Source organism: Nocardia uniformis NBRC 13702 (assembly GCF_001613345.1).
In the GTDB taxonomy this organism is placed as follows: domain Bacteria; phylum Actinomycetota; class Actinomycetes; order Mycobacteriales; family Mycobacteriaceae; genus Nocardia; species Nocardia uniformis.
The window spans coordinates 56,262-101,976 of record NZ_BDCE01000061.1 but is presented as its reverse complement, the minus strand read 5'-3'; the positions used below and the strand labels follow the sequence as shown (position 1 = coordinate 101,976).

Genomic DNA, 45,715 nt, shown 5'->3' with positions numbered 1-45,715 from the left:
TTCGTGGTCAAGTGGAAAGAACACGACATGGCCGACCACGACATCGCCGCACGAACGATGTCGATCGAGTACTGGTTCGGAAACAACGCACCCAACATCAGCGAATCGAACTCCGACACCATCACGATGAACCAAATGCGTTGCGACACGACAATCAAGAACAACCAAGGCAACTGGCAGCAGGGATGTGTCGTCGCCAGTCATACACCCACCTTCGCTATCGGCGCTGACGTCGCCGAACAGACCGGTCACATCCAGGCCGCGATCGGTTCAGGGCTGCCCGGTGTCGCCGGTCGGCCGCTTCACCGGCAGGCCGACCGCAACAGCATCGACATCAACCGGCAAACCGCCTGTCCCAAGCGCGGTCCGGTGTCGGATGCCCGCAAGGTCGACGGCCGCAGCTGCGATGAGTATCCATTCGCGTCCAGCACCGAAGGAGCCGCGACCTCCGGCGGCCCGGGACGAACCTTCAACCCCGAGTGCCATGTGCCCGACCTGGGTTCCAGCAGCGATCAGCGCGGCTACAGCGTGTGCATGATCAACCACGACCAGAACATCACCAGCGGACGTAAACTCGGCACCTTTTACGCACTGATGCGAGTCATCAACCAGGATCCCTACGCCATCGATGCCCGAGGAGGCACTCTGCCGCCTCCCCCGTGATCGAGGGACGGCGTACCGTGAACACCAGCGTGCCTGAAGTTAGCCAGGCGGGAGGGCGGATGACCACAATGAAGAAATACCTGGTCGCGGGGACCGCCGCCGCAGCGTTCGTACTCGTCGGTCTCGGCGTGTTCGTCGCGTCGAGCCAATCCTCGTCGACACCGTCGACCGCCGACCGACACGGCGCACAGACCAACAGGAGCGAAATGGTGCAGCACCCACAGGATGACCCCGACCACGACTGGGAAGCCGACCCGATCGTGCCGGACGGCAAACCCACCACACCACACGAGTTCGCAGAAGACGCCCAGGCAGGCCAAGCCCCGGGCGAAGTCCCCACCCAGGGTCCGGTCGGCGTCACATCCCAACGCGACGATTTCGCCATTCTGCCGCCACACGGCACCGGAGAACGCTGACCAGGCGCTGCGACACCGCGTAGCCACATGAATTCGTGATAGCTGGCCGCCACCGGAATCTCGGTGGCGGCCAGTTCCGTTCTCGGCTCTTACCGTGGCCCGCGCCATGCCTCACGGCGGGTCCGGCCTGAATCCGGTCTCCTAGGCCCGGCACACCTCACCGACCGGGCCGCGGCGCTGGTGCGGATCGGTGAACACCGCAAGGCCCTGGGTCTGCTGACCGCGGAGAACATCGGCGGACCCGAATGGGTGAAGTACCAGACCCTGCTGCGGCAAGTCGTTGCCGAACTACTCGACCACGACCGTCGCACCCCCTTGCGCGAACTCGCCCACCGCGCCGGAGTTCGGGCCTGAATCGGCGACTGTGGTGCTTCACGCGGCGGGAGCCCCGGCCACAGTTCCGGAGCCCCCGCCCCATCGACCAGGTCCGAAGGGGACCAGACACCGGCCTCACCCGATGATGCTGCCACCGCCCACCGACACCGTTACTCGTCGTCGTGGGCATCAGGATCGCGTAGCGGCCGGTACTTTCCGCCGAGATCGGCAAGGTGGAAGGCGTAGTGGCCGTCGATGCCGATGTGAGTGCGGATGAACGCCGACAGCCGCGCCGCGTCGGCGTCGAGCACCGGATAGCCTTGGGCGCGTAGCTGTTCCAGGGCACGGTTGGTGTAGAACGTATTCCACAACACCGTGCAGTTGAGCACCAATCCGAGCGCGTTGAGCTGATCTTCCATGCCCTCGTAATAGGTGCGGGTCATCTCCCCCTTCTTGCCGTGGTAGATCCGCCGCGCCAGATCGTGGCGGCCCTCTCCCAGATTGGCTTGGGCCTTGCCTTCGCGCCGATACGGTTCGTCATCGGCCAGGCGCAGGATGTGCAGGGTTTTGAAGATCCGCCCGTAGTGCGCGATCCCCTGGCCCAACGGGGTGGGGTTCCCGTCGCGGGAGATCATGCGTGTGACGTCGTGCGCGGAGACCTCACACGCGTTGATCGACACCGCGACCCGGCACATGTCCTCCCAGTGCGCGGTGATCTTGTCGGTGTCGATGCGTCCCCGCGCGGCCTGATCCAGCGGGCCGTAGTCCGCGCGGGTATCGAACCGCCACAACCGCTGATCGGGCAGATTCGCCAACTGCGGCCGATACTGCTTGCCGATCAAATGCACCAGACCGAACACGATGTCGGAATAGGAGCCGGTGTCGGTGATGATCGCTTCGGGGACCTTCCCGCCCTGCTGGAGCTGCACGACGTCGATGAAGTTCAGCGAGTCGCGCGGCGTCCCGAACACCACCTTGGCCGACAGGCCGGCGGACTGGTCGTTGAGCATGTTCAACCAGGTGATGCCCCGCTTACGGCCGAAATATTTCGAGTTCGGTCGCGCGTGGATCGTGCGGACCGGCACCACGAACCGCATGCCGTCGACCGACGCGAGGAGTCCACCACCCCACAGCTGCGCCAACTCGATCCAGGCTTGGGCCTTGATCAGCTCGACATTGGCCCCGGTCAACGTTTCCGAACGCACGTAGTTCTGGTCGACATGGTGCAGCCGGTCACGGGTCAGCGCGTCCACACCGGGGCTGGTCACCGGTTTGAAACCCACGTTCATCGCGTTGGCGCACAGCACCGCGGCGACCGACAATCCCAGATCGGCGACACGGGCACCGTTGCCGGACACGTGGGTGAACGACTCGGTGAATCCGGGCACCCAGGACATGACTTCCAAAACCAGTTCGGGCAGGTCGATCTCGGGCACCATCGCCTCGACTCGGCGCCGCAGATCCACCAGTGACGGCGGGTCCGGCTCGGCCTTCAACGCGGCCAGGTGCAGGCGGCCGTCCTCATCGACGCTCGCCGGACCGTCACTGTCCAACCGCGCGGCGACCTCCCGGTAGGCGGTATCGACCGCGGCGGCATGCTCGGCGAGCAATGCTCCCGGATCCTCGGGCAGGTTCAACGCGTTCATCCCGGCCTCGCGTGATTGTTCCCACGCGGGCCCGGCCAACAGCTGGGCGCGCGGATCGCGCCACCGCGTCGACTGCGGGGCAAAGATGTTGCGGTGCTTGAGATGCCGGTGGAACTGCTCGAGCAGGCACAGCGTGTACGCGGCGCGGTCCACCGTCTCGGGCGGGCGGCCTTCCCGGTAGACCAGACGCTTCCACCCACCGCCGATGAGGTCGTGATCGACCTGGCGGGCATCGAGCCAGCTCGCGGGCAGTTTCGACTTCGTCGACATCAGCTCGCCCAGGGTCTTCATCGCCACCAACACCGGCGCACCGTCCGCCGTGGCCCCGAACACCACGGTCCGCATCAGCCGGGGCAGGAACACCCGCACCGTGGCCAGGCGACCGGCCAGCTCTTCGAGGCGCTGCTCGTTGAGTTCGGCGTCATCGACCGGAACGAGCTCGTCGATCACCGCGACCGCGGCACGCAACTCACTCTTGGTCGCGGTGTTCTCGATCAGATCCCACATCATCTCCAAACTCAGGTCCGGTTCGATCTCGGTCATCTCCAACAGCACCCTCACCGCCGCCGCGAGCTTGCCCGCATAACGCGAGACCCGTGGATATCGGCGCAGCTTCTCCTCGCGCGACTCGCGTTCGGCCTTGGACATCAGATCGGTGACCATCAACAGGTCGAACAACTCGAGCACATCATCGGTCGCTCTGCCCGAGAGCACTTTCACCGTGGCGACCATGACCGCCAGCCGATTGCGGCGGGGCTCGAGACGGCGCAACGCGGGAGCCTTGCTCGACAACCCGTAGGTGGCCAAACCGATCACCCGACGCTGCGGAACCATCGACACATCCAAGGAATGACCGCCCAGCGCGATGAGGTCGCCCAGGCGGTCCAGCGCGGCCACCATCCCCTTGGAACTGGCCCGGAACACGCCCCGGCGAAGCCGTTCCAGCTCGCTGACGCGGCGTTTGCCCTCGGGCACATCCAGCAACGCCAGCAGCGCTGACGCGGACTGCGCAGTCACTGGATCGGTCAGCGCACTCCACAACCGCTGATCAGCGGCCTGTCGTCCATCGGTGACCAAACGCTCCAACGTCCGAGGACCCGGCAGCAGCGCTTGGCGCTTGCGCAGCCAATCGACCGCGCCGGCGAACATCGCCTTCGGTCCGTCACCGCTCACCCACGCCTGGTCCGCGACCCAGGCCGCCAACTCCGCCTCGACCTCGCTGTAGGAGGTCAATCCGTACTCGCGCTGGATCTCCCAGGCATGTTCGAGTTTGGTCTTGTCCCGGTCGGTGTACTGCTTCACGCACGAGGAGTCCTCGATAGCCAACTGTTCGGCGAGATATTCGATCAGTTCGGGCGGCACGTCGAGCGGATCGGCCAGGAACATTCCGAGCTGACGGACAGTCACGACCTGAAGCGCGAATCCCAACCGGTTGTAGTCCCGCCGCCGACCCGCGATCAGCTTCCGGTCTTCGTCATCGAGGTAGAAGAACCTCTCCAGCTCAACACGGGACAACGCCCCAAACCGGCCGTAGCCGCCCTCATCGGTCACCACGACATGAAATCACTTGTAGGTCAACGCCGCTCGATGATTCGCGCGCTTAGCGCCGGATCGGGCGGATCTGCTCCCCGACCCCCGTCCTGATCGGAGATGTTCGGTCACAGGAGGGGTCGGAGCGGCTCTACATCGGCGCGGAATCCGGCACCCAGGATTTCTGAGCACTGGCTGGCGCGCAAGGATCCCTACCGATGTGGCACCGGTCTTGGCTTCAGCACACGCGGTGAAACGTCGGCCCTGATGAGACCTCTTCAGAAATCCCGAAGCCGTTTCAACCTGCCATAACGCGCCGCGCAATCAGGCAAACCCCTGGTCTGTACCTCGTGGATGGTCGGAGCGAGACCAAACCCAAGTGATGTCGTACTAACCTGCTCGGGTTCATCAGAACTGAAGCATCGTTCGTAGGAACCCGAGTGATGTCAGGTCGGAACGGCGTGTGACAACTCAGGTTCGGTCGGAACCTGAAGCCGTAAGGCCGGAGGGATCGTGTTGAGGCCGGGAGCTGCCCGTTCCAGCAGCGTCACCGAGTTCTGTTGCTAACGGTCGTTCCGGCCCATGACGTTCACGTCGTTCCCTCAGTGGATTGCGGGCTTTCTGTGTCTTCAGTGCTGTGCGCCGCGGAGCGTGTTCGCTTGTCGTACCGGTTCACTCGTGGTGCGGGACGGCCGGGCCAGCGCGGTGGCCAGTGTATGTCGTTGTGGCCGACTTTGCGTGTTCCGTCGGGGCGGCGGCGGGATAGGAATGGTGTCGAGCGCAGGGCGAGGACGATGGCGCCTATGGCGACACCGCCCGCTGCCGCGATTGCCCGTGTCAGTGAGGGCATCAGCGGTGCGATCAACAACGCCGCGTACGCCGCCGAACACCAGTACATGCGCGGGTTGTAGGGCCTGGAATCGGCGGCCAGGACCGCGTAGCCGATGACGCCGACCATCAGCACGGCCCCAGTGATGAGGATTGCAGCCATCCGGCTAGCTCCGGGAGACTCGGTAGGGCGAGCTTGTGGGAGCGAGCTGCGTCGCCAGTATGACAAGCGTGCCGACTACGATGCCCGCTCGGATGTCGGCGGGAGCGAGGACGCATAACGCGGCCGCGCCCACCGTTAGCGCGGCGGTCAGCGTGGCGGTGGCTCGGCGTGGGTGTCCTCGTTCGGCGTCGAGGGCGGAGAAGACGCCGACGCCCAGGGCGATCACTGCGGTGAGTGCCGCGAAGATTTCCATATTGATCACTCGCCTTTCTAGTCGAACAAGCTTCCGAGCCATTTGCCGGCCTTGGCTCCGTATGTGGAGCCTGCGAAGGCACCGATGCCACCGCCGATCACCGCGCCGACCGGTCCGCCCACGGCGCCGCCGATGGCCGCGCCAGTGGCGGCTCCGGCCCAGCCGCCGCCGATCGCGCCGCCGCTCTTACCTATGGTCTCACCTGGCGGTTTGCCGTTCGCCAGATCGGTCACTGCCGAGCCGACCTCCATACCGATCGATACGACCGTCAGCCCCTTCGCCAGTTTCGCGGCACGGGCTGCCTCCTCGGGTGTGAGCGTGGGACCGCTTCCCGGGGCCCAGTGGCTGCCTTGAGGGGTTTTGTCGGCGCCACCTTGCGCGGCGCCACCGACGTTCCCGATTGCCGTACTGCCGTTGCTCAGATCCTGGCTCAGTGTGTTGCCGTTGTCCTGGTCCGGGTTGGCGAAGGTAGTGACGGTGTCCGCGGTTGCGGGGACGTCGACGTGGACGGGATTGCCGTCGCCGTCCACACCGGTCAATCCGATCGAACTCGGGCGATGTCCTACTGAACTGCTCGGGCTCAACGGGATCTGCGCCGTTGCCAACCCGATAAATCGTACCGAGGCTAGAGGCAAAGCGGTCGGTCTGGCTATCGAGCCTCGCTTTGGTAGCCGGATCGACTGGATCGGCGGCAGGAGGAATCGGGACAAATCCAGGGTCCCGGCTGTGGGCGCTTATCGTACGGCGATCACGCGGGTGTGCCGATCCCCGGCGATGATCACGTGCTGGCCCGCCGGGAGGTGGCCGGAGTTGGGAACGACGATCACCTCGACGTCGGGCTGGGCCGCTGCACGCGTCAGGGCCGCGACGGCCTGGGCGTCGTCGGAAGCGGCCAGGTACGTCCCTCCCCAGAGGTAACCCTGCTCTTCGGCCCAAGCTCGGCTAGTGCACCCCACGGACTCGGGAGCGACGCCGACCGGAATCCGGTCACGGTTCAGATATCCCAGAGCCTTGGGCCGAGGCGACGAGGGTGGCTTGCGTTGCGGCAGCATGGCGAATGTCCTTCTCACAGGCAGCGGGGTGGATGTAGGTGCATTCAGTTGCGGGTCAAGGCAGATTGAGTTCCGCCGTCGTGAGGATTCGGCAGTGGAGGGAGTGGCCGTCGTGGAGGTCGCGCAACTGGAGGGCGCGCTGGGTGGTCATGCCCAATGGTTCGGCGCAGCACAGGTATTCGGCCAGCGTGCCCTCGGCGTTGACGAACAGATTGGAATGTGGCAGCGGGGCATCGTGTGCGGTCTCGGACATGGTCAACTCCTGAGCGGCGATGAGCCGAGTCGGGTGGCCGCTGTGTGGAGCGCGGCCACCACCGTGGTTACGGGGGGACGAACGGGGCCGTCCGGAACGTGCAGCCAACTGCGCAGACGAAAGCCGGGGGTGGGCAGCGCCAGCGGTGTGGGCGCAAGAATCGGCACGATCGGGTACCTGAACACCGACAACGACAACTGTCTCGCCGTGGGTGCATCAGGTACCCCCTGCGTGATGAACACCCACCGGTCATGACCGACCGCGAACACCGGAACCGCCCCGACGCCCAACAACCGGTATGCCGCCGCCGCGAGTGGACGCGGCGCGACCACGCCAGCCGTGTGAGAACCGGTCGCCGCCAGGATGTGATCGTGATCCGGACACCGGAAAGCCTGCAACGCGAATCGCTCCCAGTAGGTACGGCACCTCTGGTCGATCATTCGATCGGAGTCGATACGGTTCGCAGCAACGGCTGCGATCAGAACGGACATCGGATCCATCGCCTCAACCGACCGAAGCAATAGTGGGCCAGCCCGTAACCGGCCGAGCGCCAGCGGTCGGGTCGGCTACCCGCGCGTGATGGCGGGGGCGCGGTGCGGTGCGTTCTTCTTCTGCGATACGGGCCGCGATGCGTTGCACCGACCAGCGCTCCGGGTCGCGCCCTTGGTGGGGGCGGGATGGTTCGTCGGTTGTGGTGCGCCATGTCTGGAACAGCCACAGCGTCGCGCTACCCACACCAACCCCGACCAAGAACAACGCGAATGCAGACATTGGAATCGAACCTCCTCATCGGATGGAACTCGTGACCGGACAACCAGAATCTGAGCGAGATACTCACGCTTGAATCATCTGCACCCCCGTGTGAATGACCGGAAGCTCTTGCGGTCCAATAAATTTCGACGCGCGTGTTTCGGATACTGTTGAATTGCGGTCTGTTTCGCTGCGCGGTTCGGAATCCGCGGCTGCGTGGACCGGTTCGTCCCAGAGTCGGGAACAGGGGAGTTTCGGCATCTCCGCGGTGACTCGGTCGTCAACGGTTACCGTCACCGCCGAGCCGATGGTGGACAGCGTGGCGGCAACCTGTGCGACTTGCTCCTGGTACCCCTGAAAATCCAGAATCAGCGGGCCGGACTCCAGGTGTAGATGCAGGATCGAGTGCGGTGTCATCGGCTGCCGCCCAAGCCGGGGAGAAACGCGGCCGTGACTCCCGGTGCGGAGTGACGTGGCCATCGCCCCGGCGGGTCCAGGGTCCAGACGTCGACGTGGTGTCGAACGACGCCCATCCAGCCCGTCATGTGCAGCACCGACGGCACCAGCAGAGCGGTTATCCCCGACAGTTCGAAGCTGGCGAATAGCGGAGCGAAGTCGGCATCGGAGTCGGCGGTCAGGATTCCGCGCAACTCGAATCCGAGGCGCTCGGCAAGGTCGCCGATCCGCTCGGTTTCGACGAACTCGAGTTGGTCGGTCTTGTCCGTACGAAGCAGCGCGTACGCCCACGGGCGTCGCTCGGCCGCAGCGCCGGTCATCGTATGCCCCTGACCTGTGCTTGGGATTCGGGTACCGGCACCGTTCGGCCATTGACCGAACGGAAGTCGAGCATTGCTTTGCCGATCGCTTCGCACGGCGGGAGTCCCAGGCACCTGGCCAGGGCTGTCAATGTGTCTACGGCTTCGGTCAGCTGTATTGCCGCCACAGCCTGTTCCGTGGTGAGGGTGCGGCAGGGAAGCCAGGACGCCACCCATCTGCCCTGCCCAACCGAGCGGGCACGATGCTCCGTCTGATCGCTCGTGATCAGCGACTCGATCACCTGAATGGTCATTGCTCGTCGCTCCCTTCAGAAGCTCGATTGGCACTCCCCGTGATGCACGAGGGTGAGATGGGAGTCCTGAACGTCACCGCGACACGCGGCGAGAACGCGCTTGGGCGGAACGGATTCATTGGCTATCGCCCCCAAACCCCATGCAGGCAAGCGCATTCCGCCGGGCGCGTTGATGTTGTTCAGAGTGCGGGTGGGGTTCGTTACCGCGTGCGTGAACGCCACGGGCTGTTCGGGCGCACTGCGATACACCTGGTCGCCCGTTGTCGGGGCGCTGACATGGAGGCCTACACACCTGCCTGATCGATACCGCCCGTGCAGATGCCGGAGAGGCATTTTCATGATCGTCATCCCCGCCCACCGTCGTTGCGTGTGACTAAAAACACGTCTGACGCTACGTCGGGTGCATATCTTGGGTCAAGGTGTCCTAGCAGTATTCGTGAAACACGCAATGACACGTGTCATATTACGATTGGGGTACTGTAGCGCTGCCTGGACCGACGGAGGGAAGGACGAGCGATGGCTCCAAAATCGCCTGCGGTGGCTCGATGGGAACTCTCGTACCGGCTGCGTCGTCGCCGGGAAGTCCTGGGAATAACGGGTCCGCAACTGGCAAAAGATCTCGGGTTTTCGCGTACTTACTGGCCGAAGGTCGAACGTGACCAGCGCATTCTGACCGAGGGCAAGCTGACGGACCTTCTGGCGCTCCTCGATTTCCCGGAGGACGAGCGGGTCGAACTGCTCGATTTGAGAAACCTTGCACGACAACGTGCTTGGTGGAACACCTACGAGGGGCTCTTCAATGAGGAGCAGCTGAGGCTCTGGGGTCTGGAGGCAGGTGCCCAGGAGATCAGCACGACCGAAAGCTTGTTGATACCGGGTCTGTTGCAGACCGAAGATTACGCCCGCGCGCTGATTACGGCCGACACCGCGTTCATTCGCCAGATCGAGGTCGACCAGCGGATCGAAGCCCGCATGCACCGACAGGAACGGCTGACGGACGCCGATCCGCTACGGCTGAATGTTGTTGTCAGTGAGGCTGTAGTTCGACAGCTGACCGGTGGCGTGGATGTCCTCCGCGGGCAGCTTCAACACCTCATCACGATGATCAACAAACACCCCGACACACTCGATTTCCGTGTCCTGCCGTTCAGCAGCACCACAGGCGCGATCTTCGGATGCAGTACCTTCCACATCCTTGACTTCGCTCGCCCTCACCAGCCCACGCTTGGTTGGTCGGAGGCGCTGGATTGGGGTGAACTCATCGAGGATGAGAACCGCATTCGAATCCTGACCGTAGGTTTCGGGCATCTCCAAAACTGCGCACTGAACCCTGAAGAGTCTCTGGCCCTTATCGAACAACTGGCCGATAGGATAGAAGCATCAGTTGAATAGGAACTCCGACATGAACACGAGCACTACCGCGCCCCGCTCGGGCTGGTTCAAGGCATCGTTCTCCAGCCAATCGTCCAACTGTGTCGAGGTGCGGTTCGGCGAAGCGTCGGTGCTCATCCGCGACAGCAAGTACCACGGCGATCCCTTCCGTCAACCGGTGGTCTCCATCCCAACGGCGATATGGGAAAGCTTCCTGAAGATCGTTACCGGAACTCCCGTCGATGCCACCGTCATCCAGCGCCTTCCCGTGATCGACCGCGACGAAGGTACTGGCCGCACCGCGATTCGCGACTTGCACGGCGTCTGTCTGGTCTACACGGCTGACGAGTGGATGGCATTTACTGCCGGAATTTATGCCGGGGAGTTCACTCCAGCCGCCGCATGAGGCAATGAAGGTGGTGAGATCTCCTGCGGTCACCCGACATACGGCGGCCAAGCGCTCCTTCAGTGGTCGTCGCTGTCATATGCTGACAGCGAAGGCAACCTGCCTAGTAATGGGTGATGTGGTTTTCGGGGAGCCCACGCGGGCCGCCGACGGCGGGTCCCTTCGGCCAGAGACGTTCGAGATCGGTCGGGGTGAGCGGGGCACGGTAGGCGCTGCGCAAAACGCTCTGGATGACAGCGGGGTCGGAGTCGGCCAGGTTGGCGAACCAGTCGATGCCTGCGGCGTATGCCCACATATAGGTTCTGAGCTGTGGGCTCGTACTGCGATCGGCCAAGAGGCTAGCAATTTGGCTGTCGGTCCACCAGGGAACGTGGGTTCGTGCATATTGCGCGCATTCTTCGATGGGGGTCCCATTGTTGACGGCGCGGTGCAGTTCGGCGCGGACGAGTTGGGAGTAGTGGTCGATGCGTACCCGCGCGATTAGTGCGCGATCGTCTGGCGTGATGAACAGCGGTGCGGCTTGTGCCCAGCCTTCCAGCAGTACTTGCTGCGGGCCGTGCACCGACAGCAGACGTACCCAGGGGACATCTTCGTCAGCACATCGGGCGGCGATGCTGGCGCTTTGTAACCCGTGGCCCAGCACTTCGTGTAGTGCGAATTGCCGGGCTTGGACCTTGGTGTAGCTCGCATTGCGCATGTTGAGTCGAAGCCGGACCTGTTGGCCGGCCCCGTCGAGCCAGTACGCCCAGTAGGCGTCGACATCAGCGGCCTCGATGGTGAGTTCGTAGACCGCGTCCGAACCTGTCGCGCGACGGACATCTGCTTCGTACTCGATTGCCGCGGAGCGAATCGCATCAGGAGCATCGGCGGCGTCGATGGGTCCTTCCGCCGCGTCGAGGTCGATCGCTGTGCTCTCACCCCAGCCAACATGGAGTGCAGCGAGGCATTGGCGGGCGATTTCGCCCTTCTCGGTGATGTATTCAGCGGGCCAGCCTGTGGCGGGGCATCCTTGAGTTGCTCGGATGTACTCGTCGAGCGGGGCACGCTCACCCATCAGTGCTCGTAGGTAGGCGAGATCGGCGTTGATCCGCTGCGAGACGGCGGGATCGTTGGCGTCCTCGAGCAGCTCGCTCAGCTGTCGGAAGGTGGTTAGCCGATCGGTCGGCACCGGTGGTTCGGAAGTATCTGGGGGAGGGCGGAAGTCGAAGTCGATCACTGCGGATGCGCCTCGGTCGATCTCATGCTGATTCCATGCTCGCAGGGTTCGTTCCACGAGGTCACGGGTTTTCACGGGCAACCTCCCAGCGCAGCGTGACCGATTGGCTTGGGCGCAGGTACTCCCGGACCAAAGTTACGATGACGTCTTCTCCTTCATAGTCCCAGGTCAAATGCTCGGTTGCAGAGTTCTCCGCGCCGTCTGGATGTTCTTCGACGGCAGAGCAGCTGAGCACATCTCCGGCGTTGGCGTGCCGCAGGTTGATGGTGAGCCTTCGGGTGTAGCGGTAGACTGCTTGCCGCCAGTAGAGCGCATCTTCAAAGCGTCCTCCGTCGCATGAGTATCCGATTTGGGCGGATTCACCGGGCTTGATAGCGGGTGAAAGCTGACAGGCGAACTTCGCCAGATTCGGGGTGTCGTGAACCCGTTGAATCGCGAGCCGGTGGGTGCTGTCGCGTAGCGGGCGGATATCCAGCCTGCCGTCGGTGTGCTCGAACCACAGTTCCCTGGGGAGTCGAGTCAGCGGCTTGTCGGTCATGTTGAGTGTTTCGTACCGGTATGTCAGGTGAGCTGACCCGTCGTCGCCGATATGAAGGTCGATACGAGTGTCGAGGTCGATGATATGTCCTGCAAGGTAAGCGAATTGGGTGATCTCGCGACTGTCGAGACGTGCGACTCCCTCGAACTGCATGAGTCGTCGCATGATGTCTTGAGCAGACGCGCCAGGGCCGTGGGCGCGCGCTGTTGCTAAGTCGGGCTCGGCGAGCCGGGGGGCGTTGAGCTGGTCCGGCCCCCAGCTGACCACACCAGCCGCCGGTTTCGTGAGGCGGTCTTCGATGACGTCGAGCAACCCGCGTTCGGTATCGACCTCAGCGTGGGTAGGCGACGATGCCGGGCTGGTCTCGGCCCCGCATGGTTCGAAGAGTTGTGCTGCGGTGAAACCGGGGAACATCTTCTCCAGGATTCGGCAATGGTGAGGGTAGGGAAGCCCTTTCAACTCACCGGACATCCAACGAAAGAATTGAGCACGCCCCGGAGCCGTACCGACAAGGGCGGGGTCGATCGTCCGCGCGACCCTGTCGTACTCGCGGCAGAAATGGCGGTGGGTCTGCCAATGCCTTTGGTGCAGCTCGACTTTGAGGCGAATGGGCTCAGTATCCACCCTTCGACCCCCATTCTCCAGACGGCAAGCCGAAACTAGCACAGACGAGCCGCAGGGGAGACCACACGAGACCCAGAAGTTCAAGACGGTACAGACACTGTGTCGAGAGTGAACAGCACCGACCTGCATGGTCATATCGCCGACATTGGCACATGCAGGATCCAACTCGGGCAATGCGGTCGAAGCTGAACGAATTGCCCAGGCCGCAGCCATCTTCGAGACGATGGTTGCGCTCTCGAGCGACTGGTTTCTGCTGACAATCGCGAAGGAGGCGGGACGGCCGTGAGATTTCCGCATACCGTGGGCGAGCTGGATTCAGTGATGCTTCAGCGGTGGAGACGCTTCTATTCGACCAGGAACCATCGGGCATGGAACGTGGAAGAGGGATTGTGGCGGCGGACCCAGGATCGCGCCAACGCCTCGGAGTCCGGCTGGACGGGCCCAGCCGACGCGCGTAGGCGAGTTCTGCACTACCGCTACCGTTTCGACCTCGACGAGACGACTCGGCTGGCGCGGCTACAGCTCGTGGACCTCTACATGCTGGTGTCGGTGGCGTATCCGGCCGACGAGCTTGCTGTGCACCTTGCCGCGGTGTCCGAGTCGCTGAGGACTGGTGGATGGCAGGCAGCCGGAGGGGAATGGATCCGAGACGACTTGTGCTGCACCGTCACCGAGCATCACGAACATCCGGAGGATCGACGTGCAGGCCGCAGGCTGCCGCTGGGGTATCGGTGTGCGGAGGTTGTCATCCGTTCGCGTAATTACCGACCCTCACCCCAGGTCGCTCGGCTGCCGTGGACGGTCCTCGACGGCGGTATGCGCGTCAAAGATCGGCGAGGCAATCCACAACTTGTCCCGGACCTATCCGAACTGGGGCAGTTGCTGCCGTTCCAGGTCGAGGTCGGCTGTGGGATGTCGGTGGAGGCGGGAATTCCGCCGCTGCATCGACTCCACGAGATCTATCGGGTGACCGACCGTCGCACCGGTGCTTTCGTCCTGGACGTCGGCAGCGACGACTTCCTAACGGACCTGCTCACCGATCCGGAGGCGAGGATGCCCGTACTTACCGAGATGTTCCGTGCGTGCCTGCGCGCCGAACCCACGAGGGCTCATGCGGCATTGGCCTCGCTCGCTGGCGCCGGGCACCTGGTGGGGCCGGTGATCACCAACAACTTCGATGGGCTGCACGTGCGTGCCGGATTGGACGAATGCTACGTGCGTCGCTACGACGAGGCGGTACCCCTGGTGCCGCTGTTGCCCCAGGCCCGTGCACTGCTGGTGGTGGGCAGCCACGCCGACAGGCGCAAAGTACAGGCTCGAGCCCGTGACCATGGGATGAGGGTGATCTTCCTGGACCCCGAGGGGTTCCATGGCTCGGACGGGCGGTGGACGCCGTACCCGCTGGAAGGAGTTCGTGACAGGGATTTGCTGTGTCGTCGCGAAGCGGGCACCGCGTTACCTGAATTGGCTCGGCGGCTTGGATGCCGCATTCCCGAGCCGGCGACATGAGCACCCCCGACGTCCGGAGAGCCCAGTCGTTGCTACTGCGCAGGGTCGCCGCGCCCAGCTACACCACCGCCGAACTCGGTGAGATAGCCCGCTGCTGGAGTGAACGCCAGCAAGGGAATCCGCACTTGTTCAACGGCCCGATCGTGGTTGCCCGAGACGTGTCATGGACCGCCGAGCACCAGTGCCGCATCGACTGGTCGACAGGCACCTACGCGCAGTACCTGTGGCGACATGCCGCCGATGTCTCACGCCGACGCCGACCGTACGCACGGGTGGTGTTCGCATCGATGTTGGCCCGCACCGGCGAGGGCGACCTGGTGCTGGGTCGAATGGCGGGACACACCGCCACCCCTGGGCGAATCCAACTGCCCGGCGGCAATGTCGAGCCGCCGGGGCACGAGCGCGACTTGACCGCGGCGACGGTACGCGGCCACGCCCTACGCGAACTGCACGAAGAGACCGGGCTGACACCGCAGTACCACCCACCCCGGCTGTGGGGTGTCACCGTCGGATCCGCTGGCGACGTCGGTGTTCTGTTCGAAGTCCGGGTCGCCGGGCGTGCCACGGTCGGGGATACGTTCACACGGCATTGCATGGCCGCCGAAACAACGAGGGAGACACCGGAATTCGATTCGTTGATCACCGTAGCGGCGGCCGGTGATGGGCGTGTAGACGACCGTGAGGGTCTGTCGGAAGCCTATGGCGTCGACTACCTACCGGAGGTGCTGAGGACAGAACACGGTGCGGGTTCGATCGTGACCAGCGAATGGTGTTGGAAGGACAGCGTCGATGTATGAGGTTGAGCCGGAATGGATCTGGTGGAACGGCGCGGTCGTGCCCTGGCGGCAGGCTCGGGTACATGTCGGATCGGAGACCGCGCTGCGGGGATTGAACGTGTTCGAAGGTGTGCGCGGCTACTGGAATGATGATCACCGCCGATGGGCGGTGGTCCGGCTCGACGACCATTTGCGCAGGCTGGTGACCTCGGCGCAGCTGATGCGTATTCCAGTGCGGGCAGGGCTGTATGAGCGGATGCGGGGCGCGGTGGTCGCTTTGCTCGATCGTGCCCAGCCTAGCGCGGACGTGTATCTGCGGCCGACGATTTACGTCGACGCGGGCCGCTATCGGGCCGCCGATGATGAGCTCACCGTCGGTGAGTTCATTGCCTGCCATCGCGCCGATCCGACCGATCCGTCACCGATTCGGTGCATGATCAGCCAGTGGCGGCGCGTCCCGGATGCGGCTCTACCGACCGCCGCCAAGACCGGTGCCGCATACTCCGCCTTCCGACTCGCCCGCCTGCAAGCGCTCGATGCCGGTGCGGACGAAGCGATCCTGCTTGGCACCCACGGCGGGGTGACAGAGACACCGGGTGCGTCGGTCTTCGCGGTTCTACACGGGAGCCTGGTGACTGCCCCGCTCACAGACGGGCTGCTCGATTCGATCACGCGGGCCACCGTGATCGAGCTCGCGCACAAATTCGGGATCCCCTTCTACGAACAGTCGTTGACGGCTGTCGACTTGCTCGCCGCACAGGAGGTGTTCTTAGCCGGCACCCTTGACGAAGTCCGCGCTGTCCGCGAGATCGATGGCTGCACGATCCCTGTCGGCCCGATTACAACTCGCCTGCGGGATGCGTATTTGGCGATGTGCCGAGGTGCCGAGGATTCGTTGTTCACCCGCTTTGTGCAGGTGCTGCCATGACGAAAGAACGGACCGTCGTGATGCTCGACGTCGGCATGACGCTGATCCATCCCAGCGGGCAGGTGATGGCCCAAGAACTGGCTGCCTGCGGAGCAGGGCATATCCCCACCGCCGTGGCCGCCGCCGCGCTGGCCGCCGCCGCAGAGGCACATCACATGCGCTTTCCATCCGAGCTGACCAGACCGGAGCGGGTAGGCGTGGTTTGGGCTGCACTGTTGGGACTCCCCGCCTCAATCGGACGGCGCGCCTGGCCTGCCGCCGCGCGGCGTCCGGACCTGTACGCCGATCTCGACCCAGACGCAGTGGATGTACTGACAACTCTGCGAGCGCGAGGAGTGCCTATAGCGGCGGTATCCAACTCCGACGGCACGCTACTGGAAGAGCTGACCGCATTCGGAATCGCCGAATTCTTCGATGTCGCAGTCGATTCGACGGTAGTCCGCAGCGAAAAACCTGACCACGGAATCTTCCACGCCGCTCTGCGGAAACTCGAATGCCGCCCAGAGCAGGTGTGGTTCGTCGGCGACGGGCTGATCAATGACATGTTCGGTGCCGCTGCGGCGGGCATCGAGAACCTCGTGCTCTACGACCGCCATCACATCCACCATGCGGCGTTGCCGGTGACTCGGATCCATCGACTGACCGAACTGCCCGGACTGCTGGAGACGATCCAATGCGAATCTGCCTGATCACCACCACGTACCGGCCCCGCACCGGCGGCTTGGAAACCTACATCATCACCATGGCCGAGGCATTCGCACACCGTGGACATAACGTGACAGTGCTGACCAACCGCGACAGCGTCGACCAACCGATCGACTCGATCGACAATGGCGTGCGAGTCCTGCGTACCAGTGCGTTGTTGTCCCCGCCCAAGGCGGGCAGCGTTCCGTGGGAGTCAGCACTGTTCGGCGTCGTCGGTGACGTTGTAGAACTGTTGGGCGGCAACCAGTTCGATGTGATCCACACCCATACCCAGGCCGCGCTGCTGCTGGCAGCGATGGCGGGACTTGGCAGCCGAGCCCCATTGATCGCCTCACTGCACGAAACCCAACCCGAGTGCGAACCCGCCGGTGAGAATCGTGCGCGATTCATCTTGAGCGGTGCGGACCCGGACCTGATGATCGCCGGAAGTAACGCGTTCGCCGAACAAGCGGTGCACTTCGGCTACCCGCCTGATCGTCTACGGGTCATCTATCACGGACTGTCCGCGTCCTCGTCGACCGCAGCAGACCGACGGCGGCTGCGGCGGGTAGCGCGAATACCTGACGATGGTCTCCTGGTGAGCCTGGTCGGGCGATTCAAACCCCGCAAAGGCCAACATCGGCTGTTGGACGCCTACGAGCACATGGCGCAGCGCGAGAAGGTATGGCTCCTACTAGCCGGATCGTGCAACAGCGCCGACAGCGACTACCTCAAGCGAATACGCCAAGATATCGACGACCGTGGACTGAGCGACCGGGTGACCGTCCTGGTTGATTGCCCCGACACCGTGCGGGATTCGGTGTGGGCGGCAACCGATATCGCGACCCAGCCCAGCACCGTCGAGGGCCTCGGTCTCGCGTGCATCGAGGCGATGCACGCTGGTGTCCCGGTCGTCGCCACCAACACACGCGGGCTACGGGAAGTCGTCACGCAGGCCACCGGAATTCTGACCGACACCGCCGATCCCGCCAACTACGCGGAGGCATTGGACGCGTTGGCCGCTGACGCGGTACACCGCCGAAGCCTGGGCAGCGCGGGCCGAACGCGGGCACAAACGGTGTTCTCGCTCGACCGCGCCGTGTCCAAAACGCTGTCCGTCTACACCGAAGCCATCGACAAAGAGGGCTACGGCATCAAGCTCGTCACAGCGCCTCAGGCCGGAGCGCACCCGTGATCACGAACCCTCATTCTCAAACCCTGGGCATCTTCGGGCCGACATCACCGCAACCCAGCGGCATAGCCGGTTACATCGCCGAATCAGCGCAACACCTGGGCGGGAACCTGAACCCGGTTTGTGTCGTCGAGGACACCCGCTCACCACACGAATTCGGCCTCGTGCTCTACCACCTGGGCAACAATGCCTTCCATCACGGGGCCTACCGTGCCCTCTATGAGCGACCCGGGCCGGTGTTGCTGCACGAATACAACACCCTGGACTATTACTACCAAGCATGGGACCGGATCCCCACCGCCGAACGAAGCGCTGTGCTGGACCTGCTCGGCACACATCTGGATGCCGAATTCGCCTCGGCCACTGACCTCGACAAGTGGTTCGACGCGCATCCCGCGGTCGACCGCTACAGCCTGGATGCGCGAATCGAATCCCTGGTCGTCAACACCGCGACCACGGTTCTGGTCCATCACCCGAGCGTCGCCGACCTGCTCACCACTCGCTACCCACACGCCGACGTGCGCGTCATCGCGTTTCCCGTCGCTCCCATCATCCCGGCCAAACCTGACGCCGTGCGAGCCCGATACGAATTGACGCCGGAGATGGTCGTATTCGCCACCTTCGGCTGGATCGGCCAATACAAGCGCGTCGAGTCGATCCTGACTGCTTGGCAACGCTGGCCTCGCCGTCCGCACAACGCGATCCTCCTGCTCGTTGGCGAACTCCAATACGACCTGCACATCCCCGACGACCCATCGATACGTCACCTCGGCTGGGTCTCCGATCACGAATTCACCCAACTGCTCGCCGCGGTGGACTATCCGATCCAACTACGCGGTCCATGGCTGGGCGAAACCTCCGGCCCCGCCACCACACTCCTTGCCCACCGCCGTCCCGGAATCTTCAGCGACATCCCCGTTCTACGCACCACTGCCGACGATCCGCGCCACACCTATATTCCCTTGGGCGACAGCGAGATTAGCAACCTCCTACAGGCGCTGATCACCCACTATGCCCGAGGCCGCTGCACCGATCTCGACTACGACAGCGCCTACAGCTGGCAGACCTGGGCGCGCGTTCTCACGGGAATTCTGACCGATTCGACTGGAGCCCATCGATGAGAACACGTGCATCGGCCGCCGAGCCCGAACCTCTGCCGGATCCGCTCACGCTGACCCCGCAAGGTCGCGGCGCACTGCTCGACGCCGTCACACGAGCCGGAGATCGGCTGATGCGGAACTGGCCGGGACACACCAGGACCGCGAGTCCGACCAGCTGGCGCAAACCCGACGGCACACTCGTCAGCGTCGCCGACCACGCCAGCCAGCGTATCCTCACCACAGCACTAGCCAACACGGTCCGCAATGCCGTGGTCATCAGCGAGGAGAACCAGCGCAGCCACACCCGGACCGCGTCGACCGTCTGGTTCATCGACCCGCTCGACGGAACCCGTCAATATCTCGCGGGGTCGTCGGACTTCGCGATACTGCTGTCCGCGTGGACGCATGGGGTACCGGCGCTCTCCATCGCGTACTTTCCCGCCGACAACATCCTCGCCGAGGCATACGCGGACACCCTCACCGTTCACCGCTGTGGTCCGCCCCCCGATCACCCCGCAGTACACAGCGTCTACGGGGACGTGCCGGGCCTGCGCGAGGCGCTCGCCCCGGATACCGAGTATCTGGCCGATCGATACGAATCGACCCGGGTATTAGCTGATATCGCCCTCGGCCACGCCCTGGGCGCTGTTGTCGAAATGTGTGGACACTATGCGTGGGATCTCGCCGCGCCGATCCATCTGATCACTGCGGCCGGCGCTTTTGTGACCGACCAAGATGGAGAGCCGCTGCGCCTGCGTGGCCCACATGTCTCCGCCCGCCATGTCGTGGCTGCCCGCGACCCCGGTCTGCACCAAACATTGCTGCACGCACTGAATTCGAAAGGACAGCCTTGATTCCACACGACGCGACCACCATCAGCACCGATTCCGAGCGTGAACTGCTGCGCCACTACGGACTCACCGGAATCCAGCCGCTCGGGGTGGGCACCGAGGCCCATGTCTACGCCCTGGAAACCGACCGCGTACTCAAGATCTACGCCGACCGTGGCCAGCTCGAGGTCTTCGACACCTTGCGCGATTTTCACGACCGCCTCGACACCTCCGCAGTGCCTTGGACCGTGCCGCGTATTCACGACATCGCCCGGCACGGCGATCTGATTGCCGTGGTCGAAGACCGTGTCGCTGGAACAACGATGGACAGCCACGCCACCGGTGCCGACGACGAGCCGCTCGAACAGTTGTACCTGCAAACCGTTCAGCAGATGAGCAAGCTGATGGTGAACCCGCCATTGGGTCGACGCCTGTTGCTGCCAGCACCCGGCTCTACCGGAACCCGTGGCAATGACTGGAACGAATTCATCACCAACACAGTGTCGGAGAAACTGCGGATCGTGGCACCGCTGCTGCGCCGCGACATCGACGACATCGATACTCGCGCCGACTGCTTGCTGGGACGATTCAGCGATCGCTACGACGGACCCGACGCGGTGGTCCACGGCGACCTCTACCCCGGCAACATCCTCATGACCGACCGCGCCACCGTCACCGGGATCATCGACTTCGGCACCTTCACCATGATCGGCGACCCCCTCTACGACCTCGCCACCGCCTGCGGCTTCTGGCGCATGTACGAACCAGATCACGCCACTGTCCGCAACCGGCTACTCGATCACGCCTCCGCAGACTTGCCCGCCGAGCAGCGCCGCCGACTCATGGACTACCTCCTTATCGCCGCGCTCACGACCTGCGACTTGTACCCCGAGCAGGCCCGCCCCATCCACGACACCGGCCACTACCAGTGGGCACTCGGCATTCTCACCGACAACCAGTACTGGTACCCCACCACCTAGAAAGACTGAACCTCGATGGAAATCCCCGACTGGGTCAGCGGTTTCTTCGACGACGGATTCGAAGAAACCTTCCGGCGCCTCGGCAAATACGACACCACCGACCAAGACATCGACGACCTGCTGCGCCTCGTGCACATTCCACCGGGAGCAAGGATCCTGGACGTGCCGTGCGGGTGGGGCCGCCACGCCGGAGTATTGGACGCCCTCGGCTACTCGGTGGTCGGTGTCGACGTGTCAGAACATCAGGTCCGCCGCGCCCGAGAACTATGGCCGCAGATCAGCTTCCATGAGACCGACATGCGTACGCCTCCGGAGGGGCCTTTCGACGCGGTCATCAACCTATGGACAAGCTTCGGCAGTCTCCCCACCCGCAGTGAAGACCTGTGCGCGTTAGGTGCCTGGCGCAAAGTATTACGTGCGGGCGGACCGCTGATAATGGAGTTGACCACCGTTGAAAATGCCAAAGCCACCAACCGCATCGTCACCGCATCTTCAGGCCGAAAGTCCGTCGTAATCAACGGAGTCCGGGAGGACGCTACCTTCGACTGGGTGCGCGGGTTATCCGTCAACACCTACACACGCGGCGACTGGTCACGCACCTGCGTCACCCGCCTGTACACCCGCAGCGAATTGCACGACATGCTGCAGAGCGCCGGGTTCCGCGACATCACGACGTACGGCGGATTCGATGGCGCGCCGATAACAGACGACCGCAGAACGGTGCTTGTCGCCCGCTGAGCGGACCCACAACCCTGCACGAAGGGAAACCCGATGCGCTGCACCGTGTTCGGGACCGGATACCTCGGCACCACTCACGCAATATGCATGGCCGAACTAGGCCACCACGTCCTCGGAGTGGACACCGATCCCGGAAAGATCACCAAACTGTCCTCCGGGCAACTCCCCTTCTACGAGCCCGATCTCGAACCCCTGCTGCGCCGCAACCTCGCCGTCGGCCGATTACATTTCACCACCTCGTACCCCGACGCTGCCCAGTTCGCCGACCTACACATCCTTACGGTCGGAACACCATCAGCCGCAGACGGGCACACCGCCGATCTGACCGACCTCTATGCGGTCGCCAACCAGTTGGCGGCCTTGATCGAACGCCCCGCCGTCATCCTCGGCAAGTCCACAGTTCCGGCAGGCACAGCTGCCCGACTCGCGGCGCACCTCCGTGAGCAGTCACCGACCTGCGACTTCGAACTCGCCTGGAACCCCGAGTTCCTTCGTGAAGGGCACGCCCTCCAGGACGCCTTGCGCCCTGACCGCATCGTCCTTGGGGTTGACATGGAACGTACCCTGGGCCGTTCTCGAGCCGAGCAACAAGCGCGCCATCTGTACGCCGATCAGCTCAAAGCTGGGGTCCCGCTGGTGGTTACCAACCTCGAGACCGCCGAGCTGGCCAAGATGGCAGCAAACGCGTACCTGGCTACGAAGATCTCCTTCATCAATGCCATCTCCGACCTCTGCGAAGGCGTGGGAGCCGACGTCCGCGCGCTGGCCGATATCCTTGGCCATGACCCCCGAATCGGAAGATTCGGGCTCGACGCTGGAATTGGATTCGGCGGCGGGTGTCTGCCGAAAGACCTACGGGCTCTTGCAAAGCAAGCGGGCGAACTCGGTGCCGTCGATGCCGCCATGCTGCTGCGTGAGGTTGAGCAAATCAACCTGCACCGTCGAGTTAGAGTCGTCGACCTCGCTCGCCAAGCATGCGGTGGTTCTCTGCGCGCGGCCCACGTTGCCGTGCTCGGGGCAGCGTTCAAGGCAGAATCCGACGACGTTCGAGATTCGCCCGCGTTGCACGTCTCAGCAGCGATCCAACAGCACGGCGCGTTCGTCACCGTGTACGACCCCAAAGCTCTCGACAACGCCCGCCAGTCTTATCCCACTCTGACCTTCGCCACCACCATCACCCATGCATGCGAGAACGCGGATGTCGTTCTGGTACTTACCGAGTGGGAGCAATTTGCCGCATTAAACCCCGACGAGCTCACCAGGCTGGTGCGAAACCGCTCGATCATCGATGGACGAAGCAGCCTGGATTCCACGCGGTGGCGCGAAGCCGGATGGGCATATCGAGCGCCCGGAATCCCCAAGACCTGCGACCAGCTGAGCCCTTGACGGCCACATAAGCAGCTCCACCGGCCCTATCCCGCATGACCGAGTACCAGAGACCAGGCGAATTCCGCGCGGTCTATCAGCCCTCGCATTCCCAGGCTCTCTGGCTCGGGCGATGTCCGCTGTTGGGGCCCATGTGATGTGCCGCATGGGCGAGTCTTTGGAGAGTTGAGCAGTCAATTTCCCATAGACTGGCCACATGGGCGCGGAGGAGCGACTAATTGCTTCTGGTGTTTCTATCGAGGAAAGCGACTTCTGGCTCACGGATCAACTGGACGTCTGCGGTGCCCTCCTCGTGCATCACGTCGACGGTGAAGTCCTGCGGATCGTTGCCATACGCCCCGGGCTGACCGGGGAAAAGCGAGAACAGTTCATCGAGTGGGCAGAATCCCGCCTCCGGCGGTTCGACGAACATGGCCCCGAACCGGATGGCTGGCGGCACCGAACCGATGGCGGCTGGCAGCTCTGGGACCACTGGTGGGAGATGCCGAACCCCTGATCTAGCCGAGGTGCACAGTCTTCGCGGAAGAGATCCTCAGGCCCTCTCGCACGTTCCCGGGCGCGTTCTCCAACTGCTCGGGTGTGGGGCTCTGGCGGCGGTGGCTAGCAGCTCTTCGACGAACTCCAGATTCTTCGCCGCCTATTCTGTCGCCTGCCAACGTGACGGGACCACCCCATTGCCAGTCGTGGGACCACCGGCAGTACGCGATCCGGCGACCGAACGTGTTCCAGATTTGCGGTGCGGGTCGATCGTGGCGGAGCCAGCCGAGCGCGCTGTAATGCCGAATTGAGCGCGTTCGCCGGAAGTCACGTGGTGTGTTCGGTCGAAGTCGGGCAGTAAAGTTATTCCCCGTGCACAATCCCGTGGTCTGGTCATGGCGGTGGGTCCCGCCAGCGTTCGGCCGACTCTAGAGCGTCCAGGCTGATCCGCTCCAGGAACGCACCGCTCCTGGCCAGGCGGCGACCCACAGGCGTGTCGAGCCCGAGCGTCTGCACCGCCTCTTTCACGATCTCCGCCGCCGCGAGCGTGCGCCGCGAGCTGATCACCGTCGAGTGGTACCAGGCATTGTCGTCGACCACATAGATGTCGCGCCGCCGCTGCGGATCGCGCTCGCGCCTGATCAGCCCCTGCTGGGTCAGGTAGCCCACGGCCATGGAGATCGAGGCGGGACTGACTTTCAGCCGGCGCGATAGCTCGGCCGCGGTGAGCCTGCCGTCCTCGCTCAGCCACAGGCCGATGAGCACGCGCGCCATCATCTTCGGCAGGCCCATCCCGATCGCCATCTCGACGGCTCCCTCTTCCACCTCGAAGACCTTGCGGTCCTGGGGTTCGGCCTCGGGTGAACGGGCCGGAGTCCCGCGGCGCGCCCGCCGTGCTGCCGCGTGGTGTGCCCGCTCGGGGCGGTAGTCGCTGGGGCCGCCGTTGCGGCCGACCTCACGGCTGATCGTCGAGGTCGGTCGGTCCAGCCGCCTGGCGATCTCGGCGTAGGACCGGCCTTCGGTCAGGCCGGTCGCGATGCGCTGGCGGTCCTGCCGGGTCAACCTTCCTTCTGGCATGACGCCAGTATTGCTTTTGACGCCAAACAATGCAACGTTTCATTGCATTCATTGGCACAGTCAATGCATCAATATTTCGGCCTCTAACGGGGCTAATATGCAATGCTCAATTGACAGTTTTTTTGAACGCAACGTAGCTTTCAATCGTGTTGAAAAGAATGCTTCCGGCAGTTGGCCTGCTGGTTCTCGCGCCGCTGGTCGGCGAGTACCTGCTGGGCAACATCCCTATCAACGCCCTGCCGATGATCATCGGGCTGATTCCGCTCTACGGCGGTGGCGCGTTGCTGATCCGCGAGGTCGCCCGCCGGTGGCGGTTGGGGTGGCCGGGGATCATCCTGCTCGGGCTCGCCTATGCGGTGATCGAGGAGGGCCTGCTCACCCGTTCACTGTTCGATCCCGACTATGTCGGGCTGCGGTTGCTCGACTACGGGTTCATCCCGGCGCTGGGCATCGGCGCCTACTGGACCGTGTTCGTCCTGGCCATCCATGGGGTGTGGAGCATCGCGGTGCCGATCTCGATGGTCGAGGCGGGCTCACGCCGGCCGGACACGCCCTGGCTCGGCAAGGTCGGCCTCACTGTGTCAGCCATCCTGTTCCTGCTAGGCGGCGCAGTGCCCGTCGCCCTGGCAAGTCCGGCTGCCATCTACCCGCTGTCGGCCGCTCAGATCACCTGGACGCTCACCGCGGTCGTCGCCCTGATCAGCGCCGCGTTCCTGTCCGTTCGATTCCACCGCCCCCGCAGTTCGGTCACGTCGGCCAGCGCATGGACCGTCTTCGCGATCACCATCGCGGCCGGGCTGGCGTTCTGGCTCCCCAGTCTGCTCGCCATGGTGGGGATCGAGCTGGAGTCCACTGTGCCCGTGTGGATCACGGTCGGCTTCTACCTCGCGCTCTACGCCACGATGACGCTACTCATCCTGTGCTGGTCCCGGCGCACGGGCTGGGGACCCTGGCACAGGTTCGCCCTGGGAGCTGCCGGCCTGGTCACCTACGCCTGGCACGGCTTCCCTCAGCCACCGAGTTTCCCAGCGCCCACGAATGTGGACCTCATAGGCAACGCGGTCTTCGCGCTGGCCGCCCTCGGGCTGCTCGCCTTTGTGGCGGTACGGATGCACCGCACCACTCCGCCAACCTGACAGCAGGGGCTCTCGAAGGGCGGTCGCTGTATAACCCGGCGAAGGAGGAGTGCATGGTGTTCGAGAAGCAGAACTTCGACCCCCAGCGAGTCCTGCCTCGTCTCTGGAGACCTCGATGTGGTTCCGACCGCAGTGGTCGTCGAGTTCGGCACGCTGTTCGGAAGTCTTCAGCGTGGCGGCCTGTCGGACGTCTAACGACGGCCGCTGGACACACTCTTCTAGCCGCATTCCGATCGTTCGGGCGGGGCTGTCCGCAAGCCTGTAGCGCGAGAACTGGTTCTACTTCTACGCTCCCGACAAGGGTCCCACGACTGGCAACGCGGTGGCCCCTCGATGATGGCAATCGCCCATTCGAGGCGTGCATGCTCCGGCATGGTCCTGCGAGTACCTCAATCGACCATGCGTTTGAAACGGGTCTAACACTGCTCAGCAGTGACCGCGCGCAGTGAGATTTTCGGGGACTTTCGCGGATTTTCGGGGTGGCAGGCGACAGTACTGGGTGCACGCAACTCCGTAGATCGGAAGGACGGCCCGTATGTTCGGCACGCGGCATTCGTTCTTGAGCTTGCCCAGTAGCGGGCCCATCCCTCGGGGATCGAGCAGGAATCCGATCTTCTCAGCGGATAGTAATTGCGACCTTTCCACTGTCGTACCGCAGGTCGTGACATGCGGCGGCTACAGCAATGAACGCTTCATGGCGGACTTGACGATTCCGCGTGTGATGAGGGTCGATGGTGCCGCGTCCGGATTGTCGTCGGCTGATCTGACGGGAACGCGGTCGTGACGCGCCGGTCCGCCACCAGCGGTGAGGGAGAAGACCCAGCTGGCGAGCGGATCCGCGCTTCACGGTCGCGCGGTTTTCGAGTAGCCCAGCCACCTCCAGACGCTGAGTTCGAAATCGAGGTCGTTGACGGAGCCGAAGGGCAAGCGCTTGCCGAGGTGCAAGCCAGGGTGTTGTGGGAGGTAACAAGATGGCAGCTGTACCGGAACCGCTGCGAGGGTGGTCAAGAGCGAACAGCGTAGGGGGCGAGGACAGTTCCCTCGACGAGCCGGCGAGTGTGATGCATCGTGTTGCGTTCATCGGCCGGACTTCTACTGCGGATCTGCAGGACCCGACGCTGTCGATCCCTCGCCAGTACTCCTCGTGCGAAGTGGCGCTGCCCGACGATGCCATCCTGGTTGCCAGCTTCTACGATATCGAGTCGGGCCGAAAGGATCTCGCCGTTCGTGGGTACAGCGACGCCCATGAGCAGTTTGCTATCCCCGTGTTTCGTGACGGTGGTATCCAAGACTTGCTTGTCGAAGCCGAACGATCGGGTCGGCGGTTCGATTACGTCATCTGTGAATCTATCGAACGTATCTCCCGCCGCACCCATACCGGCACCAATATCGAGCATCGGCTCGAACGGGTCGGAGTTCGTCTGCTGGCCGCCGATGAACCGTTCACGCTGACCAGTGCCAGCCACCACCGCAAGCAGAAGGTTGCCACCCAGGTGCTGACCCGCCGCGTCAAGCAAGGCGTGGCTGAGTTCTACGTGCTGGAGATGCTGGAGAAATCCTGGGACGGGTTCGCGGTTCACACCGAGGCCGGTTTCAACGTGGGCAAGGCGTGCTACGGGTATCAAGCGAAGCTGGTTCAGCATCCGGTGCCTGCCAAGAGGGCCAAGGGGCAGAAGAAGACTCGGCTGGAGCCTGACATCGTTCGGGTCCCGGTGGTGCAGACGATCTTTCGCTGGAGATGTGGTGAGCGGTTGTCTTATCAGGAGATCGCCGATCGGCTCAACACTGATCTGGTGAGTAACCCTGCGCCGGTTCCGGTGAATCCGGAATCCGCAGTGGGGCACTGGACTTGGTCGAGCGTGCGCGGAATTCTGACCAATCCGAAGTATACCGGTCATATGGTGTGGAACCGCCGTGGTCGCAAGTCGAACCAGAACAGGGTCAATCCAGTGTCGGAGTGGGTGTGGTCGCCGCAGCCGGTTCATGAAGCGATCATCGACATTGAGATGTTTCTCGCAGCCCAGGAGATCGCGGCCGAAACTGAGCGATCGCGAAGTGCACCAGGGCTGAACCCCCATCCCCAGACCAAGCGGTCCTACTTCTTCCGTTCCTATCTGCGGTGTGACCACTGCGGACGCCGCATGTTCGGCAAAACTCGCAAGGTGGCGGCCTACTACGTTTGTGCCCCGAAGAAGGACTACACGCTACCGGGCCACCCGACTGGGGGATCGTTTTTCGTGCGTGAAGCGGACCTGCTCCGTCATCTGAATACGTTCCTGAACAGCCACGTGTTCGGGCAGTACCGGAGGTCGCTGCTCGAAGACAACAGCGCCGAGGCGAACGCCAAGCAGGAACGTGAGCGCCGAACCTCGACCCTGCGTAAGGGAATCGTCGAGGCCGGGGCCAAGATGAAGCGGCTTGTACGCAGTCTCGAGCTCGTCGATGAACCGGACCGGGAATTCATCGCGGACGTCAATGAGCGACGCGCCGAACTCCGCAAGGAACAGGCCAAGATGCAGGCCGAGCTCGAGGAGTTGGAGGCCGCGGAGGTATCCGCGCTGAATCCTGAGCTGATTGAACTTCTGCCGATTGGGTATATATGTGCGGAGGAGATGCCCGACTCGCTGGCCCGAACGTTGTTCGACGCACTTCGTCTGGAGGTCCGCTACAGCAAATCCCGCCACCGGGTGACCTACCGGGTAACCCTCGTAGCTGACACCGTCGCCGCTGCAAAACGTGCCGCTGCCGAAGCGTTGGTAGCTGGAGAAGCGCACAACGGCGCAGCCGGGCGCGGCGGTCCCGCTCTGTCGCTTGTGACAGAGCGGGATCATCGTGGTCCCATCTGTAGCGTGCCCCCGGCAGGAATCGAACCTGCGACCTAGGGATTAGAAGGCCCTTGCTCTATCCAACTGAGCTACGGAGGCAGTCGGGTTGGTGCACGGCTGTGCGCCACCAAACACCTTGACCCATATCTATCACGGTGTCCAGCGCGTTAACTATAGCGACCGTCCAGGTCCGTATGCGTCGCTGTGGGGCAACTGCACGGCGAGTCGTTGGCGGTTGTGCGGACCGGAGGACGGTAAACCCCCTCGGAGTCCGGACCGGCGCTCCGAACTACCCTGACAGGTATGTCGTCACCGCAGGACCCGCCCGCAGCCGCCGACGTCCAGGCCAACCGGGCGGGTTCGGGGTCGACCTTTGCCATTGTCGCCGCGGTTGCGGGGGCTGTTGCCGCCATGGTGGGGGCGATTGTGGTCGGGCTGTCGGCGGCGCAGGCGTTGACATTGCTCGGGATTCCGGATCCGGGGCCGGTTACGACGTACGGGTTGCCCGCGGTGCGGGCGGTCGCCGATCTGGCGGCGGCGCTCACCATGGGGTCGCTGTTGTTCGCGGCGTTCCTGGTGCCGCCGCAGAAGGATGGGCTGCTCGACGTCGGCGGGTACCGGGCAGTGCGGCGCGCGGGTACTTCGGCGCTGGTGTGGGCGGGTGCGGCGGCACTGCTGGTTCCGCTCACGCTGTCGGATACGACGGGACAGCCGTTGGGGGATTCGCTGCGGCCGGAACAGGTGTGGCGGGCGGCCGATACGGTTGATGTGGCCGGTTCGTGGCGGCTCACCGTGTTTTTGGCGCTGGCGCTCGCCGTGGGTTGCCGGGTGGCACTGCGGTGGGGATGGACGCCGGTGCTGCTGGGGTGGTCGATCGTATGTCTGATGCCGGTGGCGCTGACCGGGCATTCCTCATCCGGCGGGTCGCATGACATCGCCACCAATAGCCTCATTCTGCATTTGCTGGCCACGGGGTTCTGGGTCGGCGGGCTGTTCGCGGTGCTCGCCTACGCACTGCGCGGCGGCAAATGGACCGGCCTCGCCACTCGGCGGTTCTCCCTGATCGCCACCGTCGCCTTCGCGGTGATCGCGATCAGCGGTGTGCTCAACGCCTGGGTGCGCATTCCGGAATGGTCGGAGTTGTTCGACACCACCTACGGACAGTTGGTGCTGGCCAAGACCGCCGCGCTCATCGTGCTCGGCGTCATCGGATATATGCAGCGTCGCGCCGCGATTCCCGCATTGGAAGCCGACCCCTCCGATCGCCGGGCGCTGATTCGGTTCGCCGGTGTCGAGGCGCTGATCTTCTCCGCCACCGTCGGGCTGGCGGTCGGCCTCGGCCGTACCCCGCCCCCGGAACTGCGCACAGTTCCCTCCCCGGCCGAGGTCGAACTCGGCTACAACCTGCCCGGTGCGCCCACCGCCGCGCGACTGTTCTTCGACTGGCGGTTCGACCTCATCTACGGCACTCTCGCGATCGTGCTCGCCGTCCTCTATATACGGGGGGTGCTGCGGTTGCGGGCCCGCGGCGATGCGTGGCCGATCGGGCGCACCATCGCATGGCTGTCCGGTTGCGCGGTGCTGTTGATCGCCACCAGTTCCGGTATCGGCCGATACGCGCCCGCCATGTTCAGCGTGCATATGGGCCAGCACATGTTGTTGTCGATGCTCGCGCCGATTCTTTTCGCACTCGGTGGGCCGGTGCTGCTGTCGCTGCGCGCACTGCCGCCCGCGGGTCGCGACAATCCGCCCGGACCGCGCGAATGGATTCTCGCGGCCGTGCACAATCCGGTCTCGCGCTTCATGACCCAGCCCGTAGTGGCGTCGGTGTTCTTCGTGGTCGGCTTCTACGCGCTGTACATGGGCGGGCTGTTCGACAGTTTCGTCGATTCGCACGGCGCGCACCTGCTGATGAATCTGCACTTCCTGCTCAGCGGCTATCTCTTCTACTGGGTGGTCATCGGCATCGATCCGAAACCGCGCCAGGTGGAACCGCTCACGAAGGTGGGCATGATCTTCGGCTCGCTCCCGTTCCACGCCTTCTTCGGTGTGGCGCTCATGAGTATGCAGACGGTGCTGGGCGGCTGGTTCTACCGCAGTCTCGGCCTCGGCTGGAACGACAACCTGCACGATGACCAGCGCACCGGCGGCAGCCTGGCCTGGGCCACCGGCGAAATCCCCCTGGTCGTGGTGATGTTGGCGCTGCTCATCCAGTGGTCGCGCAGCGATGAGAAGTTGGCGACCCGGCTCGATCGTGCCGCCGAGCGCGACGACGACGCGGAACTGGCCCGGCACAACGCCATGTTCGCGGAGCTGGCGAAGCGCGATCGGGAGGTACGTAAGTGAGCGAGCGGGTCACGGTACCGATGGGAGGGGAGTCGGGTCGGGTGCGAAAGATCAACCGGCTCTACCGATCCGATGTGCGGCGGGCCCGGCGACGGCTGCGCGGGCAGATTCGGGTCACCCCGGTGTTCCACACCGAGATCCAGGGACCGCGCGGACCGGTGCCGGTCACGCTGAAACTCGAATATTTGCAGCACGGCGGCACCTTCAAGGTGCGTGGCAGCCTCAATGCCCTGCTGGACGCGCGGCCCGGGACCGACAGCGTGGTGCTGGCCTCGGGCGGCAATGCCGGAATCGCCGCCGCGCTGGCCAGCTCGCTGCGTGGGTTGTCGTGCACCGTCGTGGTGCCGGAATCCGCACCGCACACCAAGGTCGCGGCCATGTGGTCGCACGGAGCCGAAGTGCTGTGGCACGGAACGACTTACGCCGAGGCGCACCGATTCGCGAGTGACCTCGCCCGCGAACGTGGAGCGATGCAGCTGCACGCCTACGATCAGCCCGCCATCGTCTCCGGGGCAGGTGTTGTGGGCCTGGAGATCGAAGAACAGGTGCGTGGGCGGCCGCCGGTATTGGTTGCCGTCGGCGGCGGGGGACTGGTGGCCGGAATCGCGGTGGCTCTGGGGCCGCGCGGCCGGGTGATCGGCGTCGAACCACAGGGCGCGCCCACGTTGCACGCCGCGCTCGCGGCCGGGGAACCGGTGCATGTGGACGTGTCGAGTGTGGCTTCGGATGCATTGGGCGCCAGCCGGATCGGCTCCATCGCCATGGAGGTGGCGCAGCGCTACGGGGTGCGGTCGCTGCTGGTCACCGACGATGCGATCGTGATGGCGCGGGAGTATCTGTGGCGGGAATTCCGGATTGTGGTGGAGGCGGCCGGGGCTGCCGCGCTGGCGGCTGTTCAGAGCGGCGTGTACGTGCCCGCCCCGGGGGAGCGGCCGGTCATCGTGCTGTGCGGCGCGAACACCGATGTGGCCACCTTGTAATTCACATGCGCTGAAGTTGTCCACACTCGCCGAAGACGGTCTGTCGCCGGGTTGTTTCGTCGATCAAGCTGGAAGCAGATCACACCGACGAAACAGCCAGGGGGACAACATGTACGAGGTCAATACCGCGGTGATCGGCACGGTCGTCACGAATCCGGTGCGGCGGGAACTCCCCAGTGGGGATGCGGTGGTCAGCTTTCGAATGGCCAGCAACCCCCGCCGCTTCGATTCCCACCGCGGCGAATGGGTGGACAGCAACACCATGTATCTGACGGTCAGTTGCTGGCGCCGACTGGTGGAGGGCGTCGATGCCTCACTGCACCGCGGCGACCCGGTCATCGCCTACGGCACACTGAGCTCACACGAATACCGGACCCGCGCCGGAGTGGAGCGCACCGATATCGATATGCGCGCCGTCGCAGTCGGCCCGGACCTTGCCCGCTGCACGGCGCTGGTGCAGCGCAAGCATTTCGGCCGCGTCGACACCGAACCAGCCCGATCCGACGATGTCACCGAACATCGGGAAGCAGTCGCCTCGGCTATCGCCTTCGTGGGCGAAACATCTCACATCGATAGTGGTGACCAGGCGATTTCGCATGGCGAAGACAGCGAGGACCGGCGCGCTGGATAGGCTGTAGCTATGCGGGCACCGGGCACGGACCAAGCAGTGACGACCTGATCAGCCCGAGTTGATCTCGCCGGGGTCGGTCTCGACAATGGAACCGATTCCGGCTGCGAACGGAAACCAATCGATGACCTCTACCGTTGGACGGTGGGGCGAAATCACCCACCTGACTACCGATAGGCTTGTCTATATGGCTGAGTTCATTTACCAAATGACGAAGGTTCGCAAGGCACATGGCGACAAGGTCGTGCTCGACAATGTGACCTTGAACTTCCTTCCCGGTGCCAAGATCGGTGTCGTCGGCCCGAACGGTGCCGGTAAGTCGAGCGTGCTGAAGATCATGGCGGGACTGGACCAGCCGAACAACGGTGACGCCTGGCTGGCTCCCGGTGCGAGCGTGGGCATCCTCATGCAGGAGCCGGCGCTCAATGAGGACAAGACCGTTCGCGGCAATGTCGAGGAGGGCCTCGGTGAGATCAAGGTGAAGCTGGATCGCTTCAACGAGATCGCCGAACTCATGGCCACCGATTACTCCGACGAGCTCATGGAAGAGATGGGCAAGCTCCAGGAGGAACTCGACCACGCCGATGCCTGGGATATCGATTCCCAGCTCGAACAGGCGATGGACGCATTGCGTTGCCCGCCGCCCGAGGAGCCGGTCACCAACCTTTCCGGTGGTGAGCGTCGCCGTGTCGCCCTCTGCAAGCTGCTGCTGAGCCAGCCCGATCTGCTGCTGCTCGATGAGCCCACCAACCACTTGGACGCCGAGTCCGTGCTGTGGCTGGAGCAGTACCTGGCCAAGTACCCGGGCGCCGTTCTGGCCGTCACTCACGATCGGTACTTCCTCGACAATGTCGCGGAGTGGATCCTCGAGCTGGATCGCGGCCGCACCTTCCCCTACGAGGGCAACTACTCCACCTACCTGGAGAAGAAGGCCGAACGCCTCGAGGTGCAGGGCAAGAAGGACCAAAAGCTGCAGAAGCGCCTCAAGGACGAGCTGGCGTGGGTCCGCTCCGGCGCCAAGGCACGCCAGGCCAAGAACAAGGCGCGTCTGGGTCGCTACGAGGAAATGGCCGCCGAGGCCGACAAGATGCGCAAGTTGGACTTCGAGGAGATCCAGATCCCGGCCGGTCCGCGCCTGGGCAATGTGGTCGTCGAGGTCGAGCACCTGGATAAGGGCTTCGGCGACCGGCAGCTGATCAAGGATCTGTCGTTCACCCTGCCGCGCAACGGCATTGTCGGTGTTATCGGCCCGAACGGTGTGGGTAAGTCGACGCTGTTCAAGACCATTGTGGGCCTGGAGTCGCCGGATAGCGGCAATGTCCGGGTCGGCGAGACCGTCAAGCTGAGCTACGTCGACCAGAACCGTGCCGGCATCGACCCGAAGAAGAACGTCTGGCAGGTGGTTTCCGAGGGCCTGGACTTCATCCAGGTCGGAAACCAGGAAATGCCTTCGCGCGCTTACGTTTCCGCATTCGGCTTCAAGGGCCCGGATCAGCAGAAGCCCGCGGGCGTGCTGTCCGGCGGTGAGCGCAACCGGCTGAACCTGGCGCTCACCCTCAAGCTGGGCGGCAATCTGATCCTGCTCGATGAGCCCACCAACGACCTGGACGTGGAGACCCTCGGCTCGCTGGAGAACGCGCTCGAGCAGTTCCCCGGCTGCGCCGTGGTCATCTCCCACGATCGCTGGTTCCTGGACCGCACCTGCACCCACATCCTGGCGTGGGAGGGCAATGACGACAACGAAGCGGCCTGGTTCTGGTTCGAGGGCAACTTCGAGGCGTACGAGGCCAACAAGATCGAGCGCATGGGCCAGGAGGCGGCGCGTCCGCACCGCGTCACCCACCGCAAGCTGACTCGCGGATAGCTGTATCGATTGCCTCGCGGCCATCGGGGCCGCGAGGCGGCATGCGGACCCCATGTTCGTATGTGTCACATTGCAAGTGGCGTACTTGTCAGGTGGGTGCGATTGGCGCGCTCGGTCGTCAATCGCCTGACCGCGTGGGGCGATCGCGGCCGCCGTCCGCGGCGGGAGGCGGGTGCGCGCAATGTTCATCTTCCCGATCTGGGAGGCTGCCCGAAGAAGTGTGGATAGCGCGTGTCCGCGCGCGATTTTGCGGCTCGGGCGGTCTTCGCTTCGCCGCGGTGGGGTGCGGACAACTGTCCGCGCTCCCCACTGCGCGGTGAGATCGTGGGCGGGCGGAGGACCGCTGATGTCGGATGATGGGAGGTCATCGGGTGTGGGCGAGGGAATGGTTGCCGGGGGCGCTACGGTTGCCGGTGGCGCTCGGGCGCTTGGTCTGGTAAACCGGCAATCGAAGAGCGAACTCAGCGATTTCGCATACGCACGACTGCGCGAAATCCGTTCAAGTACAAGGTTTGTCGTACGTCACCTGGCGATTCGGTAGCGCGGTAGTTAAGTCCGCACCGCCCGGTTTGTCGGTTCCGTGCGACGCGGCACGGCATTGAGAGGAATTGAGCCCGGCGCATCCCGCGCCCAGCTACTCTCGGGACCGGCGTCACATTGTTACGGAACCGAATCCGAGGGAGATGGCGGGAATGACTGTCTCGTCCGAATTGTCCAGCGCTGCCTGGGCTGCGAGTTTGCCCGCGTCACTGCGCGGCAATCTGGTGACCCTGGAGGAGGCGTATTTCCGACACGTGGACGCTGGTGACGCGGACTGCGCGATACCGGCGACCTCGACCCAGATCTTCCGCAGCCACGTGGAACTGGCGATGCGCCGCCCCCGTGGCAGCGCGAATGTCAAGGTCTACTACCCCGATGACGACTCCGGACTCGACGCGGCCATCCAGATGGTCACCGACGATATGCCGCTGCTGGTGGAATCGGTCACCTCGTCGCTGAGTCGCATGGGCATCAGCGTCAGCGAGGTGGTGCACCCGATCTTCGAGGTCTCCCGGGACAGCGAGGGCCTGCTCACCACCGCGGTCCCGCACGAGGTGGACGGCAATGGTGCCACCGGACTGCGCGAATCCTGGATGCACGTCCAGCTGCACCCCTCGACCAGCCGAGAGCTGCTGGACAAGGTCGAGGTCGCCATTCCGGATGTGCTCGTCGACGTGCGACAGGTCATCGGCGATACCGAGGCCATGCGGGAGGCACAGGAGGGCGTGGCCGCCGGACTCGACGCCGCCGCCTCCAACGGCACCACCCCGTTCGCGCCCACCGATCTGCACGACTGCGCGGATCTGTTGCGCTGGTTGGCAGATGGGCATTTCACCGTCCTCGGTTACGCCCGCTACGAACGCACCACCCTCGACGGGCAGACCAAGTCGGTGGTTCGCGCCGACACCAGCCTCGGCGTGCTGCGACCCAACGTCGGCACCGACTTCCGCGTCCCCGATAACAGCGGCGATCAGCCGCTGCTCATGCTGACCCAGGGCCTGGTGCCCGCCACCGTGCACCGCGCCGTCTACCCCTACTTCGTCGGCGTCGCCGAATTCGACGAGGCGGGCGTGGTCACCGGTGAACACCTGTTCATCGGCGTCTTCACCGTGACCGCCATGCACGAGAACGTGCTCGATATCCCGGTCATCGAACGCCGGGTGCGCGCGGTCATCGAAACCAGCGGCTTCGATCTGGACTCCTTCTCCGGTCAGGAGATGCTCGAGGTCATCCAGTCGTTCCCGCGCACCGAACTGTTCTCCTCCGACACCGACACCCTGCGCCGCACCGCCAGCGCGGTCCTGAATGTCGGCATGCGCCGCCAGGTTCGGCTGTTCATGCGGATGGACGGCTACGGCCGATTCGTGGCCTGCATGGTCTACCTGCCGCGCGACCGCTACACCACCGCGGTGCGTTTGGAAATGCAGGACACCCTGGTGCGCGAACTGGGCGGCGTCTCCATCGACTACTCGGCGCGGGTGTCCGAAAGTGAGCTCGCCAGCGTGTATTTCACGGTGCGCCTGCCCGATCAGGGTTCGGCCGCCGACACCTCCGAGGCGAATCGGCTGCGCATCCAGCACCTGCTGGCCGAGGCCAGTCGTACCTGGGAAGACCATCTCAACGATGAGGTCGCCAATTCCTCGGTACTCGACCCCGCGGTCGTCACGCACTACGCAGAGGCGTTCCCACAAAGCTACAAAGAGGATTTCGGTTCGGTACGGGCGATGGCGGATATCGTTCGGCTGCACCATTTGCGGGACGGAGGTATCGACCAGCACCTGTACCGGCGCTCCAATTCCGAGCCCGGCTCATGGCGTTTCAGCCTCTACATCGGTGGCTGCGGCGTCTCACTGAGCCAGGTGCTGCCGGTCTTGCAGAGCCTGGGCGTGGAGGTGGTGGACGAGCGGCCGTATCAGATCGAACTCGACCGCGGTCCCGAGCGCTGGATCTACGACTTCGGACTGCTGGCTCGGCCCGATCTCATGCGCAGCACAATGGATCGGAATATGGACGCCGAGCTGGTGGAGTCGGCCGACCGCATGGATATCCTGGACAAACAGGTGCGCGGGCTGCGTGAGCGATTCACCGAGGCGTTCGAGGCGATGTGGTACGGCCGCGCCGAGGCGGACGGCCTCAATGAACTGGTGTTGCGCGCCGCCCTGCCGTGGCGGTCGGTATCCATCCTGCGGGCATACGCGAAGTACCTGCAGCAGGCTGGTTTTCCGTACAGCCAGGCGAATATCACCCGCGTCCTGCTGGCCTACCCGGACGTAGCGCAGCTGTTCGTAGATCTGTTCGCGGCCGCCTTCGATCCCGATTCCGCCGATCCGGAACACGTCCGCGATCTGGAGGCCGCGGTACACCGCCGGATCGACGATGTGGTGAGCCTGGACGCCGACCGCATCCTGCGCGCGATTCTCGGCTTGATCCAGGCGACCCTGCGCACCAACTACTACGTCACCGATCTCGAGAACCAGCCGCGCGAGTACCTGTCGTTCAAGGTGGAACCGCGCGAGATCGCCGAATTGCCCAAGCCCCGACCACAATTCGAGATCTTCGTGTACTCGCCGCGGGTCGAGGGCGTGCATCTGCGGTTCGGTCCGGTGGCGCGTGGTGGGTTGCGCTGGTCGGATCGTCTGGAGGACTTCCGCACCGAGATCCTGGGCCTGGTCAAGGCGCAGGCGGTGAAGAACGCGGTCATCGTCCCGGTGGGCGCCAAGGGCGGTTTCGTGGTGAAGCAGCCCCCGGCCGCCACCACCGATCCGGTGGTGGATCGGCAGAACCTGCAGAACGAGGGCGTGGCCTGCTACCGCACCTTCATTTCCGGTCTGCTCGATGTCACCGACAATGTCGATCGGGCCACCGGTGCGGTGATTCCGCCCGACCGGGTGGTGCGCCGTGACGGCGATGACACCTATCTGGTGGTCGCCGCCGATAAGGGCACCGCGACGTTCTCCGATATCGCCAATGATGTGGCCAAGCAGTACGGCTTCTGGCTCGGTGACGCGTTCGCTTCCGGTGGTAGCGCGGGCTATGACCACAAGGCGATGGGTATTACCGCCAAGGGTGCGTGGGAGAGCGTCAAGCGCCACTTCGCGGAGATGGATATCGATACCCAGACACAGGAATTCACTGTTGTCGGTATCGGCGATATGAGCGGTGACGTGTTCGGCAACGGCATGTTGCTGTCGCCGCACATCCGCTTGGTCGCGGCCTTCGACCACCGCCATATATTCCTGGATCCGAATCCGGACCCCGCTACCTCCTACGCGGAGCGGGAGCGGATGTTCGCGTTGCCGCGTTCGTCGTGGCTCGATTACGACCGTTCGCTGATCAGTGAGGGCGGTGGGGTGTGGGATCGGACCGTGAAATCGGTGCCGATCAGTGAACAGGCCCGGGTCGCACTGGGTGTGGCGGCTGGGGTGACGGCGTTGTCGCCGCCGGAGTTGATGCGCGCCATCTTGAAGTCTCCGGTGCAGTTGTTGTGGAACGGCGGTATCGGTACCTACATCAAGGCCAGTACCGAGTCCCATGCCGAGGTGGGTGATAAGTCCAATGACACGTTGCGGGTGAATGGCAACGATTTGCGGGTCAAGGTGATCGGTGAGGGCGGTAACCTCGGTGTGACCGCGCTGGGTCGGATCGAGTTCTGCCGCCACGGCGGCAAGATGAATACCGACGCGCTCGACAATTCGGCGGGTGTGGACTGCTCCGACCACGAGGTCAATATCAAGGTACTGCTCGACGGCCTGGTGAGCAGCGGCGAACTGGCCGAATCCGAACGTAATCCGCTGCTGGCCTCCATGACCGATGAGGTTTCGCGACTGGTATTGCAGGACAACGTCTCTCAGAACTACCTGATGGGCATGTCGCGCGCCGAAGCGCCGCGCATGCTGAATGTGCAAAAGCGCGTCATCCATGAACTCGAGGAGAGGCGCGGGCTGGACCGGGAGCTGGAGGCGCTGCCGTCGGATGTCGAGCTGAAGCAGCGACACGAGCAGGGGATCGGGCTCACCTCGCCGGAACTGTCGAATCTCATGGCGCACGTGAAACTTTCGCTCAAGACCGATCTGCTGGACGGCGAGCTGCCCGATACCGCCTACTTCGCCGCGAGACTGCCGCACTACTTCCCGACAGCGCTGCGCAACCGGTTCGGCGCGGCCATCAAGAAGCATCCACTGCGTCGGGAGATCACCACCACCATGCTGGTGAACGAGGTGGTCGACCTGGGCGGAATCAGCTATGCCCACCGGCTCAATGAGGAGATCGGGGCGACCGCCTCGGATTCGGTGCGCGCCTTTACCGCCGCCACCCAGATCTTCGATCTGCACGCGGTCTGGGAACGCATTCGGGCGGGGGACGTCTCCACCGCGGTCAAGGATGCGCTGGAGTTGGAGACCAAGCGCACCCTCGACCGCGCGTCGCGGTGGCTGTTGAACAATCGCCCGCAGCCCATCGCGGTCGGTGCGGAGATCCATCGTTACGCCTCCTCGGTGCGCACGCTGTCGCCGAAGGTGCCGGGGTGGCTGCGCGGCCATCACATCGACGCCCTCAATGTGCAGTCGCAGGACCTGATCGGTCGCGGTGCGCCGGCGGAGTTGGCGACCGAGGTGCTCGGGCTGCTGAATCTCTTCCCGCTGCTGGATGTGATCGATATCGCCGATATCACCGATCGCGGTGGCGACGAGGTGGGTGCGCTGTACTACGCGCTCAACGATCACCTCAAGATCGATTGGCTGTTGCAGGCGGTCAGCCACCTGGAACGTGGCGATCGCTGGCACGCGCTGGCCCGCCTCGCGCTGCGCGACGATATGTACGGCTCGCTGCGTTCACTGACCCTGGATGTGCTCTCCGCGGGTGACCCGGAGGAGACAGCCGAGGAAAAGATTGCATACTGGGAATCGAAAAATCAGTCACGACTGGGTCGCGCTCGCGCCGCCCTCTCGGAGCTGTTCGAGTCCGGAACCCACGACCTCGCCACGCTGTCGGTCGCGGCGCGGCAGGTGCGCAGCATGGTGAGCGGGGTGGGCGCGCAATCGGAGGTACCGCGTTGACGAGTGTCGGTTCGCTGAATGGAGCGGGGACGGCGGCTGCGACGCTGCCGCCGCGCTTCCACACCAAGGTCGAGGTGCGCTGGTCCGATATGGACGCGTTTCAGCACATCAACCATGCCCGCATGGTGACCTTGCTGGAGGAGGCGCGGATCCCGTGGCTGTTCCTCGACGATCGGCCCACCGTCGCGCTGCGGGCGGGTTGTGTGCTCGCCGACCTGCATGTGCAGTACAAAGGCCAGCTGCGCCACGAGGATTCGCCATTGGACGTCTCCATGTGGGTCTCGCAGCTGCGCGCGGTGGATTTCACCGTCGCCTACGAGGTGCGTCCGGCCGGTGCCGACCCGCTGTCGCGTCCCGCGGTGGTGGCGTCCACCCAGCTCGCCGCCTTCGATATCGACACCCAGCGACTACGCCGCCTCACCACGGGCGAACGCGATTATCTGGCCACGTGGCTGCCCGACTGACGCGAGCGCGACAGCGATGGTAGGCCAACCGACACTTCATATTCCGGATCCGGCCGAGCGGGAGAATCTGGCCACCTTCATCTCTCGCGCGGTGCGGCTGGACCCGGCCGTGGTCATTCGACTGCGCCGTCGTGGGGATCATTACGTATCCGCCTGGGCCGCTACCGGTTTCGAAGCCCTGGCAGTACGCACGGTCGTCGGCGACCTCAGCGTCGATGACGTCACCATCGGTGGCGACACGGTGCTGTCCGGGTTGCACGGTCCGGAATCCGGCAATCCCATCGACCTCGGCTATTCAATGGACTCCGCCTGGCGCACGGCCCTGCCACCCGCCTCGGGATTCGTCCACGTAGACGACGTCCCGGCCCGCATGCTGGTCGAATTGGCCGAGCGCGGGGCCGAGGTGGCCCAGGAGCACGGCAGCAATCACGGCCCGCCCGCGTCGCTGCTGGACCAAACCGTCCTCACCGTCTCCGGTGCGGGTGAAAGCGTCGAGGTCCCCATGCGCGTCGTCTTCGCGCTCGCCGCAATGGATTTCATCCCGCACGGCGGTGATAAGACGGACTCGCGGCGCATTCCTGCCGATGAGATCGTCCGAGTCCGAGCCGCCCGAACGTGGCTGCGACTTGATGCCCGCTACGGCTCGGTGGCCCGCCGTAGGGGACCAGCCTTCCCGCTGACCCCGAACTGAGGGCATGGTCCCGGCCACTGAGGACTACTGAGGATTGACGGCGTGGTCCCGGCCGCCGAGGACTACTGAGGCTGGAATGCGCGGTATCGGCGCAGTCCCGTCATCCCGGACGTGCCGGGATGACGAGGGTGGACGTGCCGGGATGACGAGGGTGGACGTGCCGGGATGACGAGGGCGGATATGCCCGAATGACCAAGGCGGACGTGCCGGAATGGCCAAGTTGGCTGGGCGAGGTCGTGATTTCAATCTCGGTATTCCGTTGTGGGCAGCGCCGGGGGATGGGATCGCTGGCCCACCGTCAGCTGTTGCCGATCTCGGAGTTCTTCCCCTGAACCCTTACCGACTCAGGGCACGCCGAGGAGGCGTAGGAGGGCGGTGACAACCGCGGCGGACAGGATGACGACCAGCAGGGGTGCGCGTCGCCAGGCGAGGACGATGGCGACCAGCACACCGGCGGGGAGGGCGAAGCCCGCGTGACCTTCTCCGGAGGGCATGAGGGTGGTGACCGCCAGGGCGGTGAGCAGCACCACCGAAGCGATCTCGAGCAGTCGCACCACGCGGGGCGAGATATTCATGCGGCGGCGCAGGACCGGGCCCGCGAAGCGGAATGCGTAGGTGCCCAAGGCAAGTGCGAGGGTTCCCGCGAGTAGCGCCTTGGTCATGAGGCGTGGATCCTTCCGGCGGAAGCCTTTCCGGCGAACACTTCGTCGGCGAACATTTCGTTGGCAAACACCTTGTCTGTCAACGATTTGTCTGCCAGTGGATCGTCAGCGGATGCGCTCTCCGACGACGCGGCCTCTGCCGAAACGTCCCCGGCGGATATGCCATCAGCCGACCCATCGTCGCCCGCGCGGCGGACAACGAGGAGGACCGCGGCCAGCGCCAGGAGTACCGGCACCCCCGCCCCGAGGAAGGGCGTCGTCATGGCCGCGACCGCTGCCCCCGCCAGAGCCGCTGTACGCGCGAGAGGTTCGCGCAGCGACGGCAGCACCAGCGTCATGAGTACCGCCGGGAAAACCGCGTCGAGCCCGAATGCGTTGGGGTCCGGCACAACTGAGCCGAGAATCGCGCCGATCGCCGCGCCGAGGGGCCAGGCGATCAATACTCCCAGCCCGCAGAGCCAGTACGCCGCCCGGCGGCGGTCGCGATCGGGTTGGGCCAGCGCCAGCGCGACCGATTCGTCATTCATGACGTGGGTCGCGATCAGTCGACGCCATCCGGAACCGACGACATCGGGGACCGAGAGCCCATAGGGCAGGTGGCGGGCATTGACCAGCAGACCCGCGAGCACGGCCGCGATCAGACTGCCGCCCGCGGTGATAATCCCGATGAAGACGAACTCGGCTCCGCCCGCCACCACGGCGACGCTGAGCAGAATCGGCAGCCAGACCGGCAATCCAGAGGTGACGGCGGTGGCCCCGTAGGAGACGCCGATCATGGCGACTGCCAGGCTGATCGCCGCGATACCGGTAAGCACACCCCGATCCAGTGTTCGCCATATCGAACGCATGTTGTCTATAGTGAACGAAGAAGGGTCGATTCGTCAAAGGACCCGCGAGCCGCACCCGGTACTGTGTGAACCCGTTATGGATCAGCACGACAGCACCGCGCCCGCATCACCACAGGAAGCGATTGCCGCCGCCCTGCGTCGCGAGCGTGCCCGCGCCGGGCTCTCGCTGAGCGAGGTCGCCAAGCGCGCCGGAATCGCCAAATCGACTCTGTCGCAATTGGAATCGGCGTCCGGCAATCCGAGCATCGAAACGCTCTGGGCGCTCTGCGTCGCGCTCGATGTGCCATTCTCTCAGCTGCTCGATCCGCCACGCCCACAGGTGCAGGTGATTCGCGCGGGCGAGGGCGCGGTGCTCGCCTCCGCGCAGGCGGAGTACCGGACGACACTGCTGTCGGCGTCCCCGCCCAACGCCCGCCGCGATGTCTACCGCGTCACCGCTGAACCCGGCCATCCCCGCGAGTCCGATCCGCATATGCGCGGTGTGGTCGAGCACATCATCATGGGTGCGGGTCGCGCGAAAGTCGGGCACGCGGACGCCCCCGTGGAACTGAATCCCGGCGACTACATCTGCTATCCCGGTGATATGCCCCACGTCTTCGAGGCACTCGAGCCCGGCACCTGGGCGCTGCTCATCAGCGAATACAGCTGACGCCCGGCCATCCCACCTCGTATTCCGGCGTGCCGCCCTCGTCATACCGGCGTGCGTTTGGCCGGGATCCACACCTACTTCCGCAGTCCAGCAGCCGCCAGTGGATTCCGGCCACAAACACGCCGGAATGACGGGTTACGCGGACCAGAACCACAAAACCCGTCGGAAAGACGGGTTTTGTGGACCAGAATGCCGGGTTACCGCAGATCTGCGCGGGCCTGCACTCCCGGTTCAGGCGACTTCTTCGCCAAGGTACTGCAACCACGCCGGATCCAAGTCCGACGTGGCCGACAGGAGTCGCCAGTGCGGGCCTTTCGGCGCCACCATTTGATGTCGGATTGTCCAGCCGAGTTCGCTCAGCATCTTGTCGGCCTTGCGGTGGTTGCAGGGGGCGCAGGAGGCGACGCAGTTTTCCCAGGAATGGGCGCCGCCACGACTGCGCGGAATGACGTGGTCGATGGTTTCGGCTTTGCCACCGCAGTAGGCGCAGCGATAGCGGTCGCGATGCATGAGGGCGGCGCGGGTCATCGGCACCCGGGCGCGATACGGGACGCGCACATAGGTGCGCAATCGAATGACCGAGGGAAGGGCGACGGCGGTGCCCGCGGAATGGACGACGGGGCCTTCGGGGTTTTCATGCACCGCATCGGCCTTATCGCAGATCAGTAGCACGATGGCGCGGCGCGCGGAGAGCGCGGTCAGGGGCTCGTAGGTGGCGTTGAGCAGCAGCACCCGGCGTTTGGCCCAGCTGGAACCGGTAATAACGGAATCGGTGGTGCGATGTGCGTGGTCATGACGTGCACCCGGATAGGAATGTTCGGAAATGACATGCAGCGGAGAAGCCCCCGACCCACGATTGTGGACGTCGGCGGGCTGGAGTTGTCGGTGTGTCCGCGCCTCATGCCTGGCGCTTCGCCGCTGCTTCATGATCAACCCCGAATTCGTATTCGCTGGAGTATGTGGTAACTCGGCAGACTGCCACCCAGTTGACCATGGAACGCCGCTGATTGCACGGTGATTTCACACATTGTTGGGCACAACCGGATGAACAATCCATGACGATGTCGAATACCTGGTCAAGCGCGTCCCAGCGCGGTGGTCGAACCATTGGAATCCGACGTCGCGGGGCCGCGAACCCCGCCGTGGCGCGACGCAGGCAGAATGAACACTGTGACTTCCGACGAGCAGACAGCGGCATCCTTCTACGAGGCGGTCGGAGGGGCCGAAACCTTCCAGCGGCTCGTCGCTGCGTTCTATCGCGAGGTGGCCGCGGACGAGGTGTTGCGTCCCCTCTACCCGGAGGAGGATCTGGGTCCGGCCGAGCGTCGGCTGCGCATGTTCCTCGAGCAGTACTGGGGCGGTCCGCGTACCTACGGCGACGAGCGCGGGCATCCGCGGCTGCGGATGCGCCATCACCCGTTCAAGGTGGGGCCGATCGAGCGCGACGCGTGGCTGCGGGCCATGCACATCGCGGTGGCCGAGATCGAGCCGGAGGTGCTAGACGACGTGCACCGCAAGCAGCTGTTGGATTACTTGGAGATGGCCGCGAATTCGCTCATGAACTCGCCCTTCTGAATTCCTGTCGTAAAAAACACTGAAGCTCAGAGCGTTTCCGCGATCTTCGTCAACAACTGATCAGTAGCTGAATCTGATCGAGTGTGGCCGACATGCCCGCACGAGTCGGTTTGCTTTGGCACACTACGGCTGTGGAAGACATTTCAGCCGAGCCCGGCGCCGCGATAGCGCAGGCGCCGTGGTGGCAGTCGGCCGTGTTCTACCAGGTGTATCCGCGTTCCTTCGCGGACTCCAACGGTGACGGCGTAGGCGATTTGGGTGGATTGCGGGAGAAGCTCGGCTATTTGGAGCTGCTCGGGGTGGACGCGCTGTGGATCTGCCCGGTCATGCGCTCACCCATGGCCGACGGTGGTTACGACGTGGCCGATCCGCGCGATATCGATCCGCTGTTCGGTGGTCTGGCAGCGCTGGACGCGGTAATCGAGGAGGCGCACCTGCGGAGCATGCGGGTCACCATGGACCTGGTGCCCAATCACACCAGCGATCAGCACGCGTGGTTCCGGGCGGCGCTGGCCGCCGGGCCGGGGAGCCCGGAGCGGAACCGATACATCTTCCGCGACGGCCGTGGGCCGGATGGTGCTGTGCCACCGAATAATTGGCCGAGTGTCTTCGGCGGTCCGGCATGGACCCGGGTGATCGAAGCCAATGGTCGGCCGGGTCAATGGTTTCTGCATATTTTCGCT

43 protein-coding genes and 1 tRNA gene (1 of these 44 running past the window's edge) are annotated in these 45,715 nt (G+C 64.3%); 29 read left to right on the top strand and 15 right to left on the bottom strand.

Annotated features, from left to right (window positions below; all coding sequences use genetic code 11):
- The 3 genes from NU1_RS22465 to NU1_RS41675 form a co-directional block, all read left to right on the top strand.
- Positions 1-663 (top strand): NucA/NucB deoxyribonuclease domain-containing protein (locus NU1_RS22465; protein WP_218027850.1); only part of this gene is annotated, 663 nt, incomplete at its 5' end.
- 59 nt (positions 664-722) lie between these two features.
- Positions 723-1,079, top strand: a complete 357-nt coding sequence (locus NU1_RS22460) for a hypothetical protein (RefSeq protein WP_157552827.1) — start codon at positions 723-725, stop codon at positions 1,077-1,079.
- Between the two features lie 63 nt (positions 1,080-1,142).
- Positions 1,143-1,433: a hypothetical protein gene (locus NU1_RS41675; RefSeq protein ID WP_157552824.1), complete on the top strand. Its 291-nt coding sequence runs from the start codon at positions 1,143-1,145 to the stop codon at positions 1,431-1,433.
- Between the two features lie 131 nt (positions 1,434-1,564).
- On the opposite strand, the gene NU1_RS22455 is transcribed toward NU1_RS41675, so the two are convergent.
- The 8 genes from NU1_RS22455 to NU1_RS22415 all read right to left on the bottom strand — a co-directional run bounded on the left by NU1_RS22455 (position 1,565) and on the right by NU1_RS22415 (position 8,938).
- Positions 1,565-4,591: a Tn3 family transposase gene (locus NU1_RS22455; RefSeq protein ID WP_067523804.1), complete on the bottom strand. Its 3,027-nt coding sequence runs from the start codon at positions 4,589-4,591 to the stop codon at positions 1,565-1,567.
- Positions 4,592-5,565: 974 nt separating this feature from the next.
- The gene (locus NU1_RS22450) at positions 5,566-5,823 is read right to left on the bottom strand and encodes a hypothetical protein (RefSeq protein WP_067523785.1); all 258 of its coding nucleotides are present in this window, start codon (positions 5,821-5,823) and stop codon (positions 5,566-5,568) included.
- Between the two features lie 8 nt (positions 5,824-5,831).
- Complete coding sequence (locus NU1_RS22445) at positions 5,832-6,344, bottom strand: glycine zipper domain-containing protein (RefSeq protein WP_371859828.1); 513 nt, start codon at positions 6,342-6,344, stop codon at positions 5,832-5,834.
- Between the two features lie 204 nt (positions 6,345-6,548).
- Positions 6,549-6,884, bottom strand: a complete 336-nt coding sequence (locus NU1_RS22440) for a hypothetical protein (RefSeq protein WP_157552821.1) — start codon at positions 6,882-6,884, stop codon at positions 6,549-6,551.
- 37 nt (positions 6,885-6,921) lie between these two features.
- The gene (locus NU1_RS22435) at positions 6,922-7,119 is read right to left on the bottom strand and encodes a hypothetical protein (protein ID WP_067523782.1); all 198 of its coding nucleotides are present in this window, start codon (positions 7,117-7,119) and stop codon (positions 6,922-6,924) included.
- 504 nt (positions 7,120-7,623) lie between these two features.
- The gene (locus NU1_RS41670; RefSeq protein WP_157552818.1) at positions 7,624-7,890 is read right to left on the bottom strand and encodes a hypothetical protein; all 267 of its coding nucleotides are present in this window, start codon (positions 7,888-7,890) and stop codon (positions 7,624-7,626) included.
- 392 nt (positions 7,891-8,282) lie between these two features.
- Positions 8,283-8,645 carry a hypothetical protein gene (locus tag NU1_RS22420; protein ID WP_067523779.1) on the bottom strand — a complete coding sequence of 121 codons (363 nt, stop codon included), beginning with the start codon at positions 8,643-8,645 and terminating at the stop codon, positions 8,283-8,285.
- The gene (locus tag NU1_RS22415; protein ID WP_067523778.1) at positions 8,642-8,938 is read right to left on the bottom strand and encodes a hypothetical protein; all 297 of its coding nucleotides are present in this window, start codon (positions 8,936-8,938) and stop codon (positions 8,642-8,644) included. The genes NU1_RS22420 and NU1_RS22415 overlap by 4 nt, the downstream gene beginning before the upstream one ends.
- Before the next feature lie 516 nt (positions 8,939-9,454).
- Between NU1_RS22415 and NU1_RS22410 the strand changes: the two genes are divergently transcribed.
- Together NU1_RS22410 and NU1_RS22405 are read left to right on the top strand one after the other, a co-directional pair.
- The gene (locus NU1_RS22410) at positions 9,455-10,330 is read left to right on the top strand and encodes a helix-turn-helix domain-containing protein (RefSeq protein ID WP_067523777.1); all 876 of its coding nucleotides are present in this window, start codon (positions 9,455-9,457) and stop codon (positions 10,328-10,330) included.
- Complete coding sequence (locus tag NU1_RS22405) at positions 10,323-10,715, top strand: DUF397 domain-containing protein (protein WP_169815124.1); 393 nt, start codon at positions 10,323-10,325, stop codon at positions 10,713-10,715. The genes NU1_RS22410 and NU1_RS22405 overlap by 8 nt, the downstream gene beginning before the upstream one ends.
- 103 nt (positions 10,716-10,818) lie before the next feature.
- Here NU1_RS22405 and NU1_RS22400 read toward each other — a convergent pair whose 3' ends face one another.
- Together NU1_RS22400 and NU1_RS22395 are read right to left on the bottom strand one after the other, a co-directional pair.
- The gene (locus NU1_RS22400; protein WP_067523775.1) at positions 10,819-12,006 is read right to left on the bottom strand and encodes a hypothetical protein; all 1,188 of its coding nucleotides are present in this window, start codon (positions 12,004-12,006) and stop codon (positions 10,819-10,821) included.
- Positions 11,993-13,093: a hypothetical protein gene (locus NU1_RS22395; RefSeq protein WP_067523774.1), complete on the bottom strand. Its 1,101-nt coding sequence runs from the start codon at positions 13,091-13,093 to the stop codon at positions 11,993-11,995. The genes NU1_RS22400 and NU1_RS22395 overlap by 14 nt, the downstream gene beginning before the upstream one ends.
- A gap of 375 nt (positions 13,094-13,468) precedes the next feature.
- Here NU1_RS22395 and NU1_RS22390 point away from each other — a divergent pair, with 375 nt between their 5' ends.
- The 11 genes from NU1_RS22390 to NU1_RS41665 all read left to right on the top strand — a co-directional run bounded on the left by NU1_RS22390 (position 13,469) and on the right by NU1_RS41665 (position 23,712).
- Positions 13,469-14,602, top strand: a complete 1,134-nt coding sequence (locus NU1_RS22390; RefSeq protein ID WP_212762337.1) for a Sir2 family NAD-dependent protein deacetylase — start codon at positions 13,469-13,471, stop codon at positions 14,600-14,602.
- Entirely contained in the window at positions 14,599-15,399 is an 801-nt protein-coding gene (locus tag NU1_RS22385; protein ID WP_067523773.1) for an NUDIX hydrolase, read from the top strand. The genes NU1_RS22390 and NU1_RS22385 overlap by 4 nt, the downstream gene beginning before the upstream one ends.
- Positions 15,392-16,306 carry an aminotransferase class IV gene (locus tag NU1_RS22380; RefSeq protein ID WP_067523772.1) on the top strand — a complete coding sequence of 305 codons (915 nt, stop codon included), beginning with the start codon at positions 15,392-15,394 and terminating at the stop codon, positions 16,304-16,306. Before NU1_RS22385 ends, NU1_RS22380 begins: the two co-directional genes overlap by 8 nt.
- Positions 16,303-16,995 (top strand): HAD family hydrolase, encoded by a 693-nt coding sequence (locus NU1_RS22375; protein WP_067523771.1) that lies wholly within the window; start codon positions 16,303-16,305, stop codon positions 16,993-16,995. Before NU1_RS22380 ends, NU1_RS22375 begins: the two co-directional genes overlap by 4 nt.
- The gene (locus tag NU1_RS22370) at positions 16,980-18,185 is read left to right on the top strand and encodes a glycosyltransferase family 4 protein (protein WP_067523770.1); all 1,206 of its coding nucleotides are present in this window, start codon (positions 16,980-16,982) and stop codon (positions 18,183-18,185) included. Before NU1_RS22375 ends, NU1_RS22370 begins: the two co-directional genes overlap by 16 nt.
- Entirely contained in the window at positions 18,182-19,303 is a 1,122-nt protein-coding gene (locus tag NU1_RS22365; protein ID WP_067523769.1) for a glycosyltransferase family protein, read from the top strand. Before NU1_RS22370 ends, NU1_RS22365 begins: the two co-directional genes overlap by 4 nt.
- A complete protein-coding gene (locus tag NU1_RS22360; RefSeq protein WP_067523768.1) occupies positions 19,300-20,136 on the top strand; it encodes an inositol monophosphatase family protein in 837 nt (278 codons plus the stop codon). Before NU1_RS22365 ends, NU1_RS22360 begins: the two co-directional genes overlap by 4 nt.
- The gene (locus NU1_RS22355; RefSeq protein ID WP_067523767.1) at positions 20,133-21,092 is read left to right on the top strand and encodes a phosphotransferase family protein; all 960 of its coding nucleotides are present in this window, start codon (positions 20,133-20,135) and stop codon (positions 21,090-21,092) included. Before NU1_RS22360 ends, NU1_RS22355 begins: the two co-directional genes overlap by 4 nt.
- A gap of 15 nt (positions 21,093-21,107) precedes the next feature.
- Entirely contained in the window at positions 21,108-21,830 is a 723-nt protein-coding gene (locus tag NU1_RS22350) for a class I SAM-dependent methyltransferase (protein WP_067523766.1), read from the top strand.
- Between the two features lie 33 nt (positions 21,831-21,863).
- Positions 21,864-23,216 (top strand): UDP-glucose dehydrogenase family protein, encoded by a 1,353-nt coding sequence (locus tag NU1_RS22345; RefSeq protein ID WP_067523765.1) that lies wholly within the window; start codon positions 21,864-21,866, stop codon positions 23,214-23,216.
- A gap of 196 nt (positions 23,217-23,412) precedes the next feature.
- Complete coding sequence (locus NU1_RS41665; RefSeq protein ID WP_157552815.1) at positions 23,413-23,712, top strand: hypothetical protein; 300 nt, start codon at positions 23,413-23,415, stop codon at positions 23,710-23,712.
- A 374-nt stretch (positions 23,713-24,086) separates the two neighbouring features.
- On the opposite strand, the gene NU1_RS22335 is transcribed toward NU1_RS41665, so the two are convergent.
- Positions 24,087-24,755: a GbsR/MarR family transcriptional regulator gene (locus tag NU1_RS22335; RefSeq protein WP_084521705.1), complete on the bottom strand. Its 669-nt coding sequence runs from the start codon at positions 24,753-24,755 to the stop codon at positions 24,087-24,089.
- 161 nt (positions 24,756-24,916) lie between these two features.
- On the opposite strand from NU1_RS22335, the gene NU1_RS22330 reads away from it, so the two are divergent.
- The gene (locus NU1_RS22330; protein ID WP_169815123.1) at positions 24,917-25,906 is read left to right on the top strand and encodes a hypothetical protein; all 990 of its coding nucleotides are present in this window, start codon (positions 24,917-24,919) and stop codon (positions 25,904-25,906) included.
- A gap of 1,061 nt (positions 25,907-26,967) precedes the next feature.
- A complete protein-coding gene (locus NU1_RS40550) occupies positions 26,968-28,788 on the top strand; it encodes a recombinase family protein (protein ID WP_245720252.1) in 1,821 nt (606 codons plus the stop codon).
- Here the strand turns inward: NU1_RS40550 and NU1_RS22315 are convergent.
- A tRNA-Arg gene (locus NU1_RS22315) sits at positions 28,757-28,830 on the bottom strand. The genes NU1_RS40550 and NU1_RS22315 overlap by 32 nt on opposite strands.
- A gap of 204 nt (positions 28,831-29,034) precedes the next feature.
- Between NU1_RS22315 and NU1_RS22310 the strand changes: the two genes are divergently transcribed.
- From NU1_RS22310 to NU1_RS41660, 8 genes are all read left to right on the top strand, one after another.
- Positions 29,035-31,077: a bifunctional copper resistance protein CopD/cytochrome c oxidase assembly protein gene (locus NU1_RS22310; RefSeq protein ID WP_067523760.1), complete on the top strand. Its 2,043-nt coding sequence runs from the start codon at positions 29,035-29,037 to the stop codon at positions 31,075-31,077.
- Between the two features lie 20 nt (positions 31,078-31,097).
- Positions 31,098-32,057, top strand: coding sequence for a threonine/serine dehydratase (locus NU1_RS22305; protein WP_067523801.1), 960 nt, complete (start codon positions 31,098-31,100; stop codon positions 32,055-32,057).
- Between the two features lie 109 nt (positions 32,058-32,166).
- Entirely contained in the window at positions 32,167-32,688 is a 522-nt protein-coding gene (locus NU1_RS22300; RefSeq protein WP_067523759.1) for a single-stranded DNA-binding protein, read from the top strand.
- Between the two features lie 184 nt (positions 32,689-32,872).
- Positions 32,873-34,549 carry an energy-dependent translational throttle protein EttA gene (gene ettA, locus NU1_RS22295; RefSeq protein ID WP_067523758.1) on the top strand — a complete coding sequence of 559 codons (1,677 nt, stop codon included), beginning with the start codon at positions 32,873-32,875 and terminating at the stop codon, positions 34,547-34,549.
- A 692-nt stretch (positions 34,550-35,241) separates the two neighbouring features.
- Positions 35,242-40,143: an NAD-glutamate dehydrogenase gene (locus NU1_RS22290; RefSeq protein ID WP_067523800.1), complete on the top strand. Its 4,902-nt coding sequence runs from the start codon at positions 35,242-35,244 to the stop codon at positions 40,141-40,143.
- On the top strand, positions 40,140-40,607 hold the full coding sequence (locus NU1_RS22285; RefSeq protein WP_281221262.1) for an acyl-CoA thioesterase: 468 nt from the start codon (positions 40,140-40,142) through the stop codon (positions 40,605-40,607). Before NU1_RS22290 ends, NU1_RS22285 begins: the two co-directional genes overlap by 4 nt.
- Before the next feature lie 16 nt (positions 40,608-40,623).
- Entirely contained in the window at positions 40,624-41,298 is a 675-nt protein-coding gene (locus NU1_RS22280; protein ID WP_067523757.1) for a DUF8185 domain-containing protein, read from the top strand.
- A 188-nt stretch (positions 41,299-41,486) separates the two neighbouring features.
- Positions 41,487-41,630 carry a hypothetical protein gene (locus NU1_RS41660; RefSeq protein WP_157552812.1) on the top strand — a complete coding sequence of 48 codons (144 nt, stop codon included), beginning with the start codon at positions 41,487-41,489 and terminating at the stop codon, positions 41,628-41,630.
- Positions 41,631-41,642: 12 nt separating this feature from the next.
- On the opposite strand, the gene NU1_RS22275 is transcribed toward NU1_RS41660, so the two are convergent.
- Together NU1_RS22275 and NU1_RS22270 are read right to left on the bottom strand one after the other, a co-directional pair.
- Entirely contained in the window at positions 41,643-41,960 is a 318-nt protein-coding gene (locus NU1_RS22275) for an AzlD domain-containing protein (RefSeq protein ID WP_067523756.1), read from the bottom strand.
- Positions 41,957-42,808: an AzlC family ABC transporter permease gene (locus NU1_RS22270; RefSeq protein ID WP_084521702.1), complete on the bottom strand. Its 852-nt coding sequence runs from the start codon at positions 42,806-42,808 to the stop codon at positions 41,957-41,959. Before NU1_RS22270 ends, NU1_RS22275 begins: the two co-directional genes overlap by 4 nt.
- 76 nt (positions 42,809-42,884) lie before the next feature.
- Between NU1_RS22270 and NU1_RS22265 the strand changes: the two genes are divergently transcribed.
- Complete coding sequence (locus NU1_RS22265) at positions 42,885-43,457, top strand: helix-turn-helix domain-containing protein (protein ID WP_067523755.1); 573 nt, start codon at positions 42,885-42,887, stop codon at positions 43,455-43,457.
- Positions 43,458-43,688: 231 nt separating this feature from the next.
- On the opposite strand, the gene NU1_RS22260 is transcribed toward NU1_RS22265, so the two are convergent.
- Positions 43,689-44,384 (bottom strand): HNH endonuclease, encoded by a 696-nt coding sequence (locus tag NU1_RS22260; RefSeq protein WP_170264325.1) that lies wholly within the window; start codon positions 44,382-44,384, stop codon positions 43,689-43,691.
- Between the two features lie 234 nt (positions 44,385-44,618).
- On the opposite strand from NU1_RS22260, the gene NU1_RS22255 reads away from it, so the two are divergent.
- Together NU1_RS22255 and NU1_RS22250 are read left to right on the top strand one after the other, a co-directional pair.
- Positions 44,619-45,032 carry a globin gene (locus NU1_RS22255; RefSeq protein WP_067523797.1) on the top strand — a complete coding sequence of 138 codons (414 nt, stop codon included), beginning with the start codon at positions 44,619-44,621 and terminating at the stop codon, positions 45,030-45,032.
- Positions 45,033-45,124: 92 nt separating this feature from the next.
- Positions 45,125-45,715: the beginning of a glycoside hydrolase family 13 protein gene (locus tag NU1_RS22250; RefSeq protein ID WP_084521712.1), read on the top strand. 1,047 nt of this gene lie beyond the right edge of the window; the window shows 591 of its 1,638 coding nt (coding positions 1-591); its start codon is at positions 45,125-45,127; its stop codon lies off the right edge, out of view.

Bases quoted from the DNA above. Each gene is read 5' to 3' on its own strand.
- NU1_RS22460 (WP_157552827.1), top strand. From the start codon at position 723: ATGACCACAATGAAGAAATACCTGGTCGCGGGGACCGCCGCCGCAGCG.
- NU1_RS22435 (WP_067523782.1), bottom strand. From the start codon at position 7,119: ATGTCCGAGACCGCACACGATGCCCCGCTGCCACATTCCAATCTGTTC.
- NU1_RS41670 (WP_157552818.1), bottom strand. From the start codon at position 7,890: ATGTCTGCATTCGCGTTGTTCTTGGTCGGGGTTGGTGTGGGTAGCGCG.
- NU1_RS22420 (WP_067523779.1), bottom strand. From the start codon at position 8,645: ATGACCGGCGCTGCGGCCGAGCGACGCCCGTGGGCGTACGCGCTGCTT.
- NU1_RS22415 (WP_067523778.1), bottom strand. From the start codon at position 8,938: ATGACCATTCAGGTGATCGAGTCGCTGATCACGAGCGATCAGACGGAG.
- NU1_RS22410 (WP_067523777.1), top strand. From the start codon at position 9,455: ATGGCTCCAAAATCGCCTGCGGTGGCTCGATGGGAACTCTCGTACCGG.
- NU1_RS22385 (WP_067523773.1), top strand. From the start codon at position 14,599: ATGAGCACCCCCGACGTCCGGAGAGCCCAGTCGTTGCTACTGCGCAGG.
- NU1_RS22380 (WP_067523772.1), top strand. From the start codon at position 15,392: ATGTATGAGGTTGAGCCGGAATGGATCTGGTGGAACGGCGCGGTCGTG.
- NU1_RS22375 (WP_067523771.1), top strand. From the start codon at position 16,303: ATGACGAAAGAACGGACCGTCGTGATGCTCGACGTCGGCATGACGCTG.
- NU1_RS22370 (WP_067523770.1), top strand. From the start codon at position 16,980: ATGCGAATCTGCCTGATCACCACCACGTACCGGCCCCGCACCGGCGGC.
- NU1_RS22360 (WP_067523768.1), top strand. From the start codon at position 19,300: ATGAGAACACGTGCATCGGCCGCCGAGCCCGAACCTCTGCCGGATCCG.
- NU1_RS22350 (WP_067523766.1), top strand. From the start codon at position 21,108: ATGGAAATCCCCGACTGGGTCAGCGGTTTCTTCGACGACGGATTCGAA.
- NU1_RS22345 (WP_067523765.1), top strand. From the start codon at position 21,864: ATGCGCTGCACCGTGTTCGGGACCGGATACCTCGGCACCACTCACGCA.
- NU1_RS41665 (WP_157552815.1), top strand. From the start codon at position 23,413: ATGGGCGCGGAGGAGCGACTAATTGCTTCTGGTGTTTCTATCGAGGAA.
- NU1_RS40550 (WP_245720252.1), top strand. From the start codon at position 26,968: ATGCATCGTGTTGCGTTCATCGGCCGGACTTCTACTGCGGATCTGCAG.
- NU1_RS22310 (WP_067523760.1), top strand. From the start codon at position 29,035: ATGTCGTCACCGCAGGACCCGCCCGCAGCCGCCGACGTCCAGGCCAAC.
- NU1_RS22305 (WP_067523801.1), top strand. From the start codon at position 31,098: ATGGGAGGGGAGTCGGGTCGGGTGCGAAAGATCAACCGGCTCTACCGA.
- NU1_RS22300 (WP_067523759.1), top strand. From the start codon at position 32,167: ATGTACGAGGTCAATACCGCGGTGATCGGCACGGTCGTCACGAATCCG.
- ettA (WP_067523758.1), top strand. From the start codon at position 32,873: ATGGCTGAGTTCATTTACCAAATGACGAAGGTTCGCAAGGCACATGGC.
- NU1_RS22290 (WP_067523800.1), top strand. From the start codon at position 35,242: ATGACTGTCTCGTCCGAATTGTCCAGCGCTGCCTGGGCTGCGAGTTTG.
- NU1_RS22280 (WP_067523757.1), top strand. From the start codon at position 40,624: ATGGTAGGCCAACCGACACTTCATATTCCGGATCCGGCCGAGCGGGAG.
- NU1_RS41660 (WP_157552812.1), top strand. From the start codon at position 41,487: ATGACCAAGGCGGACGTGCCGGAATGGCCAAGTTGGCTGGGCGAGGTC.
- NU1_RS22275 (WP_067523756.1), bottom strand. From the start codon at position 41,960: ATGACCAAGGCGCTACTCGCGGGAACCCTCGCACTTGCCTTGGGCACC.
- NU1_RS22270 (WP_084521702.1), bottom strand. From the start codon at position 42,808: ATGCGTTCGATATGGCGAACACTGGATCGGGGTGTGCTTACCGGTATC.
- NU1_RS22265 (WP_067523755.1), top strand. From the start codon at position 42,885: ATGGATCAGCACGACAGCACCGCGCCCGCATCACCACAGGAAGCGATT.
- NU1_RS22260 (WP_170264325.1), bottom strand. From the start codon at position 44,384: ATGAAGCAGCGGCGAAGCGCCAGGCATGAGGCGCGGACACACCGACAA.
- NU1_RS22255 (WP_067523797.1), top strand. From the start codon at position 44,619: ATGAACACTGTGACTTCCGACGAGCAGACAGCGGCATCCTTCTACGAG.